This window comes from Amycolatopsis jiangsuensis (assembly GCF_014204865.1).
Classification (GTDB): domain Bacteria; phylum Actinomycetota; class Actinomycetes; order Mycobacteriales; family Pseudonocardiaceae; genus Amycolatopsis; species Amycolatopsis jiangsuensis.
In genome coordinates this window covers 1,547,345-1,605,015 of sequence record NZ_JACHMG010000001.1, presented here as the reverse complement: position 1 = coordinate 1,605,015, position 57,671 = coordinate 1,547,345, and the positions used below count along the sequence as shown (strand labels likewise).

At 71.0% G+C, this 57,671-nt stretch carries 43 protein-coding genes and 3 pseudogenes (2 of these 46 running past the window's edge); 33 read left to right on the top strand and 13 right to left on the bottom strand.

What is annotated here, in order from left to right; translation table 11 throughout:
• The 5 genes in view from BJY18_RS06725 to BJY18_RS06705 are tightly spaced (at most 13 nt apart) and all read left to right on the top strand, a layout consistent with a single transcriptional unit that may run on beyond the window.
• Positions 1–186: the 3' portion of an alpha/beta fold hydrolase gene (locus BJY18_RS06725; RefSeq protein ID WP_184778632.1), read on the top strand. 618 nt of this gene lie to the left of the window's left edge; the window shows 186 of its 804 coding nt (coding positions 619–804); its start codon lies off the left edge, out of view; it ends in the stop codon at positions 184–186.
• Positions 187–199: 13 nt separating this feature from the next.
• Positions 200–1,315, top strand: a complete 1,116-nt coding sequence (locus BJY18_RS06720) for an acyl-CoA dehydrogenase family protein (RefSeq protein WP_184778630.1) — start codon at positions 200–202, stop codon at positions 1,313–1,315.
• Positions 1,315–2,820: an AMP-binding protein gene (locus tag BJY18_RS06715; protein ID WP_184778628.1), complete on the top strand. Its 1,506-nt coding sequence runs from the start codon at positions 1,315–1,317 to the stop codon at positions 2,818–2,820. The genes BJY18_RS06720 and BJY18_RS06715 overlap by 1 nt, the downstream gene beginning before the upstream one ends.
• On the top strand, positions 2,817–3,482 hold the full coding sequence (locus BJY18_RS06710) for an isochorismatase family protein (protein ID WP_184778627.1): 666 nt from the start codon (positions 2,817–2,819) through the stop codon (positions 3,480–3,482). The genes BJY18_RS06715 and BJY18_RS06710 overlap by 4 nt, the downstream gene beginning before the upstream one ends.
• Complete coding sequence (locus BJY18_RS06705) at positions 3,479–4,399, top strand: SAM-dependent methyltransferase (protein WP_184778625.1); 921 nt, start codon at positions 3,479–3,481, stop codon at positions 4,397–4,399. Before BJY18_RS06710 ends, BJY18_RS06705 begins: the two co-directional genes overlap by 4 nt.
• A gap of 25 nt (positions 4,400–4,424) precedes the next feature.
• Here BJY18_RS06705 and BJY18_RS06700 read toward each other — a convergent pair whose 3' ends face one another.
• Positions 4,425–5,762 (bottom strand): PucR family transcriptional regulator, encoded by a 1,338-nt coding sequence (locus BJY18_RS06700; protein WP_184784462.1) that lies wholly within the window; start codon positions 5,760–5,762, stop codon positions 4,425–4,427.
• 364 nt (positions 5,763–6,126) lie between these two features.
• Here BJY18_RS06700 and BJY18_RS06695 point away from each other — a divergent pair, with 364 nt between their 5' ends.
• From BJY18_RS06695 to BJY18_RS06650, 10 genes and pseudogenes are all read left to right on the top strand, one after another.
• Positions 6,127–8,205, top strand: coding sequence for an MMPL family transporter (locus BJY18_RS06695; RefSeq protein ID WP_184778623.1), 2,079 nt, complete (start codon positions 6,127–6,129; stop codon positions 8,203–8,205).
• 98 nt (positions 8,206–8,303) lie between these two features.
• The gene (locus BJY18_RS06690) at positions 8,304–9,932 is read left to right on the top strand and encodes a CocE/NonD family hydrolase (protein WP_184778621.1); all 1,629 of its coding nucleotides are present in this window, start codon (positions 8,304–8,306) and stop codon (positions 9,930–9,932) included.
• Positions 9,929–10,867: pseudogene (locus BJY18_RS06685) on the top strand (R2-like ligand-binding oxidase); the annotation flags it as partial. The gene BJY18_RS06690 and the pseudogene BJY18_RS06685, both read left to right, overlap by 4 nt.
• A gap of 132 nt (positions 10,868–10,999) precedes the next feature.
• Entirely contained in the window at positions 11,000–12,484 is a 1,485-nt protein-coding gene (locus BJY18_RS06680; protein WP_312873761.1) for an MFS transporter, read from the top strand.
• 94 nt (positions 12,485–12,578) lie between these two features.
• Positions 12,579–14,315 (top strand): fatty acyl-AMP ligase, encoded by a 1,737-nt coding sequence (locus tag BJY18_RS06675; RefSeq protein WP_184778619.1) that lies wholly within the window; start codon positions 12,579–12,581, stop codon positions 14,313–14,315.
• The gene (locus tag BJY18_RS06670) at positions 14,312–20,872 is read left to right on the top strand and encodes a type I polyketide synthase (protein WP_184778616.1); all 6,561 of its coding nucleotides are present in this window, start codon (positions 14,312–14,314) and stop codon (positions 20,870–20,872) included. Before BJY18_RS06675 ends, BJY18_RS06670 begins: the two co-directional genes overlap by 4 nt.
• Positions 20,869–22,458, top strand: coding sequence for an acyl-CoA carboxylase subunit beta (locus BJY18_RS06665; RefSeq protein WP_184778614.1), 1,590 nt, complete (start codon positions 20,869–20,871; stop codon positions 22,456–22,458). The genes BJY18_RS06670 and BJY18_RS06665 overlap by 4 nt, the downstream gene beginning before the upstream one ends.
• Positions 22,459–22,477: 19 nt before the next feature.
• A complete protein-coding gene (locus tag BJY18_RS06660; protein ID WP_184778612.1) occupies positions 22,478–23,500 on the top strand; it encodes an alpha/beta hydrolase in 1,023 nt (340 codons plus the stop codon).
• Positions 23,501–23,750: 250 nt separating this feature from the next.
• Positions 23,751–24,926, top strand: coding sequence for a lipase family protein (locus BJY18_RS06655; protein ID WP_184784460.1), 1,176 nt, complete (start codon positions 23,751–23,753; stop codon positions 24,924–24,926).
• A gap of 89 nt (positions 24,927–25,015) precedes the next feature.
• Positions 25,016–25,423 (top strand): helix-turn-helix domain-containing protein, encoded by a 408-nt coding sequence (locus BJY18_RS06650; RefSeq protein ID WP_184778610.1) that lies wholly within the window; start codon positions 25,016–25,018, stop codon positions 25,421–25,423.
• 26 nt (positions 25,424–25,449) lie between these two features.
• Here the strand turns inward: BJY18_RS06650 and BJY18_RS06645 are convergent, their stop codons facing one another.
• Positions 25,450–26,697, bottom strand: a complete 1,248-nt coding sequence (locus tag BJY18_RS06645) for a PucR family transcriptional regulator (RefSeq protein WP_184778608.1) — start codon at positions 26,695–26,697, stop codon at positions 25,450–25,452.
• Positions 26,698–27,028: 331 nt separating this feature from the next.
• On the opposite strand from BJY18_RS06645, the gene BJY18_RS06640 reads away from it, so the two are divergent.
• From BJY18_RS06640 to BJY18_RS06610, 7 genes are all read left to right on the top strand, one after another.
• Entirely contained in the window at positions 27,029–27,580 is a 552-nt protein-coding gene (locus BJY18_RS06640) for a YbaB/EbfC family nucleoid-associated protein (RefSeq protein WP_312873760.1), read from the top strand.
• Positions 27,577–27,885: a hypothetical protein gene (locus BJY18_RS06635; protein WP_312873759.1), complete on the top strand. Its 309-nt coding sequence runs from the start codon at positions 27,577–27,579 to the stop codon at positions 27,883–27,885. The genes BJY18_RS06640 and BJY18_RS06635 overlap by 4 nt, the downstream gene beginning before the upstream one ends.
• Entirely contained in the window at positions 27,882–29,609 is a 1,728-nt protein-coding gene (locus BJY18_RS06630; RefSeq protein ID WP_184778606.1) for a hypothetical protein, read from the top strand. Before BJY18_RS06635 ends, BJY18_RS06630 begins: the two co-directional genes overlap by 4 nt.
• A gap of 158 nt (positions 29,610–29,767) precedes the next feature.
• On the top strand, positions 29,768–30,625 hold the full coding sequence (locus BJY18_RS06625; RefSeq protein WP_184778604.1) for an oxidoreductase: 858 nt from the start codon (positions 29,768–29,770) through the stop codon (positions 30,623–30,625).
• Between the two features lie 84 nt (positions 30,626–30,709).
• Positions 30,710–31,063: a RidA family protein gene (locus BJY18_RS06620; RefSeq protein ID WP_184778603.1), complete on the top strand. Its 354-nt coding sequence runs from the start codon at positions 30,710–30,712 to the stop codon at positions 31,061–31,063.
• Entirely contained in the window at positions 31,056–31,700 is a 645-nt protein-coding gene (locus tag BJY18_RS06615; RefSeq protein WP_184778601.1) for a helix-turn-helix transcriptional regulator, read from the top strand. The genes BJY18_RS06620 and BJY18_RS06615 overlap by 8 nt, the downstream gene beginning before the upstream one ends.
• A complete protein-coding gene (locus BJY18_RS06610; RefSeq protein WP_184778599.1) occupies positions 31,697–32,662 on the top strand; it encodes a pyridoxal-phosphate dependent enzyme in 966 nt (321 codons plus the stop codon). Before BJY18_RS06615 ends, BJY18_RS06610 begins: the two co-directional genes overlap by 4 nt.
• On the opposite strand, the gene BJY18_RS06605 is transcribed toward BJY18_RS06610, so the two are convergent.
• From BJY18_RS06605 to BJY18_RS06585, 5 genes are read right to left on the bottom strand one after another with little or no spacing between them, the layout of a single operon-like run.
• A complete protein-coding gene (locus BJY18_RS06605; RefSeq protein WP_184778597.1) occupies positions 32,646–33,677 on the bottom strand; it encodes an LLM class flavin-dependent oxidoreductase in 1,032 nt (343 codons plus the stop codon). The genes BJY18_RS06610 and BJY18_RS06605 overlap by 17 nt on opposite strands.
• Positions 33,678–33,686: 9 nt before the next feature.
• Complete coding sequence (locus BJY18_RS06600) at positions 33,687–36,047, bottom strand: xanthine dehydrogenase family protein molybdopterin-binding subunit (protein WP_184778595.1); 2,361 nt, start codon at positions 36,045–36,047, stop codon at positions 33,687–33,689.
• Positions 36,047–36,541 (bottom strand): (2Fe-2S)-binding protein, encoded by a 495-nt coding sequence (locus BJY18_RS06595; protein WP_184778594.1) that lies wholly within the window; start codon positions 36,539–36,541, stop codon positions 36,047–36,049. Before BJY18_RS06595 ends, BJY18_RS06600 begins: the two co-directional genes overlap by 1 nt.
• A complete protein-coding gene (locus BJY18_RS06590; protein ID WP_184778593.1) occupies positions 36,538–37,425 on the bottom strand; it encodes an FAD binding domain-containing protein in 888 nt (295 codons plus the stop codon). Before BJY18_RS06590 ends, BJY18_RS06595 begins: the two co-directional genes overlap by 4 nt.
• Positions 37,426–37,431: 6 nt before the next feature.
• On the bottom strand, positions 37,432–39,462 hold the full coding sequence (locus BJY18_RS06585) for an SCP2 sterol-binding domain-containing protein (protein ID WP_184778592.1): 2,031 nt from the start codon (positions 39,460–39,462) through the stop codon (positions 37,432–37,434).
• Positions 39,463–39,832: 370 nt separating this feature from the next.
• Between BJY18_RS06585 and BJY18_RS06580 the strand changes: the two genes are divergently transcribed.
• From BJY18_RS06580 to BJY18_RS06550, 8 genes and pseudogenes are all read left to right on the top strand, one after another.
• Positions 39,833–40,513 (top strand): GntR family transcriptional regulator, encoded by a 681-nt coding sequence (locus tag BJY18_RS06580; protein WP_312873758.1) that lies wholly within the window; start codon positions 39,833–39,835, stop codon positions 40,511–40,513.
• Between the two features lie 52 nt (positions 40,514–40,565).
• Positions 40,566–41,603 carry a LacI family DNA-binding transcriptional regulator gene (locus tag BJY18_RS06575; RefSeq protein ID WP_184778590.1) on the top strand — a complete coding sequence of 346 codons (1,038 nt, stop codon included), beginning with the start codon at positions 40,566–40,568 and terminating at the stop codon, positions 41,601–41,603.
• A 355-nt stretch (positions 41,604–41,958) separates the two neighbouring features.
• On the top strand, positions 41,959–43,458 hold the full coding sequence (locus BJY18_RS06570; protein ID WP_184778589.1) for an NCS1 family nucleobase:cation symporter-1: 1,500 nt from the start codon (positions 41,959–41,961) through the stop codon (positions 43,456–43,458).
• 21 nt (positions 43,459–43,479) lie between these two features.
• Positions 43,480–44,859, top strand: coding sequence for a dihydropyrimidinase (hydA, locus tag BJY18_RS06565; protein WP_184778588.1), 1,380 nt, complete (start codon positions 43,480–43,482; stop codon positions 44,857–44,859).
• A gap of 27 nt (positions 44,860–44,886) precedes the next feature.
• Positions 44,887–46,158 (top strand): M20 family metallo-hydrolase, encoded by a 1,272-nt coding sequence (locus tag BJY18_RS06560; RefSeq protein ID WP_184778586.1) that lies wholly within the window; start codon positions 44,887–44,889, stop codon positions 46,156–46,158.
• Between the two features lie 54 nt (positions 46,159–46,212).
• Positions 46,213–47,256: pseudogene (locus BJY18_RS06555) on the top strand (type III PLP-dependent enzyme); the annotation flags it as partial.
• A 60-nt stretch (positions 47,257–47,316) separates the two neighbouring features.
• The gene (speD, locus tag BJY18_RS36705) at positions 47,317–47,709 is read left to right on the top strand and encodes an adenosylmethionine decarboxylase (protein WP_246459495.1); all 393 of its coding nucleotides are present in this window, start codon (positions 47,317–47,319) and stop codon (positions 47,707–47,709) included.
• A complete protein-coding gene (locus BJY18_RS06550) occupies positions 47,706–48,539 on the top strand; it encodes a spermidine synthase (RefSeq protein ID WP_184778584.1) in 834 nt (277 codons plus the stop codon). The genes speD and BJY18_RS06550 overlap by 4 nt, the downstream gene beginning before the upstream one ends.
• A 133-nt stretch (positions 48,540–48,672) precedes the next feature.
• Here BJY18_RS06550 and BJY18_RS06545 read toward each other — a convergent pair whose 3' ends face one another.
• The 3 genes from BJY18_RS06545 to BJY18_RS06535 all read right to left on the bottom strand — a co-directional run bounded on the left by BJY18_RS06545 (position 48,673) and on the right by BJY18_RS06535 (position 53,405).
• Positions 48,673–50,325, bottom strand: coding sequence for an alpha-amylase family glycosyl hydrolase (locus tag BJY18_RS06545; RefSeq protein WP_221457597.1), 1,653 nt, complete (start codon positions 50,323–50,325; stop codon positions 48,673–48,675).
• Between the two features lie 246 nt (positions 50,326–50,571).
• Positions 50,572–51,744, bottom strand: a complete 1,173-nt coding sequence (locus BJY18_RS06540) for a MalY/PatB family protein (protein WP_184778582.1) — start codon at positions 51,742–51,744, stop codon at positions 50,572–50,574.
• Between the two features lie 32 nt (positions 51,745–51,776).
• Positions 51,777–53,405 carry an APC family permease gene (locus BJY18_RS06535; RefSeq protein WP_184778580.1) on the bottom strand — a complete coding sequence of 543 codons (1,629 nt, stop codon included), beginning with the start codon at positions 53,403–53,405 and terminating at the stop codon, positions 51,777–51,779.
• Positions 53,406–53,477: 72 nt separating this feature from the next.
• On the opposite strand from BJY18_RS06535, the gene BJY18_RS06530 reads away from it, so the two are divergent.
• Positions 53,478–54,362: a LysR family transcriptional regulator gene (locus tag BJY18_RS06530; RefSeq protein WP_184778578.1), complete on the top strand. Its 885-nt coding sequence runs from the start codon at positions 53,478–53,480 to the stop codon at positions 54,360–54,362.
• Between the two features lie 57 nt (positions 54,363–54,419).
• Here BJY18_RS06530 and BJY18_RS06525 read toward each other — a convergent pair whose 3' ends face one another.
• Positions 54,420–55,148 carry a TetR/AcrR family transcriptional regulator gene (locus tag BJY18_RS06525; RefSeq protein WP_312873757.1) on the bottom strand — a complete coding sequence of 243 codons (729 nt, stop codon included), beginning with the start codon at positions 55,146–55,148 and terminating at the stop codon, positions 54,420–54,422.
• Positions 55,149–55,732: 584 nt separating this feature from the next.
• Between BJY18_RS06525 and BJY18_RS06520 the strand changes: the two are divergent.
• Positions 55,733–56,239, top strand: a pseudogene (locus tag BJY18_RS06520) (DinB family protein).
• 73 nt (positions 56,240–56,312) lie between these two features.
• On the opposite strand, the gene BJY18_RS36315 reads toward BJY18_RS06520, so the two are convergent.
• Positions 56,313–56,606 (bottom strand): helix-turn-helix transcriptional regulator, encoded by a 294-nt coding sequence (locus BJY18_RS36315; RefSeq protein ID WP_281393645.1) that lies wholly within the window; start codon positions 56,604–56,606, stop codon positions 56,313–56,315.
• Between BJY18_RS36315 and BJY18_RS36310 the strand changes: the two genes are divergently transcribed.
• Entirely contained in the window at positions 56,586–56,828 is a 243-nt protein-coding gene (locus BJY18_RS36310; RefSeq protein WP_221457593.1) for a hypothetical protein, read from the top strand. The two genes, BJY18_RS36315 and BJY18_RS36310, sit on opposite strands and share 21 nt — an antisense overlap.
• 164 nt (positions 56,829–56,992) lie before the next feature.
• Here BJY18_RS36310 and BJY18_RS06510 read toward each other — a convergent pair whose 3' ends face one another.
• On the bottom strand, positions 56,993–57,671 hold the 3' portion of the coding sequence (locus BJY18_RS06510) for an alpha/beta hydrolase (protein WP_184778574.1). 188 nt of this gene lie beyond the right edge of the window; the window shows 679 of its 867 coding nt (coding positions 189–867); its start codon lies beyond the right edge, outside the window; its stop codon occupies positions 56,993–56,995.

Sequence of the window (57,671 nt, the reverse complement as noted above, 5' to 3'; positions counted from 1 at the left end):
GCGCCGGTCCTGCTGATCGGCGGCGAGGCGGACCCGTTCGCGCTGCCCGATCTGCCCCGGCTCGAACGGCGGCTGGTGCACGCGGGCCACCGCCGGGTGACGACGGTTGCCGGCGGCATGGTTCCGTTGATGGAGCAGTGCCCGGAGCAGGTCGCCGCCGCGGTGCTGCCCTTTCTGCGCGACTGAACGAGGAGAAACGGTGGGAAAGTTCGAAGAGGTGCTCGCCGAGCTGGCCGAGCGGAAGGACGAGTTCGGCCGGCAGCGGTACGTGCCGCGCGACTTCGTCGAGAAGCTCAAACCGCTCGGCGTCTACCGGGCCTCCACCCCCGTCCGGTTCGGCGGGGACCCGATGCCGCCGGCGCGGTTCCTGCGGATGATCGAGCGGATCTCGGCGGTCGACGGTTCGACGGGCTGGGTGGCCAGTTTCGGCTCCCAGCTGGTCTACCTCGGCTCCCTGCCGCTGGAGTCGCAGGCGAAGATGTTCGCGGGCGGGCCGGACGTGGTGTTCGCCGGCGCGCTGTTCCCGGTGCAGGACGCCGTCCCGACCGAGCGCGGCTACCGGGTCAGCGGCCGGTGGAAGTTCGCCAGCGGCAGCATGGCCGCGGACATCATCTGCGTCGGCATCCCCGGGGACGACGCTTCCGCCGGCAAGCCGCGGGGCGCGCTGCTGCGGCCGGAGGACGTCGAGATCGTCCAGGACTGGGACGTCGAGGGGATGCGCGGTACGGGGTCGTTCGACCTGGTGGTGAAGGACGTCGAGGTGCCGCGGGAGTGGACCTTCGTGCGCGGCGGCGCGCCCCTGCTCGACGAGCCGCTGTACCAGTACCCGGCGATCACCTACGCGGCCCAGTCGCTGTCGGTGGTCTCCGCCGGCGTCGCGCGTGCTGTGCTCGACTTCGCCGAGGAGGTCGGCAGCGGGCGTGCGAGCATCACCGGCGCACCGAAGCTCGCCGACCGTGCCTACTACCGTGCGGCGATCGCCGAAGCCGAGGCCTCGTTGCGCTCGGCGCGCGCCTATTTCTACGAAGCGGCCGAGGAAGCGTGGCAGAGCATCCTGGACGGCGCCGGGGTGAGCGATCGCGAGAACGCGCACCTGCGGCTTTCGGCGGCGCATCTGGCGCGTACGGCGTCGGAGGTCGTGGATCGGGTCGTGTCGGTCTCCGGCACCGCGGTGATCTTCAACGAGCATCCGCTGCGCCGGCTCGTGGCCGACGCCAAGGTGCCGCAGTCGCACGCCTTCCTGAGCCTGGCGATGTACGACGCGGCGGGCGCCGTCTTCATGGGACAACCACCGACCGTGCCCGCCTTCCGCTGATGGCCGAGCGCGTCCGTTCCTTCGCCGAGGCCGTGCTGGCGCGAGCCGAGGCCGCGCCGGACGGTGAGCTGGTCCGGCTGGCGGGTGAACGCGGGTGGACCGCAGCCGGCCTCGCCGAGCGCGCGGGCGCGCTCGCACGGGGGCTGGCTTCGCTGGCCGGCCCGGGTGATCTGGTCGCGACTGCGCTGCGCAACGGACCGGAGGCGGTCGCGCTGACCACCGCGCTGTCGATGCTGGGCGCCGTCGAACTCCCGCTGCCGCCCGAGCTGGACGCGGGGTGGGCGCGGCGCCTGGCGAAGTCCGGCGGCTGCGTCGCCACGGTCGCCGACTCCGCCCGGCTGCGCGGTGAACCACATCTCGGCGGGCTCGCCGGGTCCACCGGGTCCACTGTGGTCACCGACGGGCCGGGCGGAATCGCGTTGGCCGAGCTGGCCGCCGATGGCGGCAGGCTGCCCTCGTTCGTGCCCTCGGACGGCAGCCCGGCGCTGGTGATGACGACCTCGGGCACCACCGGCAAGCCGAAGGGCGCGGTCCTGCCGAACGGCGCGGCGCTCGGCCAGGCGCGGCGGGTCCAGCGGGCGATGCGCTACGACGGTTCGGACGTGCTCTACAACTTCTTTCCCTGGCAGCACATCAACGCCCGGCACGCGGCGTTCCTGCCCGCGGTCTTGGGCGGCGCGGTGCTGGTCGTGGACCGGGGGTTCTCCGCGTCGCGCTTCTGGGAGGTGGCACGCGCCGAGGGCGTCACGGCGTTCAACTTCATGGGCGCGGTGTGCGTGCTGCTGCTGCGCCGTCCCCCGGACGGCAGGCCCCATCCGGTCCGGCGCGCCTACGGCGGTCCGGCGCCGGCCTGGCTCGTGCACGAGATGGCCGAGCGGTTCGGCGTCCGGTTGCTGCAGGCCTACGCGTGCACCGAGCTCGGGGACGTGGCGACCACGCCGGCCGGCGAGCTGCGCCCCGGAGCGGCGGGCCGGCCGGTGCCGGAGTACGAAGTCCGCACTGTGGACGGCGAACTGCTCGTCCGTCCCCGGCACCCGGACCTGACCTTCACCCACTACCTCGGCGAGCCGGAAGCGACCGAGGCGGCCTGGCAGGACGGCTGGTTCCGTACCGGCGACCAGGTTCGCGTGCAGGACGGCTGGCTGTACTTCGAAGGCCGGTCCGCGGACGTGATCCGGCGCCGTGGGATCAACATCAGCGCGGCCGGGGTGGAGGAGGCGGCCGCGTCGATGCCCGGCGTCACGGCCGCCGCCGCGGTGGCCGTCCCGTCGGAGCTCACCGAGGACGAGGTTCTGCTGGTGGTCGTGCCCGCGGGAGACACCCTCGACCCGCGAGCCGTCCGCGAGCACTGCGCGGCCCGGCTGCCCCGGCATGCCGTGCCCCGGTACGTGAGCGTGGAGAAAGACCTGCCGCGCAACGGGAGTTTCAAACTCGTCCGGGCGCCGTTGCGGGACCGGGGACTGCCACCGGGTGTGTGGGACGCGGAGAGCGAAGGAGCGGCATGACCAAGCACGTACTGGCGGGCACCGATCAGGAACTGCCCTTTCACCCCGAGCGCGCGGCGCTGCTGGTCATCGATATGACCAACGATTTCCTGGCCGAAGGAGCGCCGTACGAATGCGCCGGCGGGCGGGCCCTGCTCCCGCGGATCAACCGGCTCATCGGCCTCGTCCGCGGCCGTGGCCTGCCCGTGGTGTGCACCACGCAGGTGCACCACCGCGACGGCGCCGACCTGGGGATGGTGCGCTACCTGCATCCGCTCACCGGCAGCGGGAAGGCACTGGTGGAGGGGACCGGGGGCGTGGCACTGTACCCGGACCTCGACTTCGACCCGGCCACCGGCGAGTTCCTGGTCAAGCGCCGCTATTCCGCGTTCTACGGCACCGACCTGGAGAACTTCCTGCGCCGCCGCGGGATCGACTCGGTGATCGTCACCGGGGTCGCCACCCACTCCTGCTGCGAGGCGACCGCACGGGACGCGCTCTTCCGGGACTTCGCGGTGTACTTCGTGTCCGACGCCACCGCGACCGTCGGCCTCTCCGACGCGGGGTGGGGAGCTTTCACCGCCGAGGAGGTGCAGCGCTTCGCGCTCACCGACGTCGCGCACTTCCTCGGCCGGGTCGGCACCACCGGGGAACTGGCCACGCTGCTGGGTGCGGCCCGATGACGTCCTCCCGCCGGGACGGAGACACCTGGGACGCGGCCTCCGGCGTCGGCGCGACCGCCACGATGTCCGCGGCGGTCCGGGCGATCGCGACCCGCGCGGATCGTTCGCTCTTCGCCGACCCGCTCGCCGAACCCCTCGTCCGCGCCGTCGGTATCGACCTGCTCACCCGGCTGGCGACCGGCGAGACGCCGCCGGGCGACCTGGTCGCCGGGCTGTGGATCGACCTGGCCAAGGTGCGGGGCAGGTTCTACGACGAGTTCTTCGCCGGCGCGACGGACGCGGGAGTCACGCAGGCCGTGATCCTGGCCTCCGGACTGGATTCCCGCGCGTACCGGCTGCCGTGGCCGGCCGGGACGGTGGTGTACGAACTCGACCAGCCGGAGGTCATCGCGTTCAAGACCCGCGCGCTGGCCGAGCACGGCGCCGCGCCGACCGCCGAACGGCGGGCGGTCGGAGTCGATCTGCGCGACGACTGGCCCGCCGCACTGCGTGCCGCCGGCTTCGACCCGGCCCGGCCCACCGCGTGGAGTGCCGAGGGCCTGCTGAGCTACTTGCCGCCCGAAGCGCAGGATCGCCTGCTGGACACCGTCACCGAGCTGAGCGCGCCGGGAAGCCGGATCGCCACCGAAAGCAAGCCCGTCCCGCGGCCGGGCGACGAGGCCGAGACGAAGGAAGGACTGCGGCGTCTTTCCGCACGGTGGCGCGAGCAGAGTTTCGATACCGATCCGGCGAGGCTGCGCTATTTCGGTGAGCGCAACGAAGTCGGTCCCTATCTGACCGGACTCGGCTGGTCGCTCGACGGCAGCACTGTCCGGGACCTGTTCGCTGCCCACGGTTTCACGCTTCCGGAGCACGGAGACCTGGGCATGGGCGACCTGCGTTACGTTCGTGGCCGGCTCGGTGAAACGGGGCCATAGCGGGAATGTGCGGTCCGGTGGCCGGTCAGCCTTCGCCGTCGGGGCATTCTCCCGGTGGCCGGGTGCCGAGCAGCTGGTGGGCGCGCAGCGCGATCTGCATTTCCAGCCGGGACAGGGGATCGGTGAGCCGCTCACCCATGAGCGCGGTCAGCTGGCCGACGCGGTAGCGGACCGTCTGCGGGTGGATGCCGAGGGCCTGGGCGATGTCCGGGGTGCTTCCGTTGTGGTCCAACCAGCTCAGCAACGTCTCGGCCAGCCGGAGCTGCTGTTTGACGGTCAGGTCCGCGAACGGGGCGAGGACCTTCGCCGACAGCTGGTCGAGCAGCGATCTGTCCTGCAGCAGCCAGAGCGTCGACAGGTGTTCCTCGCTGCGGGTCACCGGCCGGTCCGCGATCAGGCCGCGCCGGACGAGGTCCAGGGTCCGGCGGGCCAGCTGCAGCGAGGTCGCCGCTGTGCGGGGATGGACGCGGGACCCGATCGCGGCGCGCCAGCCGGTCGTCAGGTTCTCGAGGGCGCGCGCGTCGCGGTCCCGGTCCGGAGTCACCAGATACGCTGTGCTGCTTTCGAAATCGAGCAGTACGTCGTCGGGCAGGTGCAGGGTGAGCGGCGGGTGCTGCTCGTCGCGCGGTGCGAACGCGATGACCGTGAGCGAGGCTGGGATCTCCCACTTCGCGGCTCGGGCGGCCGTCTCCACCGCGGCCGGCGACGAAGCCGGAACCGCCAGCAGGAGGTCCAGCAGGCGTCTGCGCCGCCGTTCGAGCGTCCCGGCCGAACGGGCCTGCGCCGCGGTGTACCCGGTGACCGAATGCGCGGAAATCTCGTCTACGTAAGCAAAAATGGCCTCCGCGCTGACGCACAGCACCGAAGCCGGCACGCGGTGGGTCTGGCCGAACCGGGAGATGTAGCGCCAGGCGGCCCGGCCGCCCGCCCGGTAGGCGGCCTGCAGCGAGTTCAGGCTTCCACCGTCGTGGTGGATGCGCTTGCCGACTTCCACGAACAGCTTCGCGTGGTCGCCCGGGGTGACCCCCCGGTCCTCGGCACTGTTGAGCGCACTGTCGGGGGCACCGTCGAGCGCACTGTCGGCGCTGTAGAGGGCACTGTCGAGACAGCTGAGCACGGCCTGTTCGATAGCGAGCACGATCATCTTGCCGAACTCGCCCTCGAGCGGTTTCGCGTACTCCGGCACCGCTCGCTGGACTTCGGCGAGGATGTGGCGTGCCAAGGGGTCGGCGTGCGGCCGGAAGCGGCGCGCGAGCCCGGTCGGCAGTGAACACCACAGCCGGCCAGCCTGACTGGTGTTCCGGGGCAGCGGCACCGTCCGCCGCCGGTCGTCCGAGATTTCCCGGCTCTCCCGGTCTCCCATTGTCCGCGTCACTGGCCACCCCTTGCCGCACGACGGCAGCGACCTCTTCGCTGAGGTCGGCGTGACTCACCGCGTGCTCACGTCACGGCTGACGCACCGGCACCGGCCGTGCACGCCATGTACTCACACGCGGTCCGATTTGGCAACACCTCGATCCCGCGGGTGCGCGGGATTCGGCCGCGGCACGGCCGCGGGCGGGGCGAAGTTGTCGGGCGGGTGACAAGTTTCCGTCCGCGGCCACGTGCCGGGGGTGCTCACTTCCCGCCGGGGCGGCGGGTCACACACTGCGGCGGCGGGTTTCCGGCGCTCCCGTTGTTAGCGTGCACAGCTGTTTCCGCCGTCGTACGCGCTCCCGGGAGACAGCATGGTACGAGTCGCATCGTGGTGCTTTCGCCGGGCGCCGTGGGTGCTCGTCCTGTGGCTGGCCGCTCTCGGTGCACTCGGGTTCGCCGCGCAGCGCAGCGGCGCCGCCTATCGCGACACGGTCGCGTTACCCGCTGCGGACAGCTCGGTGGCGGCCGACCTGCTGCGTGGTGCGGGCGCGTCCGGGACCGAGGAAAGCGTCGTGGTCGGGTCGTCCACCGGTCCCGTCGACGCGGGATCGGCACGTGCCCGGGTCGGCGAGCTCGTGGGCCGGCTGCGCGACGTTTCGCACGTGGTCTCGGTCGCGGGCTGGGGGACCCCGCCCGCCCGGGTCTCGGCCGATCACCGGGTCGCGGTGCTCACGGTCCGGTTCGACGCCGAAGCGGAGACACTGGGGCAGCCGGTGGCCGACGAGCTGGCAGGCGTCGTGCGCGATGCCGGCGGAAACGGCCTCACCGCAGGGGTTTCCGGGCAGCTCGCCGAGCTGAGCGCCGCCCCGCCCGATCTCGGGAACGCCGCGATCGGGCTGGTCGCCGCCGCGATCGTCCTCCTGGTGACGTTCGGCTCGCTGACGTGCGTCGTGCTTCCGGTGCTGACGGCTTCGGTGTCGGTGGGCTGCGCGCTCGCGGCGGTGGCGCTGCTGTCGCACCTGATGACGATCCCGAGGATCAGCACTGAGATCGCCGCGCTGCTCGGCCTCGGAGTCGGGGTGGACTACGCGCTGTTCGTGCTCACTCGGTACCGGCAAGGAATCCAGGACGGCCTCGCCGCGGAGCAGGCACTCGCCGCCGCGGCCTCGACGTCGTGCCGAAGCGTCGTGTTCGCCGGGGTGACCGTGTGCGTGTCGCTGCTCGGCATGCTCACCGTCGGAATGGCTTTTCTCAACGGGATCGCGGTCGCCGCAGCCGTGTCGGTGCTGCTGACCATGGTCGCCGCGGTGACCCTTTTCCCCGCGCTGCTCAGACTTCTGGGCAAGCGGATGAAGGTCCGGCCGGCCACCACCGGAGGGTTCTGGTCGCGGCTGGCACACTCGGTGACCGCTCGGCCGGCGCCCTACGCGGCGGCCGCGGTACTGGTGATCGCCGCGCTTTCGCTGCCGATGTCGGGTCTGCGGCTCGGGGTCCCGGGTGCGCACCTCGATCCGCCGGGCAGCGTCACCGAGGTCGCCGCGAATCTCCTCGAAGACGGCTTCGGGTCGGGCTCCGACGGCCCGGTACTGCTCGTGAGCCAGCTGACCGGGGAGGGCGACCGGGCTTCGGTGGAAGCCCTGCGCGCGGCGGTGCTTCCTCGCGCCGAGGTGGGCGAAGCTGCCTACCTGCCCAGTCCCGACGGACCTGTCGCGGTCCTGACGGCGGTACCGAAGACAGCGCCCGACGACCCGGCCACCACTGACCTGCTGGCATGGCTGCGTTCCACGGCCACCGCGGTCGGCGGCCCGCCGGTCCACCTCGGCGGCGCGGTGGCGACTCAGGCCGACTTCTCCGCCGCGATCGCCGGACGGCTGCCGCTGTTCCTGCTCAGCGTCGTGGGCCTCTCGGTCCTGGTGCTGGCCTGGGTGTTCCGCAGCGTGCTGATCCCGCTGACCGCGGCGGTGATGAACCTGCTCACCGCGGCGGCCACCACGGGGGTGGTGGTGTGGGTGTTCGGGCAGCCGGTCGAACCGTACCTGCCGGTGTTCCTGTTCGCGGGCCTGTTCGGGCTGTCGATGGACTACGAGGTCTTCCTCATCTCGCGCATGCAGGAGCAGTGGCGCCGCGGGAGCGACACCCGGGCCGCCATCGTCTCCGGGCTCGTGGCGACCGGACGGACCATCACCGCGGCCGCGCTGATCATGGCGCTGGTGTTCTTCTCGTTCGCGTTCGCCGACGCCCGGGTGGTGCGGGAGGCGGGCGCCGGGCTGGCGGTCGCGGTGCTCCTGGACGCGGCGCTGATCCGCTGTGTGCTGGTCCCCGCGGTGATGATCCGGCTCGGCCGGGCGAACTGGTGGTTCCCGCGGCGATTGCGTTCCCGTGAGCACCACCCGCCGGAAACCGCGCCGCCGGATGACAAACCCGGGGAGCACGCTTATGCCGACCGTTGATCGGTCGCAATGCGGTTGTTAGCGTCGCCCTTTCCGGAATGCGGACGAATTCTCGTTTCCGGACGTCGGAACTCACCGGTGAGAGGAGTTCGGAAAACATGATGCGCTTCAGGCGGCGCGGTCGCGCCGGTGCGGCCGCCGTGCTGCTCGTGCTGGCCGCGTCCGTCCTGCCGGGTGCCGCCTCGGCGACCACCGAAGGATTCACCACGAAATTCGTCGACGTGTCCGCCGACGGCGGAATCTCGCTCGGCGCCATGGTGATGGAGCCGGCCTCGCCCGGTCCGCATCCGGTCGCCGTGCTCGTCGCCGCCTGGGGCGGTGGCCGGACCCAGAACGTCATCCCGGCCCGTGATCTGGCCGACCGCGGTTACGTGGTGATCTCCTACGGCGCCCGCGGTTTCGGCGAGTCCGGGGGCAGCGTCGAGGTGGCGGGCACCGACGACATCGCCGACGTCTCGACCGTGATCGACTGGACCCTGGCCCACACCGCCGCGGATCCGGCGCGGATCGGCGTCGGCGGGGTCTCCTACGGCGCCGGGATCGGGCTCATCGCCGCCGGTTTCGACCCGCGCATCAAAGCGGTCGCCTCGCTCAGCGGCTGGGCGGATTTGGTCGCGTCGCTGACCCAGAACGACACCCGCCACGGCCTCGCCGGGCTGGTGCTCTACCTGTCGGGCAAGGCCAACGGCACGCTCAGCCCCGAGACCGACACGATGCTGACCACGTTCCTCGAGCCGGCGATCTCCGACGCCGACTCCCAGGCGGTGATCGACTGGGCGCGTCCGCGTTCACCGATCGGCTACCTCGACCGGATCAACGCGAACCATCCGGCGGTGCTGGCGATCCAGACCTGGAGCGAGACGGTGTTCCAGCCCGGGCAGATGGTGGACTTCTACGAGCGGCTGACCGGCCCCAAACGCGCCGAGTTCGTGCCCGGCGACCACGCGGCCACCGAATCCGGAGGCCTGCTCGGCCTGCCCAGCGATACCTGGAACTCGGTGTACCGCTGGTTCGACGCCCACGTCGCCGGCACCGACACCTCGATCGAGAACGAACCGCCTCTGGTCACCCGTGCCCGCCCCGGGATGCAGCCTCCGGAGTACCAGTCCGGGTGGGCGGACGTCGTCGGCACACCGTCGCGGCTGTATCTGGGCCGGGGCAAGGGAATCGACGGCACGCTCCAACCGGAGCCCGCCGCCTGGGACAGCAGCATCGCGGCGAACCGCGACACCGTCGCCAACGGCGGTGTCCCGCTGGCCACCTACAGTCTGGAAGCGCTGAGCGGTGCTCCGCCGACCGCGTTCCTGTGGCAGGTCGACCGCGGCAGCGGCGCGGTCTGGAACCAGCCGCCGGCCGAGTCGGCGACCGAGATCCGCGGGGCACTGCGCGCGCACCTGAGCGTGGTGCCGCCGGCGGAGACGGGCACGCTCGTGGCCTACGTCTACGACGTCGACCCCGCCGGGACCGGCAGCCTGGTGAACTACCTGCCCTACAGCTGGAAGCACGCGACACCGGGGAGTAACCAGCCGGTCGACCTGGACTTTTCGCCGACCGCCTACACCCTCGCCGCCGAGCACCACCTGGCTCTGGTCGTCGACTCCAAGGACCCGCTGTTCCTCGACTGCAACACCGGCGCCGGAAAGCTCGGACTCACCTCCAGCATCGCCGATCCCTCGTGGCTCGAGGTACCGGTGCGCCGGCCCGCCGAGAACGGAGAGAACCAGTGACGCGTACGACGCCCTCCGGGACGCGAGAGGAGTTCACCGCGCTGCGCGCGGGCGGGCTCAACTGGGACGTGCTGCCGCTGCGGCTGTTCGCCAAGGGCAACGCCAAGTTCTGGGATCCGGGTGAGCTGGACTTCACCCAGGACGCGGTGGACTGGGCCGGCCTTTCCGGCCAGCAGCGCTTCGCCGCGACCATGCTGTGCGCGCAGTTCGCCGGCGGCGAGGAGGCGGTCACCCACGACATCCAGCCGTTCCTCGCGGCGATGGGCGCCGAAGGACGCTTCGCCGACGAGATGTACCTGACCCAGTTCTGCTTCGAGGAAGCCAAGCACACCCAGGTGTTCCGGCTGTGGCTCGACGCGGTCGGAATGAGCGGCAACCTGCACGAGCACGTCGAGGACAACCCGGGTTACCGCGCGATCTTCTACGACGCGCTGCCCACCGCGCTGAACCGGTTGCGCGACGATCCCAGTCCGGCCAACCAGATCCGCGCCTCGGTGGTCTACAACCACCTCGTCGAGGGGGTGCTCGCGCTGACCGGGTACTTCGTGTGGAACCGGGCCTGCCGTGCGCACGGCATCCTGCCCGGGATGCAGGAGCTGATCCGGCGCATCGGCGACGACGAGCGGCGGCACATGGCCTGGGGGACGTTCACCTGCCGCCGCCACGTCGCGGCCGACGACCGCAACTGGCAGATCGTGCAGGACGAGATGCAGGCCCTGCTGCCGCACGCGATCGCGCAGATCGAGTGGACGACCTCCCGGCTCGAAGGTGACCCCTTCGACCTGCGGATGGACGGGGTGATGGAGTACGCCGCCGACCGCGCGATGCGCCGGCTGCGTGCCATCGAGGCCGCCCGTGGGATGCCGGTCGCCTCGATCGACCTCGACTACAGCCCGGAACAGCTCGAGGAGGACTTCCGCAAGGAGGACGACGCGAACCCGGTCAAGCCCGCCGCCCCCGTCGGGGCCGCGGGCCGAGGGGACACCGTGTCCGCACCATCCACAGTGGACAACGCGAGGTCAGCCGAGGCAGTGGACTGATCCCGCCGAGGCGAGGAGGTGCCCGTCGTGACCGGCCGGAGACAGCGAGCGGCGCCGACCCTGGTCGTGGTGGCGCTCGGCGCGTTCATCACCACGCTGGACAACAACATCGTCGCGGCCGGGGTGCCCTCGATAGCCCGGGACCTGGCGCTGGACCTGCCCGCTCTGCAGTGGGTCAGCATCGGGTACATGCTCCCGTTCGCGAGTCTGCTGCTGGTCGCGGGCACGCTCGTCGACCGCTGGGGGCAGCGCCGCACGCTGACGGCCGGGCTGGTGGCCTTCGGTCTCGGCGCGGCCCTCGGCGGTGTGGCCGGCACCGCCGGGGTGCTCATCGGCGCCCGGGTGCTGCAGGGGGTGGCGGCCGCGTTCCTGGTGCCCGGCCTGCTGAGCCTGCTGCGGACCAATCTGGACGCTCGCGGCCGGGCGGTCGGTGCCACGTTGTGGACCGCGTGCCTGGCGGTCGCACTGGCGATCGGGCCGGCGCTGGGCGGGCTGCTCAGCGAGTACCTGGGCTGGGGCTGGATCTTCTTCGTCAACCTGCCGTTCGTGATGGTGCTGCTGGGATTGCTCCCGGTGACGGCCGGGCCGGGCCGGGCGCCGGGCGGCAGCCGTCCGGCGATCGGGGCGATGACGCTGGTGACCACCGGACTCGTGCTGGTCACGGTGGCCCTCGTCGAATTCGGCGACGACACCCGGACCGGAGCCCTGTTCCCGGCCGTGCTCACCGTGCTGGGCATCGGTCTTCTCGGCTGGTTCGCCGCGCGGGAGCGGCGGGCCGCCGACCGGCTGGTCTCGCCGGCGCTGACCGGCCACCGGGTGTTCGTCGGAGCGCTTGCCGTGCAGCTGCTGTGGGGCCTCGGCGTTTCCGGGATCTTCTTCTTCACCCCGCTGCTGCACCAGGAATCCCTCGGGCTCAGCCCGATCCAGGCCGGGCTGCCGCTGGTGCTGGTGGCGGTCGCGATCGTGGCCGCCACCCCGCTGGTGCCCTGGGCGGTGCCCCGCTTCGGTCCGCATCGGACGGTCGGCGCCGGGCTGCTCGTCGTGGCGCTCGGGCTGCTCGCCGTCGCGCTGGTCAACCATGTTCCGGAAGTTCTCCCGCGGGTGCCGGGGCTGCTGCTGATCGGCGCCGGGTCGGCACTGACCACCCCGCTGACCTCGCATGCGCTGGAAGTCGTGGCGGAACGGCATGCCGGGACCGCCTCGGGGCTGCTGACCGCGTCCCGCGAGCTGTCCAGCGCGCTGGGTGTGGCGCTCATCGGCGCGGTGCTGACCGCGGTGCGCGCGGCCCGGCTCGACGCCGGCACCGCGGCGGGACCGGCCCTCGCCGGCGGCTACACCGCCGGGCTGCTGGTCGCGGCCGGTCTGGAAATCGGCGGCGCGGTCCTCGCCATGACCTTGTTTCGGGCCCGGCCGCGGAAAACTCTTCCCGCGGTGACAACGGTCTCCGGGCATTCTTCGTTTCGCGGTGAGTACCGCGATCCGGAAAGCGGACCCGGTGGTTCCCGCGATTGACATCCGCGGTTCGGGAGAAATACAGTTTCACCCGAAAGTGAATCCGCGCATTATTTGTATTCACGCGTTCCTCCCACGTTACTAGTGAGGCGCTATGGAGACCATTTCCGAAACGGCTTTCGCGGTGCCCGGACCGGACGGGGCCGACCACCTCGAAGGGGAATCCTTCGCCACGATGCTCGGCCGGTGGGCCGGTCTCCTGGGTGACGAGGTGGCCGTGACGTTCCTGGACTACCGCGGCAGCGCCGAGGGCCGCGCGGTGACGCTCTCCTGGCGCGAACTCGACGACCGGGTCAGCGGGGTGGCCGCGCGGCTGCGCGGGCCGGCCCGGCCGGGGGAGCGGGCGGCGATCCTGACCGCGCAGTCCGCCGACTACGTGGTCGCCTTCCTCGGCGCCGTACGTGCCGGGCTGGTCGCCGTCCCGCTGTTCCCCCCGAGCCTGCCCGGGCACGCGGGCCGGCTCGCCGCGACGCTTGCCGACTGCGCCCCGAAAGTCGTGCTGACCACCACCGACCTGGCCGGCGAGCTCGCGGGTTTCCTCGGCCCACTGGACCTCGAGGCGACGATCCTGTCGGTGGACACGGTGGAACCGGCCGCGGCGGGGGAGCACGACTGGCATCGCCCGGCACCTGACGAGCTGGCCTACCTGCAGTACACGTCGGGCTCCACCCGTTCGCCGGCCGGGGTGATGCTGACCCACCACAACGTCCTCACCAACGCCCGGCAGGCGTGCGCGGCCTACGGCGCCGAGACCGGGAGCACCTCGACGGTCAGCTGGCTGCCGCTGTTCCACGACATGGGCCTGATCCTCGGTCTCGGCGCGCCGATGGTCGGCGGCCTGGCCTCGGTGCTGATGGACCCGATCGCCTTCCTGGAGCGGCCCGGACGGTGGCTGCGGGCACTCTCGGCGAGCCCGGGCGCGATCAGCGCCGCACCCAACTTCGCCTACTCCTACAGCGCTTCCCGCGTGCCGGAGGAGGAGAAGAGCTATCTGGAGCTGAGCCGGGTGGTGTCGCTGATCAACGGCAGTGAGCCGGTGCTGCCCGCGACCATCGCCAAGTTCCAGGACGCCTTCGGGGACTGCGGTCTGCGCCCGGAGGTGCACCGGGCCTCCTACGGTCTGGCCGAAGCGACGGTCCTGGTTTCGGTGACCGACGCCGGCGCGCCCTCGCGTCAGGTCGGGTTCGACCGGGACCGGCTGGCCGAAGGGGCCGCCGTGCCGGCCGGCCCCGGCGCCCCGGTCACCACGCTCGTCTCGTGCGGGCTCCCGGCCCAGCAGGAGGTCCGCATCGGCGACCCGGACAGCGGAGAACCCGTTCCGGACGGTCAGGTCGGCGAAATCCAGGTGATCGGAGCGAACGTCGGGCAGGGGTACTGGCGCCGTCCACGCGAGTCCGCGGCGACGTTCGGCGCGGGGTATCTGGCCACCGGCGATCTCGGCGTGCGTTTCGAAGGCGAGCTGTACATGACCGGCCGGCTGAAGGATCTCGTGATCGTCGACGGCCGCAACCACTATCCGCAGGACATCGAGCAGACGGTCGAGTCCCATCCCACCGTACGTCCGCACTCGGCGGCGGTGTTCGCGATCCCGCACGACAAGGGGGAGACCGCGGTCGCCGTGCTGGAGCGGGCCAAGGCCGTCGAGGCCGATCTCGCCGCGGCCGCTCACGCCCTCCGTGCGGCCGTGTCGGCCGAACACGGCCTGCGCCTGCACGACGTCGTCGTGCTGCCGCCCGGCGAAGTGCCACGGACCTCCAGCGGCAAGATCAGCAGGGCGCTGTGCCGGAAGTCCTATTTGGATGGTGTGCTGACCGGACGGCGGCTCGGATGACCGCGCCGGACGCCGCGGCCGTGCAGGAATGGCTCACCGACCGGGTGGCCACGATCACCGGTGTTTCCGCGGGACAGGTCGATCCCGGCGCCCCGCTGCACGAAGCGGGGCTGTCCTCCCGGGACGCGATGAGCCTGACCGGGGACCTCGGCCGGTTCGTCGGCCGCCCGCTCGAGGTGACGCTGGTCTGGCGGCACTCCAGCATCGCCGCCCTCGCGCTGGCCGTGTCCGCCGAGGGATCTGTGTCCACTGAGGACACGGCGTCGCGGCACGGCGCGATGCCCGCACCCGTGGCGGCGGGCGAGCCCATCGCGGTCGTCGGCGTCGGCTGCCGGTTGCCGGGAGGGGTCGAGTCGCCCGCGCAGTTCTGGTGGCTGCTGGACGCCGGAGCCGACGGCATCGCCGAGGTTCCCGAGGGACGCTGGGAATCCTTCGCGCCGGAGGCGGCGCTGGCCGGGCTGCCACGGCGCGGTGGGTTCCTGGGCGACGTGGCGGGATTCGACGCCGCGTTCTTCGGCATCACGCCCCGCGAGGCGGAGGCGATGGATCCGCAGCAGCGGATGCTGCTGGAAGTGACCTGGGCAGCCCTCGAGCACGCGGGCATCCCGCCCGGCTCGCTGCGTGGCTCGCGGACCGGGGTGTTCGTCGGGCTGTCCGCCAGCGAGTACGGCTACCTCACGATGACCGACGTCACCGGCATCGACGCCTGGTCCGGCACGGGTGCGGCGGCGAGTATCGCCGCGAACCGGCTGTCCTACCTGCTCGACCTGCGCGGTCCCAGCCTGACACTCGACACCGCCTGTTCGTCGTCGCTGGTCGCCGTGCACCAGGCCGTGCAGAGCCTGCGCCGGGGCGAGAGCGACACCGCGCTCGTCGCGGGCGTGAACCTGCTGCTCTCGCCCGGGATCACGGCCAACTTCCACCGGGCCGGCGTGCTGGCACCCGACGGGCACTGCAAACCGTTCGACGCCGGTGCGGACGGTATCGTTCGCGGCGAAGGGTGCGGCGTGGTCGTGCTCAAGCCGTTGAAGGCCGCCCGTGCCGCGGGCGACCGGGTGCTGGCGCTGATCCGCGGCAGTGCGGTCAACTCCGACGGCCGCTCCAACGGCATGATGGCCCCCAATCCCGACGCGCAGGCGTCGCTGCTGCGGGACGCCTACGCCGTCGCGGGAGTCGATCCGTCCTCTGTGGACTACGTGGAGGCGCACGGCACCGGAACGCTGCTCGGTGACCCGATCGAAGCCGAGGCGCTGGGCGCGGTCCTCGGTGCCGACCGCGAGCCCGGCCGGCCGCTGCTGCTCGGTTCGGTCAAGAGCAACCTGGGCCACCTCGAAGGGGCGGCCGGGATCGCCGGGCTGATCAAGGTGGTGCTCGCGCTGGTGCACCGGCGCCTGCCGGCCAGCCTCCACTACCGGGTGCCCAACCCCCACATCGACTTCGACGGCCTCGGTGTCCGGGTCGTCGAGGCGGGCCGGGACTGGCCCCGCTACCCGGGCACCGCAAGGGCCGGGGTGTCCGCGTTCGGCTTCGGCGGTACCAACGCGCATGTCGTGCTGGAGGAATGGCCTGCCGCGTCGTTCCCGGTCCGGGCGGCCGCGAGTGACCGTCCGCGCGTGTTCGCGCTGTCCGGCCGCAGCGCCGAAGCGGTGCACGCCCGCGCGGACGAGCTCGCCGACTGGCTCGACTCGCCCGCGGGCCGCGCTGTGCCGCTGGATGCCGTCGCCGGGACTCTGGCGACCCGGCGCGAGCATCTGCCGGTCCGCGCGGCGGTGGTCGCCGAAGAACGCGGTGAACTCGTCCAAGCGCTGCGCGAGGTCGTCACCGGTGAGGCCGAGGGACGGACGGACGTGGTGTTCGTCTTCTCCGGTTACGGTTCACAGTGGCCGGAGATGGGACGGCGGCTCCTGCGGACCGAGCCGGCGTTCCGCGCCGAGGTCGACGCCCTCGATCCGGCCTTCCGCGCCGAGGCGGGATTTTCGCTCCGCGAAGTTCTTGCGGGCGAACAGGAACTGCCCGACCTCGGGGCGACACAGCTGGCGCTGTTCGGTCTGCAGACCGCGCTGGCGGGATTGTGGCGGGAGCACGGCGTCGTCCCGTCCGCGGTGCTCGGGCACTCCATGGGCGAGGTCGCTGCCGCGGTCGTCGCCGGTGCGCTCGACGTGACCGACGGGCTGCGCGTGATGGCGACCCGCGCGCAGCTGCTGGCGGAGGTCGACCAGAGCGGCGCCGGCGCCATGGCCGTGGTCGAGCTGTCGCCGGCGGAGCTGTCGGCACTTGAAACCGCCTACCCCGACGTCACCGTGGCGGTCTACGCCTCACCGACGCAGTGCACGGTCAGCGGGGACGCTGCTCAGGTCGAGGCCCTCGTTTCGCACGTCGAGGAAATGGGCAGGCTCGCTCGCCGGCTGCCGGTTCGCGGGGCGGGCCACTCGCCCGCCGTCGACGCCGTGCTCGGCCGCTTCCGCGCCGACCTGGCCACCCTCAAACCCGGGCACGCCGAACTCCCGTGCTACACCAGTGTTCTCGACGATCCGCGGGAGACGCCGACGTTCGACGTCGAGTACTGGGCGGCGAACCTGCGTCGTCCGGTGCGGTTCGCGCAAGCACTGGCCGCGGCGACAGAGGACGGCCACACGATCTTCGTCGAGATCTCACCACACCCGATCGCGCTCGCGGCGATCGAGCAGACCACCGGTGGCGCGGCGATCGGGCTCCCCACCGGCAGCCGCAAGCTCGACGAGCGGACGGCGTTTCTCACCAGCCTCGCCCGGCTGCACGTCCTCGGCCGCCCCGGTGTCCTCGAGCACCGCCCGCGGGTCACGCCGGTCGAGCTGCCCGGTCCGGTGTGGCGGCACGAGCGCTTCTGGCCGCGGCGCTCCGCGCACCGGCCGGACCCCGGGGCGCATCCGCTGCTGGGTGTCCACATCGAACAGCCCGGCGGCGGGGATCTGTGGCGGGCCGACGTCGGCACCGCGGCACTGCCGTGGCTCGCCGACCATGCCGCGATGGGCGTACCGCTGTTCCCTGCCACGGGCTTCCTCGAACTAGCACTCGCCGCCGCCCGTTCGGTGGAGCGGGCACCGGCGCGGCAGGTGCGCGTCGGTGACCTCGAACTGCACCGGGTGCTGCCGCTGAGCGAGCACACGGAAGTCACGACGAGCCTGGTGGACGGGGAAGTCGGCGTGCACGCGAAATCCGCGCACGGCAGCTGGGTCCGCTATGCCACCGCACGGATACACGCGGGTGAGACGCCGTTGCCCGCTTTCGAACCCCTCGACGAGGAAGCCGCCGACTCCGTCGACCTCTACCGCGCGCTCGCCGACCTCGGGCAGAGTTACGGTCCCGCGTTCCGCGGCCTGCGCCGGGTCCTGGCCGCGCCGCACCGCGCTTCGGCGTCGATCGCACTGCCCGAAGAGGCCGGCGACCATCCGGCCCACGTGCTGCATCCGGCGCTCGCCGACGCCTGTCTGCATGCACTGGCCGCGGCGACCGGCGAGGCGCTCGGGGAGGCTGGTGGCCTCTACCTGCCGCTGACGATCGGTGAGGTCGTGCTCGCCGGGGACCCGCGGCGCGGAGTGCGGGCCGAGGCTGTGCTCGACTCGGTCGACGAGTCCGGTGACGGGCTGCTCGGCAGCGTTCAGCTCCTTGATGCCGACGGCGCGGTGCTGGTCGGGTTCCGGGACGTGTACTGCCGGCGGTTCCGGCGTTCGGCGCTGCCGGTGCCGTTGCCGAGCCTCGTCTACGAGGCCGCGTGGGAGCAGGCCGAGCTGCCGTCGCTGCCCGAGGACCGGGCGGACAGCCTGGTCGTGCTGCTGGACAGCGAGCGGGAGCCCGGGCCGTGGCTGGCGAATCTGCGCGGAAGCGTCACCGAGGCCGGCGGTGAACTGCGCACCGCGGTGCTCGGTGACCACGCAGGGTTGGCCGAGCTGCTGCGTTCCCGCGCCGCCGCGGGCCGTCCGGTGACCGGCGTGCTGGCGCTGCACGGCTGCGCGGCCGAGCTGGGCGAGCCCGATCCGCTCCGGGCGGAGCAGTCGCTCGTCACGGTGGCGGGGGTGCTCGCCGGGCTGGCCGAGGCGCCCGCGCCGGCGCCGCGGCTGTGGCTGGTGAGCGCGGGCGCGGCGGGAGTCGAACCGGGGGAGTCCGGCCACCCGGACCTGGCGGCGCTGCGGGGCCTGGTGCGGGTGCTGGCCTTCGAACATCCCGAACTGCGCGTGAGCCAGGTCGACTTCGACGCCGAGCCCGACCCGGCCCGGCTGTGGGTGACCGAACTGCACGACGAGGTGCGTGCCGACGGTCCCGACGACGAGATCGCCTGGCGGGAGGGCATCCGGCACGTCCGCAGGCTCGTCCGACCCGAACTCACGCAGCCGCCGCCGGCTCCGGTCGTGCGCGACGGGGCGTACGTCATCACCGGTGGGCTCGGCGGACTGGGCCTCGTCGCGGCGAAGTGGCTGGCCGGCCGTGGCGCGAGCAGGATCGTGCTCTCCGGCCGCGGAGGTCCGCGTCCCGAGACCGAACCGGCGCTGGCCGAGCTGCGCGAGCTGGGTGCCGAAGTGCGGGTGGTGACCGGTGACGTCGCCGAACCGGGCACGGCCGACGAGGTGCTGGCCGCGGCGGCGGCCGGAGGCATGCCGGTGCGCGGAGTGCTGCACGCGGCCGGGGTGCTGGCCGACGGCGCGGCGATCGAGCTCACGCCGGAGGCGGTCGGCACCGTCTGGCGGCCCAAGGCGCTCGGCGCGTGGCGGCTGCACCAGGCGAGCGAGGGCCACGACCTCGACTGGTGGCTGGTCTATTCTTCGGCCGCCGCCCTGTTCGGGTCGCCCGGCCAGGCGGCTTACGCCACGGCGAACGCCTGGACCGACGGACTGGTCGCCTGGCGCCGTGGTCTCGGTCTTCCGGCGACGACGATCAACTGGGGCGCCTGGGGTGAAGCCGGGGCGGCCGCCGGCAGCAGCAACCCGGTACTCGATCCGCTCGGCACCGAGGAAGCGCTCGAGGCGTTGGAAACCGTCCTTGCCGACGGCCGCGCCGGAACCGGTGTCGCCCGCGTGAACGCCGAGACCGTGCTCGCCCTTTTCCCCCGCCTCGCCGAGCGGAGCTTCTTCGAGCTGTTCGTGCCGTCCGGCGAACCGGGTACCGACGAACCGTCGACCTGGGCGGGACTGGACTCGCTGCGCGACGCGCCGCCGGAGACGGCACGGGCCGCGATGACCGAACACCTGGCCGAGGTCGTCGCGGGGCTGATGGGTTACGGCGCGGGCGCGATCGACCGGCACGCGCCGTTGACGAGCCTCGGACTGGACTCGCTGATGGCGATGCGGGCCCGCGGCGCGGTGGAGCGTGATTTCGCGCTGCCGCTGCCGGTGCCGTTGTTGCTGCGGGGCGCCAGCCTCACCGATCTCGCCGAGCACCTCGCCGAACAGGCGGGTTTCGGCGCGGGAGCGACCCGCCCGGCCGAGCCGGCGCAGGCGGTGACCGGACCACGCGATCCGGCCGAACGCTGGGTCGCCCGGCACTGGCAGGCCGTGCTCGACCGGCCGGAGCCCGGGGTCTACGACGACTTCTACACCGCCGGCGGGGACGCGGACGCCGCGGACCGTCTGCACGCCGTGTTCACCGAGCATCTCGAAGCGGTGCCGGACGTCGCCCGGCTGTTCGCCACGCCGACCATCGCGGCGATGGCCGACCTGCTGCGGGCCGAGGTCGAAGGGTTCGGCGGCGGCCCGATCCGGCTGCTGCGCGACGGGGTCGGCGCCGAACCCGTCTTCCTGTTCCACCCCGCGGGCGGTCCCACCAGCGTGTACCAGGAACTCGTCCGGCTGCTTCCCGAAGGGCAACCGGCCTACGGGCTGGAACGGATCGACGAGGAGGACACCGTCGAGGGCAAGGCCGGCTGCTACCTCGAGCTCATCCGCGAGGTCCAGCCGCACGGTCCCTACCACCTCGGCGGCTGGTCGTTCGGCGGCTGCCTCGCCTACGAGACGGCCCAGCGGCTGACCGCCGCCGGCGAGCGGGTCGACGTCGTGTTCATGATCGACACGATCCTGCCGCTGCCGGCGCCGGACAAGCCGGTCGGAGAGCTGCTGCTCGAGCGCTTCGACCGGTTTGCCGAGCACATCGAGGCGACCTACGGCGTCCCGCTGGAGATTCCCCGGGCCGAGCTCGGGCCGCTCGGCGAGGACGAGCAGATCCGGCTCGTCATGAGCAGGCTGGCCGCCCAGGTCCCCGGGATGGGGCAGGGCGTTCTGCACCACCAGTACACGTCCTATGTGGACGCCCGGGTCGCGGAACGCTACCTGCCCGGACCCTACGCCGGGCCGGTGCTGCTGCTGCGGGCGCGGCAACCGCATCCGCTCACGACCACGCTCGACCCGCGGTACCTGCGCACCGACGAAACGCTCGGCTGGGACGAGTATTGCGCGGACCTGGAGATCATCCGGGTGCCCGGCGACCACGTCTCGATGATCGACCCGCCGCACGTGTCCGTGATCGCCGACGCGCTCGCGGGACGGCTCGGGAGCCCACCGCACGCAGGAAAGGGGATGACCCGACGATGACGCTCGAAGACCTCTCCTTCACACCGACCACGTCGTTCCGGATCGCCGATCTGGCCACCCGCCAGGACGAGGTGGTCCGGATCGCCGAGAAGCGCGCGATCGACCGCCAGCACGCCAAGGGCAAGCTGACCGCCCGCGAGCGGATCGACCTGCTGGTCGACCCGGGTTCCTTCGTCGAGCTCGACCAGCTCGCCCGGCACCGCTGCACCGAGTTCGGGATGGACGCCAACCGCCCCTACGGCGACGGCGTGGTCACCGGGCACGCCACTGTGGACGGACGGCAGATCTGCCTGTTCTCCCAGGACTTCAGCGTGTTCGGCGGAAGCATGGGAGAGGTCTTCGGCGAAAAGGTGCTCAAGGTCATGGACCTGGCCATGACGCTGGGCTGCCCGGTGGTGGGCATCAACGACTCCGGCGGCGCCCGGATCCAGGAAGGCGTGGTGTCGCTCGCCTACTACGCGGAACTGGGCCGCCGCAACGCACTCGCCTCCGGGGTGATCCCGCAGATCTCGATGATCATGGGCCCGTGTGCCGGCGGCGCGGTGTACTCGCCGGCGATCACCGACTTCACCGTGATGGTGGAGGACACCTCGCACATGTTCGTGACCGGTCCGGACGTGGTGCACGCGGTGACCGGGGAACGGGTGAGCGCCCAGGAACTCGGCGGGGCCGGCACCAACAGCGAGGTCGCGGGCAACGCCCACCACCGCGCGGCCGACGAGCACGACGCGATCGAATGGGTCCAGGTCCTGCTCGGCTACCTCCCGTCGAACAACCTCGATCCGGCCCCGGAGTACACCGACGACACCGATCCCGGGATCACCGCCGCGGACCTCGAACTGGACCGGCTCGTCCCGGATGCGCTGAACCAGGTCTACGACATGACCGAGGTGATCGCCCGGCTGGTCGACGACGGCGAGTTCACCGAGATCCACGGTGCCTTCGCCCCCAACATGATCTGCGCTTTCGCCCGGATACAGGGGCACACGGTCGGCGTCGTGGCCAACCAGCCCCGCTGCCAGGCCGGCGTGATCGACATCGACGCCTCGGAGAAGGCGGCCCGGTTCGTGCGGTTCTGCGACGCGTTCGGCATTCCGCTGCTCACCCTCGCCGACGTCCCCGGGTACCTGCCGGGAGTGGACCAGGAACGCGGCGGGATCATCCGCCGCGGCGCGAAGCTGATCTACGCCTACGCCGAGGCGACCGTGCCGAAGGTGACCGTGGTGACCCGCAAGGCCTACGGCGGGGGGTACGCCGTGATGGGGTCCAAACACCTCGGCGCGGACGTCAACATCGCCTGGCCCACCGCGGAGATCGCGGTGATGGGCGCGGAGGGCGCGGTGCAGGTGCTGCACCGGCGCGAACTCGCGGGACTGCCGCCGGACGAGCTGGCCAGGGCCCGGCGCCGGCTGACCGAGGAGTACCGGGAACGCCACGCCAGCCCCTATCTCGCCGCCGAACGCGGCTACGTCGACCAGGTCCTCGCCCCCTCGCAGACCCGCGTCCAGGTGGCTCGCGCCCTGCGGGCGCTGCGGACCAAGCGCCAGGCCCTGCCGGCCAAGAAGCACGGGAACATCCCCCTGTGAGCAGTGGAACGGAGAAAAGATGACCAACCAGCGGACCGGCCGGAGAAGACGGCGTCTGGCCGGGCTGGCGGTGCTCTTCGCCGCGGTGCTCACCGGAACGGGCCTGGCGCAGGTCCCGGTGGCCTCCGCGGGTCCAGTCACCACTGCCGCCACCGCCGACGACGGGGCGAAGGTGACCGAGGAAACCTGGGTGGACTCGCGCACCGTCGATCTCCGGATCGACTCGCCCGCGCTGGGCACGAGCGGCATGGTCCGGCTGGTCGTGCCCTCGGGCTGGGCGGCGCAGCCGGACCGGACCTGGCCGACGCTCTATCTGCTGCACGGCTGCTGTGAGCCGGTGGACTACCAGTCCTGGGACCAGTTCACCGACGTCAAGGCGTTCACCGCGGACAAGGACACGATCCTGGTGCTGCCCAGCGACGGGCTGGCCGGGATGTACACCAAGTGGTGGAACCTCGGGCTGAAGGACACGCCGGACTGGGAGACCTTCCACACCGCCGAGGTCCGCCAGATCGTGGAGCGCGGTTTCCGCGGCGGGACCCGCCGGGCGGTCGCGGGTGTTTCGATCGGCGGTTACGGCGCGCTGGCCTACGCTTTCAAACATCCGGGGATGTTCGGTGCCGCGGCCTCCTACAGCGGGGTGCCGAATACGCTCTACCCGGGCACCGCGGGAGTCATCAAGGGAATTCTGGCGCGCGGCGGATTCTACAACTTCTTCGACCTGTGGGGCGACGAGGTGGCGAACTGGCCGATCTGGTCGGCGAACAATCCCTTCGACCACGTCGACGATTTACGCGGAACCGCGCTGTACCTTTCCTGCGGCAACGGCCGGACCGGCCCGCTCGATCCGCCGGGCCAGTCCGATCCGCTGGAGCCCTCGGCGCTGCTGACGTCCCGGAGTTTCACCGACCGGCTGCAGCAGAAGGGCATCCCGGCGACGGTCGACTACTACGGGCCGGGCACGCACAGCTGGCCGTACTGGCAGCGCGCACTGCACGACTCGTGGCCGATCCTGGCGAAGGCGCTCGGTCTTCCGGCCTGATCCGGCGGGCCGGAAATCCGGACGTCCGTGGTCGGAACAACGCGCGCGATGTGCTCCGGGAAACAATTCCCGTCCGCGATTTCGTGGCCTGGGTGTGGGATCTCCGGAAATGCTTGACCAGTGGTCGCCGCGGTGTGGATCGTGTACCGAAATTCCCGGTTATTCGATGGAGGTTCCGGTGAAAAGTGTCAGCACCCCGCGCGCGGTGCGTCGCGGGCGCAAGGTGGTCATCGCCTTGCTGGGCCTGTCGATGCTGGCGCTCGGCGTCGCCGCGGTCAGCACCCCGGTGGCGGCCGCTCCCGCGGCCCCGGCCGCCGAAGGGCTGCCCGGCCCGTTCGACGACTCGTTCTACACCGCCCCCGCCCCGCTGCCGTCCGGGCAGCCCGGTGACGTACTCCGCTGGCGCCCGGCGGTGCCGGCGATGAACGCGGCCAATGCCGATGCGTGGGAGGTCATGTACCTCTCCACCAACGCGCAGGGCCGGCCGGACGCGGTGACCGGCACGATCCTCGTCCCGAAGGGCGTCGACCCGGCCGCCGCTCCGATCGTCGGTTACGCGGTGGGAACACAGGGGCCGGCGTTCAAGTGCACGGCGTCCAAGGCGATCGAGCGCGGCACGTTGTACGACCAGCCGGCCATCAACGACTCGCTCTCCAGCGGCTACGCCGTCGCGGTCACCGACTACGAGGGCTACTCGCCCTCCACCGTCCCGACCTACATCACCGGGCAGTCGATGGGCCCGGCGGTGATCGACTCGGTCCGGGCGGCGCAGCGGTTGTCCGCAGCGAAGCTGTCGAAAACGGCCAAGGTGATCTTCCAGGGTTACTCCCAGGGCGGCGGCGGTGCGTTGTGGGCCGGGGAGAAACAGCCCGCCTACGCCCCTGAGCTCAACCTGGTCGGGGTCGCGGCGGGCGGGGTCCCTGCCGACCTGACCGAGGTCGCGAAGGGACTCGACGGCTACATCGGGTTCGGGTTCCTCGCCTTTGCCGCGGTCGGGCTGGACGCTGCCTACCCCGACCTCAAGCTGGACTCCTACCTCAACGACACCGGCCGCGAGCAGCTCGCCGACGCCAAGAAGAACGCCTGCGTGGTCGAACTGCTGAGCAACTACCCGTTCAAGAAGATCAGCGACTACACGACGTCGAATCCGCTGGACACCCCGCAGTGGAAGGCGCGCCTTGCCGAGAACAAGCTGGGCGCCACCCCGCCGCAGGTGCCGGTCTTCCAGTACCACGCCAGCACCGACGAGATCGTGAACACCCCGCAGGCCGACGCACTGCACAAGAGCTACTGCGCGGCCGGGGTCCGGGAGCAGTGGCAGACCTACGTCTCCGACCACCTGAGCGGGATCTTCGCCGGCAACGGTGACGCGCACCAGTGGATCACGCAGCGGTTCGCCGGCGCCGAGGCACCGTCCAACTGCTGATCGGCCCGGCTGATCGGTCCCGCTCTCCGGCGGTCCGCGACACCGCGGCCGCCGGAGAGCGAGACCGTCCGGAGGCAGGGGAGTGGGGAGTGAACGATGAGCAGGACCGGCTCGCCGAGCGGTTGCGCAGGTGCCGCGAATCCTCCGGGCTGCCGCAGCGGGTGATCGCCGAACGGCTGGGCGTGCCGCGGTCGGCGGTGTCGGGATTCGAGTCCGGTACCCGGAAGGTCGACTGCCTGGAACTCAAGTCCCTCGCCGCGCTCTACCGGCGGCCGGTCGGGTACTTCCTCGAGGAGGAGGCCGTGCGTCCGCCCGAGACCGCGCGGCTGTTGCTGCTCTACCAGCGGCTGGGCACCGCGGATCGCGCCCGGCTGGTGGAGTACGCCGAACTGCTCGAAATCGCCACCAGTGCGCGCACACGGCCGGGCGGGGCCCCCGCGCGCGCCGCGCGTGGTCCGTCCGCAGTGGACACACCGTCCGCCGGCGGGCCGGCGTGACCGCGGCCGGTGGTGCGGGCCGTCGCTCAGGCCGCCGGTGGCCAGGTGCCCCGCAGCCGGTGGGCGTGCAGCGCGAGCTGGATGTCCAGCCGGGCAGCCGGATCGTGCAGCCGGTCGCCGAACAGTTCCGTCAGCTGGTGCACGCGGTACCGCACCGTCTGCGGGTGGATCCGGAGCGTTTTCGCGATCTCCGGGGTGCTGCCGGCCCATTCCAGCCACGCCAGCAGCGTCTCGCCCAGCTTCTCCCGCTGCTTCGTGGTCAGGCCGGTCATCGGTCCGAGCGCTCGGCGCGTGAGCTCGGCCAGCAGGAAGTCGTCGTGCATCAGCCACACCGTGCTGAGGTGCTCGGCGCTGTCGGCGACCGGCCGGGCGTCGATGACCCCTCGCCGCGCCAGCCGCAGGGTCCGGCACGCCCACTTCAGTGAGGTGGCCGTATCGGCCGGACGCACCCGCGGCCCCACGGCGAGGTGCCAGCCCGGCAGCGCGGGACGCAGCTGCCGCAGGTCGCTCTCGGGATCCGGGGACACCACACAGGGCTGTGTGCTTTCAAGGTCCACGAGGACGTCCGCGGGCAGGCCTGCCGGTGGCAGTTCGTCGGCCTGCTGCTCTCCGGGTGGGGCCAGTGCCACGGCGTTGACCCATTCCGGGAGTCGCCAGCCCGCGGCGTCCGCGGCGTCGGCGATGCCCTGCGGGGACGACGGCGGCGTGGCCAGCAGCAGCTCCAGCAGACGGCGCCGTCGTCGCTCCAGCGCACCCGCGGCACTGGTCTGGGCCACTGTGTAGCCTTCGACCGAATAGGACGAGATCTCCTCGATCACGGCGAAGATCGCCTCGGCGCAGACACACAGCAGGGGAATGGGCATGCCGGTGCGCTGGCCCCAGCCCGCGACATAACGCCAGGCCGCCTGCCCGCCGACCCGGTAGGAGGCCTGCAGCGAGTCGAGGCTGCCGCCGCCTTTCTGCACCCCGCGGCCCAAGTCCCGGAACAGCTCGCCCCAGTTGTCCTGTGTGGAGGGACGGCCGTCGATGCTGTCGATGGAGCCGATGACGGCTTCCCCGATGGCCTTGATGATGACCGCGCCGAACGCGCCTTCCAGCGGTTTGGCGTACTCGGGCACCTCACGCTGGATCGCCCGCAGGATCTCCTTGCCCAGGTTGCCCGCGTGCGGCCGGAACCGCCGGGCGAGGTCGCCGGGCAGCGACACCCACAGCCGTTGCGCCGGAATGCCGGTGCCCGGTGCCTCCCGGTGCTCGCGATCGGCAGGTTCGTGCATCTCGAAGCTCCTCCGCGTCACCGTCCCCGGTCATGCACTCACGCACCGCGCCGTGGCGCAACACACCTGTCCGCGCGGCTGCGGTGAGGTGATGAATCCTGCGGGAACTGTTCGTGCGCGACTGCCAAAGACGAGGTGGCCGGGCCGCCGGATGCCTCTTCGCCCAGCCGGGCGGGGAACGCGGGGCACGGCGGCGGGCCCCGGCTTGGCGCGCCGGTACCGGCGGGCGAAGATACGCTCGGCCCCTGGGCAGCGAGGTCTCCCGCCGGTTGCGCGTCACTGCGCGGGAGTAGCGTGCCCCCGGCGGTGGAAGGTACTTCGAGGAGCAAGTGTGGAGCCGAATCTGAGGCCCGGCGAGGACATACAGCACTATGTCGAGCGGCAGGCCGTCGAAATGCGGGAACGGGCGTCGGAGCTGGAGGAGGCGTTCGCCGCCGCGGCGGCGACGGTGACCTCGCGCGACGGTTCCGTCACCGTGTCCCTGGCGCCGAACGGCGCGCTGCGCAGCATCCAGCTCGGCAGGAATGCGTGCGGGCTGGGGGAGGCGCGGCTGACCACGGCGATCATGGAGACCGTGCGGCAGGCGCAGAGCCAGACCGCGCGCGCGGTGGCGAGTTCGGCCGAGGCGATCCTGGGCGGCGGTGAGGCCGTCGAGATGATGAAGAGCTTCCTGCCACCCGAACCGGTGGCCGACGACGGCGGGGCGGACCCGAACAAGTTCGGCGAGGACATGGCGCCCGACGACGATCCGCCCCCGCCGCCGAGGCCGGGCATGCAGCCGCCGAGGCCGCCCGCGCCGCCCCCGCCCCCGCCGAGGACGTCGCGGCCCGCGCCGCGTCGCCGCCCGGCCGACGACGACGAAGACGAGGCGAATCCCTGGTGAGCGGCGGATATTCACTCGACCCGAAAGCACTCGAGAAGTTCGGGAACCATCTGGACGGGCTCGCCGACAACCTCCGTGGATCGGGGGAGATGATCGGCGGCTGCGTCGCGGATCCCGGCATCTTCGGCGTCGTCGGCCAGCTCTTCGGCGCGGGGGCGAGCCTGCACTGCGGCAAGGCCCGCGACCAGCTCACCAGCTACGCCGACTCGGTGGGCAAGTTCCGGGAGAACCTCGACAAGGCCCGGAAGGGCTACCAGGACCAGGAAGACGACGTGACCGACTCGATCTCGAAGTACCAGGCATGAGCGACGGCTACGAGAAGAACGACTTCTGGACCAACCCCCAGGAGACGATGACCATGACGCACGGCGCCGACGGCGCCGGCATCATCGACTCGGCTTTCTCCCTGGCGAACTCGGCCAAGGAACACAACGCCGCCGGGATCGCGCTGGGCTCGGTCGGGCTGGCGCTGGACGTGCTGGGGCTGGTGATCGACCCGCTCGGCAGCGTGATCTCGGCGGCGCTGGGCTGGCTCATCGACCACGTGACGCCGTTCCGCGTGCCGCTCGACCTGCTGATGGGCGATCCGATCGGCATCGACGCGGCGCAGGCGGCCATCGACGAGCAGAAGAAGAAGCTCGAAGAGGACTGGGCGCCGGCTTTCGACACCGCGCTGACCGACTTGAAGGACGCGTGGAAGGGCGAGGGCGCCCAGGCGTTCCAGAAGGACATGGACGGCCTGCGGGCCCACCTCGACGCGCTCGCCGGCTACGTCGACACCGCATCCCAGCAGATGGGTATCGCGGGCGGCCTGGTCGGTGCCTTCCGCGGAGTCATCCGCGACATCATCGCCGGGGTGCTCGGGGGGATCATCGCCGGCGCGATCGCCGCGGCGGCGGCCATGCCGTTCACCTTCGGCACCTCGGTCGGCATCTTCCTCGGGACTGTGGCCGCGACCGTCGGCATCACGATGGTCAAGATCGGCGAGGAGATCTCGAAGCTGGTCCAGAAGCTCACCAAGCTGCTGGGCAACCTGACCGGACTGGGCAAAGCCGGCGACGACGCCGCCGACGCAGTCGCCTCGGCCGCGAGCGGCGGAGCGAAGCCCCACGGCGACATCCCCGGCGGCAGCGGCAGCGGCCCCAAGCCCGACGGCGGCGGAAAGCCCGAAGGTGAGGGCGGCAAGACCGACGGGACCGACGGCACCGACGGGAAAACCGACGGCACCGACGGCAAGCCTGAAGGCGACGGTGGCAAGACTGACGGCACCGATGGGAAGACCGACGGCACCGACGGCAAGACCGACGGGACCGACGGCAAGCCTGAAGGCGACGGTGGCAAGACCGACGGCACCGACGGTGACAAGCCGCAGGGCGATGACGGGTGGCTGAAGCTGACCCCGGACCCACCGGCGAACAAGCCGCCCGCCGACACCGGCGGAACAGGCGGCGGTAAGCCGTCGGAGAGCGAGGGCGGCTCCGGCGACGGCAACTGGCTGAAGCTGACCCCGGACGAACACCCCCAGGCGAAGCCACCGGAGAGCGACGTCAAGCCCGACGGCACCGGCGGAAAGACCGATGGCGCGGATGGCAAGACCGATGGCACCGGCGGGAAGACCGACGGCGCGGACGGCAAGACCGACAGCACCGGCGGGAAGACCGACGGTGAAAGCGGCCACGGAAAACCGTCGCACGAGCCGTTCCCCGACAAGATGGGCCGCTACACCAAGGATCACCTGACGAAGATCATCGACGAGAAGATCCCGAACGTCACGCCCGCACAGCGGCAGGAGATCTTCGACAAGTTCGACAAGTACTCCAACCTCGGGAAGCCCGATCTCCTCAAGCTGCTGGGCCCGGACAAGGCGGCGAGGTTCGAGAACACCATCAAGACGGTGACCGACCCGGCCTTCGGCGGCCGTGGCTTCGTCAGCAAGGGCACGATCGAGTTCATCAAGTCGCTGGGCACGGTCGCCAAGGAGGTGACCCCGGACAACTCGGACAGCTCAGACGACTCGGGCGACTCCTGACGGTCCGGCATTCGGCACGCGAAGCCGGGCACGGCCGGCCGGCAGCAGAACGGCGGTGAACCCTCCGGGGTCCGCCGCCGTTCTGCTGCCCGAAGTCACCAGCACCACCTATCCTTGACGCGACGTCAAATTAATTCAACGTCGTGTATAGTAACGGCATGACCACACGAACGTTTCTGATCACCGGTGCCGGCAGCGGGCTCGGCCGGGCCTTCGCGCAGGGTGCGCTGGCGGCCGGGCACACCGTCGTCGGCACCGTCCGCAAGAGTGAGGACCTGGAGAAATTCGAGGCGCTGGCGCCCGGACGCGCGCACGCCCGGCAGCTCGACGTGACCGACGACGAAGCGGTTTTCGCCGTGGTCGGCGAGGTCGAGCGCAGTGTCGGTCCGATCGACGTGCTGATCGCGAACGCCGGTTACGGGCACGAGGGCGTGTTCGAGGAGTCCTCGATGGCCCAGCTGCGCGCACAGTTCGACGCGAACGTGTTCGGCGTGGCGGCCACGGTCCACGCCGTGCTGCCGGGAATGCGCAAGCGCCGGTCCGGGCACATCTTCGGGGTCAGCTCGATGGGCGGGCTGATGACCGTTCCCGGGCTGGCGTACTACTGCGGCAGCAAGTACGCGGTGGAGGGCATGCTCGAAACACTGTCCAAAGAGGTCGCGGACCTCGGCGTGCGGGTGACCATCATCGCGCCCGGTTCGTTCCGCACGGACTGGGCGGGCCGGTCGATGGTTCGCAGTGCCCGCTCGATTTCGGACTACGACGGGCTCTTCGAGCCGATCCGGGCGGCCCGGCAGGCTGCCAGCGGCAACCAGCTGGGCGATCCGGCCAAGGCCGCCGAGGCCGTGCTCACGGTGCTCGACGCGGAGAAGCCGCCGGTGCACCTCGTGCTCGGGTCCGACGCCGTGCGGCTGGTCGCGAACGGGCGTGCCGCAGTGGCCGCGGACCTCGAAGAGTGGGAGAAACTCTCCCGGTCCACGGATTTCCCGGACGGGCACCAGATCGCGGCGAACTGACGGCCGCGCCGGTCATGACGCGCCCGGAGTGTGTGTGACCGGCACCATCTGGACATTCAGTCCAGAGATTATACAGTCTGTCTGGTGACCAGCGAACATCCTTATCCCGCCGCGTTTCGCAGTGGTGATCTCGTGACCGTGTCCGGGCGGCTCGGTGTGACGGGGACGGGCGAACTGGCGGCGGGCGGGTTCGCCGCCGAATGCGTCCAGGCGTTCGCGAACCTCGACGCCGCACTGGGTTCGGTGGGGGCGAGCCGGGCCGATGTGGTGAAGGTCGTTGCGTACCTGACCGACATCTCGGACCGGGCCGGCCTCAACCGGGTCTACGAGGAGTTCTTCGCCGAGCCCCGGCCGGCTCGCAGCTGCGTCGGCGCGGCTGCGCTGCCCTACGGCGGTGTCGTCGAGGTCGAGGCCATCGCCCGGGTGCGCGATGTCTGAGCGGGACGCGATTCTCGCCGCGCTCGCCCCGGTGGCCGAAGGCATGGCGGCGACGTTGGGTTCGTTCTGCGAGGTGGTCGTGCACGACTTCCGCCGTCCGGACAGGTCGGTGGTGGCCATCGCCGGGTCGGTCACCGAACGCAGCGTCGGCGGGTCGATGAGCGAGATCGGCATGGGTCTGCTGGCGCGCGGGGACGAGGCGGAGGACCAGCTCAACTACGTCACCCGCACGGCGTCGGGGAAGCTGGTGAAGTCCTCGACGATGCTGGTGCGCGACAGCGGCGGGGCGGTGTTCGGCGCGTTGTGCGTGAACCTCGACGTGACCGCGCTCGGGCAGCTGCGGACCCTGGTCGGCGAGCTCGCCGACGTCGGGACCGTCGAGGAAACGCCGACCACGACGTTCGGGGACGATGTCGACGCCGTGGTCGACGCGATCGTGGACGAACACCAGCTGCGGCTGAACAAGCCGTGGGCGGCGCTGGGCCGCGACGAACGCCTCGAGTTGTTCCGCAGCCTGCATCGGCGTGGTGTCTTCGCCGTCCGCCGGGCGGTGCCCCAGGTCGCCGCCCGGATCGGGATCTCCCGCGCGTCCGCCTACAGCTATCTCGCCGAAATCCGTGACCAAGGAGCATCATGACCCCGCCTGTGACCCTCGACGACATCCGCGACGCCGCCGCCCGCCTGGCCGGGGTCGCCCACCGGACCCCCGTCGTGCGTTCCCGCACCCTCGACTCTCTCGTCGGCGCCGAAGTCCTGCTGAAGTGTGAGAACTTCCAGCGCATCGGGGCCTTCAAGTTCCGCGGCGCCTACAACGCGGCCTCCCGGCTGTCCCCGGACCAGCTGGCCAAGGGCATCGCCGCCTATTCGTCGGGCAACCACGCCCAGGCCGTCGCGCTCGCCGCGCGCGAACTCGGCAGCAGCGCGGTCATCCTCGTCCCGGAGGACGCGCCGAAGTCCAAAGTGGACGCCACGAAGGGGTACGGCGCCGAGATCGTCACCTACGACCGCTACACCGGCGACCGGGTGGCACTCGGCGAGGCGCTGGCCGCCGAGCGGGGTCTGGCGCTGATCCCGCCCTACGAACACCCGCACGTGATCGCCGGACAGGGCACGGCCGCGCTGGAACTGCTCGAAGAGGCCGGTTCGCTGGACAGTCTGGTCGTCCCGGTCGGCGGCGGCGGTCTCATCGCGGGCAGCGCGACGGCGGCGAAGGCGCTGCGGCCCGGTATCCGGGTCGTCGGCGTGGAACCGGCGGAGGGCGACGACACCAAGCGCTCGCTCGAAGCCGGCGAGCGCGTCGAGATCCCGGTGCCCAGGACCATCGCCGACGGCCAGGCCTCCTCGACCCCTGGCGAGCTGACCTTCTCGATCAACCGGGACCTCGTCGACGACATCGCGTTGGTCTCCGACGGCACCGTGCGCGAGGCGATGCGGTTCGCCTTCGAGCGCCTCAAGCTCGTCCTCGAGCCGAGCGGCGCGACCGGTCTGGCCGCGCTGCTCAGCGGACAGGTACCCGCGTCCGGGCGGATCGGGGTCATCATCAGCGGCGGCAACGTCAGCCCGGAACGCTTCGCGGAACTGATCACCTCGCAGCGGTGAGGTCGCGGCCGGTGCGGGCCGGGGATGACAACCCGGCCCGCACCCGGGGCACCACCTCCTGGGCGAACAGTGCCATCGACCGGTCCGCCCGTTCCGCGGGAAGACCGGGCACCTGGAAGGAAACGTCGAGCGCGTCGAGCCGGCAGTCCCCGATGTAGTCGGCGAGCCTGCGTGCGACGGTCGCGGGCCCGCCGACGACCCAGCCGAGTTGGGCGCAGATGTCGTCCGTCCGCCAGTCGCCCTGCCAGGCGCGAACGCGCTCGTGCCACGCGGGCGAAGGCGGCGTGAAATGGGCCCAGAAGTACTGCGCGGCATCCGCTACCGCCCGGTGCGCGGTCCGGTCGTCCTCCGCGACGAACACCAGGCGCGCGGCCCGCACGGGACCTCGCCCGCCGAGGTCGCGGAAGTCTCGGGTCAGCCCGGGATGACGGTGCCCGCCGAACATCCCGACGAAGTACCCGAGCCCGTTTCTCGCCGCGAACGCGATCGACTGCTCGCCGGCCGAGGCCACGAGCACCCGCGCCGACAGGTCCCGGATCCGCAGACCGAGCTCGTGGCCTTCTCCGCCGGTGCGAAGGATTTCGGTCAGCTCGCGTGCCCGTCGCCGGAACGTGTCCCGGCGACGAGCCCGGCCGGCGGCGCCGAGCGCCGGATCACCCCGGCCGGCGCCGATGCCGTACCAGGCACGTCCCGCCGTCAGCAGGTCCAGGGTCACGAACTCCTCGGCGAGCTGCCGAGGCGTCTGTTCGACGATCAACCGGACCGCGGTCCCGAGCCCGATGTGCTCGGTTTCCCCCGCCAGCCGTGCTATGAGCAGATGCGGCGCCGCGATGCGCCCGGAGATCGCGCCGAACATCGGGGCGTGCTGCTCGGTGAACCACGCGACGTCGAACCCCAGCCGGTCGGCGAGGACGGCCGAGCGGCAGGCCTCGCCGAGGACCGCGCTGTCCTCGCGGTCCGCCGTCGCCCAGCCGTGGAACAGCACGCCGAACCGCGGCCACGGGTGTTCCACCACGGCTTCACCTCACAGCTTCCCCAGCGCGCGAAGGACTTTCTCGGGGGTCAGCGGCAGGTCCTTGATGTGCACGCCGATCGCGTTGGCGACCGCGTTGACGATCGCGCTGGCGCCGTCGTTGTTCGCGGACTCACCGATGCCCTTCGCCCCGAAGGGACCGCTGTCCTCGTAGGTGTCGGCGAAGAACACGTCGAAGTCGCGGCAGGCGTCCCGGGAGGTGAAGATCTTGTAGTTCAGGTAGTCCGGGTTCAGCGTCCGCCCGGTTTCGCGGTCGACCTGGATCTCCTCCAGCAGGGCGTAGCCGAAGGCCTGCGCCGCCCCGCCGTGGATCTGCCCCTCGACCAGGACCGGATTGATCACCTGGCCCACGTCGGAGCCGGCGACGACCCGGTCCACGGTGACGTGCCCGGTCTCGGTGTCCACCGACACCTCGACGAACTTGCAGGTGAAGTGGGAGGCCGTCGTCACCGCCCGCTCGCTCGCCTCCGCCATGATCGTGCCCCACTGGCGCATCTGGGCGGTCCGCGCGATCTCCTCGATCGACACGGACGCGTCCGCGGCACCGCCGGTGCCCCGTACCGTGGCGCGGCCGCCGCCGAGCACGATGTCCCCGGGATCCGCGTCGAGGATCCGGCCCGCCAGCTCGGTGAGCCGGTCGCGCACCTTCTCCGCCGCGAGCTTGGCCACCATGCCGGAGACGTAGGTGCTCCGGCTGGCGTGGGTGACGACGTCGTAGGGGGAGGAGTCGGTGTCGGTGCTGCTGACGAGCACGTCCTCGGCTCGCAGCCCGAGGACCTCGGCCACGATCTGCGCGTGTCCCATCAGGTTCCCGGTGCCCATGTCGATGAGCGCGGTCGTCAGGTTCGCGGTCCCGTCCTCGTTGATCTTCACCACGCTGCCGGCGTATTCGAGGATGTCGGAGACCTCGTTCGCCTGCCCGCAGCCGGAGGTGTGGAACGCCCGCCCGAGCCCGATGCCCTTGCGGATCTTGCGGTCCCCTTGACCGGCGAACCCGGCCCGGCGGTCCCAGCCGATCCGTTTCGCGCCCGAGGTGAGGATCTGCTCGACCCCGCAGCTCTTGATGTAGTCGACGACGTTGGGGCCCTGGGCGTAGTAGGCGTCGCCTTCGCGGATGTAGTTGCGCAGCCGGATCTCCACCGGGTCGATGCCCAGCCGGTCGGCGAGCAGGTCCATGTGGGACTCGACCGGAACGTTCGCCTGCGGGTTGCCGAAACCGCGGAACCCGGCCGCAGGCGGGGTGTTGGTGTAGATGACGTGGCCGGTGAAACGCTGGTGCGCCACCCGGTACATCGACATGAACCAGCCGCCCATGCACTTCGTGACCCATTCTCCCGAACAGGCGTAGGCCCCGGTGTCGACGTGGGCTTCCATCTCGTGCGCGACGAGCGTCCCGTCCCGCTTCGCGCCGGTTTTGAGCCGGACCGTCGCCGGATGCCTGCTCGTGGACATCATGTCCTCTTCACGGGTGAGCTGCAGCCGGACGGGCAGCCCCGACTTCAGCGCCAGCAGCGCCGCGATCGGCTCGTCGACGTTCATGTCGAGGCGGGCGCCGAAAGCGCCGCCGAGGAAGGTCTGGTGCACGTTGATGCGGCTGTAGGGAATTCCCAGTGCCCGCGCGAGGTTGTGGCGCAGCCCGTGGATCGACTGGGTCGTGCACCACACCTCCAGCCGGCCGTCGGGGAGCGGGTCGACCACGATGCAGCGCCGTTCCATCGGGCTCTGCTGCTGTTTCGGGACGGTGAAAGTGTTCTCGATGACGACGTCGGCGTCGGCGAAGCCCTGTTCGACGTCTCCCACCCCCATCGAGACGGTGCGCAGCACGTTGCCGTCGAGGTGGTCGACCTCCTCGCCCCAGGCGACGGTGTCGTGGATCCGGGGCGCACCCGAAGCGATCGCGGCGAACGGATCGAGGGACGCGGGCAGCTTCTCGTACTCCACCTCGATGGCGGCGACAGCTCGCGCCGCGACGTCCGGGGTGGTAGCGGCGACCGCGGCCACCACGTCGCCCACGTACCTCGCCTTGTCCGGGATGACGAAGTTGTCCCGCGGCATGTACTCCGGTGGAAGGGCGAACTCCCGGCCGTACGGGTGCGACGGCGCGTCCTCGTGCGTGATGATCGCTTTCACCCCGGGGATCGCCACGGCTTTCGAGGTGTCGATCCGCCGGATCCTCGCGTGCGGATGGGGGCTGCGCAGGATCTTGATCTCCAGCATCCGGGGGAGCTGGATGTCACCCACGAACTTGAGGTGCCCGGTGGTCTTGTGCACCGCGTCGAACTTCGGGACCCGCCGTCCGATGTTGCGGTACTCGGCGGGGACACCGGCCGGTGCCGGCAGCGTTTCGGTCATTACTGCTCTCCCTGGACATCGGAGCGGGCCGCGGCGAGCGCCTCGATCAACTTGACGTAACCGGTGCAGCGGCAGAGGTTTCCGGCGAGTTCCTCGGCCAGATCGTCGGCGGTGGCGCCCGGGTTCTCCGCGTAGATCGCCAGGGTGGCCATCACGACGCCGGGAGTGCAGTAGCCGCACTGGACTCCGCCGCCGTCGACCAGCGCCTGCTGCACGGGATGGAGCTCGCCGTTGCGGGACACCCCCTCGATCGTGCTGACCGACCTGCCCTCCGCGCGCCGCGCGGGATACATGCAGGAGTAGACCGCCTGTCCGTCGACCTGCACCGTGCAGGTGCCGCATCCGCCGGTGTCGCAGCCACGTTTGGTTCCGGTCAGGTCGAGCCGGTCGCGGAGCACGGTGTTGAGGCTTTCGTAGGTGCCGGCCGCCACGGTGACCGGGTCTCCGTTCACGACCAGGGTGAGGATCCGGTCGGTGCCGGTGGGTGGGGTCATCGGGCAGCCCTCCGGGTCGCCTGCGTGAGGCATCGGGTGAGATAGGTCCTGAGCAGGTGGTTGCGGAATTCGGCGGAGCCGCGGAAGTCGCTGAACGCCCGGACGTCCGCGGTGACGTGACGGGCGGCCTCGCTGATCTCCGCGGCGGTCGCCGGACGGCCGAGCAGCGCCTGCTCCGCGGTGCCCGCCCGCACGACCTTGCGGCCGATGCCGCCGCCGAGCGCGATCCGGACCTCGGTGAACCGGTCCGCCTCGATCCGGACCTGGACGCCGATGCTGATCAGGGCCCAGTCGACGGAGTTCGATTCGAACTTCTGGAACGATCCGCCGGTGCCCGGTGGCGGCACCGGCAGGTCCACTTCGGTCAGTACCTCCCCGAAGCGCAGGTCGGGCAGGAAGAAGTCCCAGAAGAACTGCTCGATCGGCGTGGTACGGGCCTGCTCGCCGAGCCGGCGCGTGGTCACCGAGGCGCCGAGGGCGGCGAACGCGGCCGGCAGGTCGAAGAAGGGCAGGCTGGAACAGATGCTGCCGCCGACGGTCCCGACGTTGCGGATCTGCATCGGGCGGATACCCGCGATCGCGTCGGTGAGGATGGCGAGCCGGCGTGGCGCGGTGGCGCGGACGTGGGCGGCGAGTTCGGTGAACGTGGCCGTGGCACCGATGCGGAGCACGTCGCCCTCCACGGCGATCCGCCCCCACGGCAGTCTCGTCACGTCCACGAGGGTGCGCACGTCACCCATTCCCTTGCGGTAGGCGAGTTCGTGGATCGTGGTTCCCCCGGCGATGATCCGCGCCTTGTCACCGTCGCGGTCGAGAATGCCGAGCAGGTCCTCCACGGTCGACGGGAACTGGTAGTCCTGAGGCTGGAACAGCAGTACGGGCACCGGGGCTCACCTCGTTCGCAGAATGATCGTCGCGGACTTCTTCAGGACACCGAAGAACAGCCGGTGGTACTCCTGCACCCGTTCACCCAGCACCCGGAAGCGGGTCGCGTCCGGCGGTGGCCCGTGGACCTCGTACTTCTTGTTCACATACGCCTCGTCCGCCAGCGCGGGATCGAGCATCATCCGCAGGAACAGGGCCGCCGGTGCTTCGAAGACGATGTCCGGGTCGGTGGCCGGATGCCCGGCGACGCCTGCTTTCCCGTTCTCGATCACCAGGTGGAACGGGCGCTCTCCGGCGAGCCGGAATTCGAGCGTGCGGTCCCAGCGGTCGAGCAGATCCCGCAGTTGCGGGGTGCGGTTCAGGAAGACCGCGAAGACCCGGATGGCGAGCTGGCATTTCACAGTGGTTTTTCCTCGTGTCGAACGGAGTGCTTCGTGGCGAGCGGCGGCGAGGAACGCCGGGCTCCCCGCGGCGCACGCACAGCAGATCGCCTGGTGCTCCGCGGACGGATCGCGGTCCATCTCCTGGGCCACATAGGACAGTCCACACGTGTGGCAGCGGATGCGCGAGGCCCAGGGATCGGCCACTTCGGACCGCGGGTCGTGGGGACGGGACAGGACCGCGTCCGCCCGCGAGACGAGCAGGGCGGCGGAGTAGCCGGCGAACGCGATCAGGAAGGTCGCCGGTGCGTACCAGGTGGCCCCGAACGGACCGCAGACGGTGAGCAGCACGACTCCGGCGGCCGTGCCGATCGTCCAGGTGAGCACGGCGGGCCGGTGCACCGGCGGCACCCGGCCAGGGCGGTACTCCAGGTGCTCGGGGGCGATGCCGCGGACCTTCGCCCAGAGCATGTACGCCACGACGACGCCGACCCAGGCCACCGTGATGATGGCGCTGTACTCCAGCGCGATCTGCAGTTTGCTGATCACGTCCTGGAGCATCAGCAGGTAGACGAGCACGCCGACGCCGACGACCCACAGCCAGCGCGGGATGCTGCGCCGCACGAGCCGTCCGGCGAGGTTCGCCAGGTTGCTCGAGGCGACGTAGTAGTTGGCCGTGTTGATCCGCGTTTGCGTGACCCAGATGAACACCACGGCCCAGCCGCCCATCAGCGCGATCATGCCGTCCACAGCGGACAGTTCGGTCAGCTCGCCGGCGACCAGGTGTTCGGCGAGGAAGATCCCGACGAAAGCGTTGAGCAGCAGGGTGAATCCGTGGAAGACCGGGCCGAAGGTGAACCACCGGTGGAAGCGCAGGTCCTCGACCTTCGCGTGCCGGGCCATGTCGCCGGCGAACATCATCAGCACCCACACGCCCATGTAGAGGGTGAACGAGTAGAGCCAGCCGGGGCCGGCGACGTCCGCGGTGCCGCCGCCGGTGTGCAGCCAGTCGGTCCGGTACCCCTTCGCGGTGATCGTCCAGAACACGGCGACGGCCATGCCGATGATGTACACCGGCAGCAGCGCGCCGTTGAACTTGTCGAGGAAGGCCCGCACCCCGCCGATGGCCAGTGGCACGCTGTAGGCCACGACGGCCAGGTACCAGAACCACATCGGCAGGCTGCCGGTGCTGAGGCGGAACGCGTGCGCGACGACCGAGCCCTCGAAAGTGGCGTAGAAGATCGCGATGAGGAACAGGACGAGTGTCGCGATCGCACCGCCGCGCAGCCCGAACAGCGTGCGGGAGAACAGGTTGATGCTGGTGCCCGTGCGTGCGGCATAGGTCGACATGGCAGCGCAGAGCACGCTGTAGGCGACCACCGAGGCAGCGGCGCCGATGAGTGCGTTCACCGGGCCGACCGCGACGGCCGCCACTCCGGCGGTGATCAGCCAGGCCATGGCGCTGGCGAGTGCGTACCACGCCATCGACATCGACCAGCGGCCGCTTCGCGCGGTCTTGGGCACGACGTGCGCGGCGTAGTCCTCGGTCGCGGCACGGCGGACGACCGCCGGATCGTCGTGGAACGACTCTTCGAGTGCCGGCAGCGCCGTGGTGGCCATGGCCGTGGTCGCCGTGGCCGTCGGGGTCGTCGTCATACGAAATCCCTTCTGTGTAAGGGAATCAGGGAAGGATCGCGCAGGCGGAACCTGGGTTGCCCGGCTCGGTCGAAGGGTGCGCGAACGACTTCGCCACATAGTGCTGCGGCCCGTGGCCGATGTCAACAGTTTGGGCGCCCAAACGACGGCGGGTCGGTGAGTGAACCGCACCTGCGGCACAGTTCGCGGCCTTGGGCCCGTATCTGCGGGAACCTCCGGACTCGCGGTGGCCGGTTGCGGGGGTCACGGGCAGCTTGGAAGAATCATCGAAGATCTCGTGAGACGGGTTCCGTGAGGCAGATTTCGTGAGACGGATTTCCTGGGACAGATCCCTTGAGGCAGATCTCTGGGGACGATGAGAGTGGGTCGGGTGGAACGTGCCGCCGAGGCGGGGGCGGGGCCGAAGGGCTTCGCCGCTGTCCGAGCCAACGCCGTCGACGGCATCCGCGAGATGATCATCGACGGGCGTCTGCGTCCGGGTGATCGCATTGTCGAGCGGGACCTCGCCGAGCGGCTCCAAGTGTCCCGGTATTCGGTGCGCGAGGCGGTACGAGCCCTGACCTACGAGGGTTTCCTGGTGGCCGAGTCGCCCCGGCGGATCGTGGTCCGGCGGTTGTCGAGGCGTGATGTCGAGGAGTTGTTCGACGTCCGGGAAGGCCTGGAGATGCTGGCGACCGGGCTCGCGGCCCGCCAGGCGGATGCGGACGGCGTCTCACGCCTGGAGAAACTGCTGGAGGACACGGCAGCCGCGACCGACGACGCGGTGCTGCACACCCTCAACGCGGACTTCCACCTGATCATGACGGAGATCGCGGGCAACAGCCTGCTGCGTGCGATGGCGTTCCCACTGGAGGGCCGGCTGCGCTGGCTCTACCAGCACAATGGTGACTGGGATCGGCTGCTCTGTGACCATCGCGCCCTGCTCGCAGCCGTCGTCGCGGGCGACGAGGAACGTGCCCGCGTGCTGGCGGTGGAGCACGCCCGCACGAGCCGGGCGCACACGCTGGCGAACCTGTTCCCCGCGCAGGAGCCCGGCGTACCGGGGGAGTGACGCGCCGCGCCGGTCAGTGTTGTGCCGGACCGGGATCAGGCAGACTTCCGCCATGGCCGCACGACGGAGCAGTGAGCGCACGTCCCCGGTGACCCTCGAGCAGCTCGCCCGGGAGGCCGGCGTGCACGTGTCCACGGTGTCCCGCGCGCTCAGGGCCGAACCGGTGGGCGTCGGTCCCGAGACTGTCGCCCGGATCCGCGAGCTCGCCCACGACCTCGGGTATCGCCGTGACCCGGCGGCGCACGCGCTGCGGACCGGCCACACCCGGACCATCGGCGTCCTCGTCCCGCGGCTGACCGACGTCGCGATGGCGACCATCTTCGACGGCATCGACGAGACCGCCCGGCTGGGCGGCTACGACACCGTGGTCGCGAACACCCACGACGATCCCGAGGAGCGGCGCAGCCGGGTCGAATCGCTGCTGTCCATGCGGGTCGCCGGGCTGGTCCTCGCGGACTCGCGTTCGGACGCCAACGTCGTGGCGCAGCTGCGCCGTTCCCGGGTCCCGTACGTGCTGGTGATGCGCAGGCTGCCGAAGCAGGTCGCGGTGACCACCGATGACGAACAGGGTGGCAGGCTGGCCGCCGAACACCTCCTCGAGCGGGGGCACCGGCGGGTCGGCGTGGTCGCCGGCGACCAGGCGGCGAGCACGGGAGTCGAGCGAACGCACGGCTTCCGCGAGACCTTCGCGCGAGCGGGCCATCCGGTTCCGGCCGAATACGTGGTGGAGTCGGGATTCGGCGTGTCCGACGGCCGGCGCGCGACCGAGCAGATCCTCGCGCTCCCGTCGCGTCCGACAGCGATCTTCGCGGTGAACGACTTCACCGCGGTGGGTGCGATGGGCGCGATCCGCGACGCCGGCCTCCGCGTCGGACAGGACGTGGCCCTGGTCGGGTACAACGATCTCGACCTGGCCGCGGAGCTGCCGGTCGCGCTGACCTCGGTCCGCTCACCGCTGGCCGAGATGGGCCGGGTCAGCGCGCGGATGCTGCTCGACCTGGTCGGCGGACGCCGGATCGCTTCCCGGCGGTTCGCGCCCACGCTGAGCATCCGCGACTCCAGCCTGGGCCACGTCGTACCCCCGAGCTGAGCGGCCCGGCCCAGGCGGGCCGGCGGCCGCCTGGGCTCGGTGGCCGCCTGTGCCGGGTGGCCGTCACGGCTTGGTCGGGTCGGCCATCGGGATGACGGTAGCCATCGCCTGACCTCGTTCCCCGCGGTGCCGGCAACATCCGGTGATTCCCTGCGCACGTAAGGCGTTCGGCGTAGTCATGTCCCGACGACGAGCTCGGCCCTTGACATCGCGCAAACGTTTGTTCAGACTCCAGCGCAAACGTTTGAGTACTTCCCGGTCCCGGCCGGGGAGACCGGTTCCCGGCGTCAGCGCCGACGTCGATGCAGCGGTGCCGGCTCGCGTTCCCGCCGAGCCGGTGCCGGGGAGGTGTCCCATGTCCGAATCAGGTCCGTCGACCACCGTGCAGCGCAGTCCCCGGCTCTACAACGAAGATCTCGCGCCGCGCCGGCCGAACGCGGTGTGGCGCACGTGGGACCTGTTCTGCGTCTGGATGTCGGCGGTGCACAGCCTCGGCGGGTACACCTTCGCCGTCGGCCTGCTCGTGCTGGGGCTCAACGGGTGGCAGATGGCGCTGGCGATGGTCGGCGGCGTGGCCATCGTCTACCTGGGCTGCAACCTGATGGGGGTCGCCGGTCAGCGTCTCGGCGTTCCGTTCCCGGTGTTCGCCCGCGTGAGCTTCGGCGTGTTCGGGGCGAACGTGCCCGCACTGCTGCGTGCGGTCGTCGCGATCTTCTGGTACGCCATCCAGACCTATCTCGCGTCGGCCGCGCTGATGATCCTGGTGCTCAAACTGGTTCCGCCGGCCGCGGCCTGGACGCACGCGTCGTTCCTCGGGTTGTCGGGTCTCGGCTGGCTGTGCTTCCTCGGGCTCTGGCTGCTCCAGCTGGTCGTGCTGCACCGCGGGATGGAGACCGTGCGCAAGCTCTCCGACCTGTCCGGCCCGGTCATCTGGATCGCGATGCTGGCGCTCGCGATCTGGGTGCTGGCGCGGGCCGGCTGGCACCTCGACTGGACCTACCACGAGGGCGGCCCCGGCATGACGACCGGAAGCGTGATCGTCGCGGTGGTGAGCGGCGTCTTCCTGACCGTGTCCTACTTCGCCGGCCCGATGCTCAACTACGCCGACTTCGCGCGGTTCGCCCCGGACAAGCGGACCGTCCTGCGGGGCAACCGGCTGGGACTGCCGCTCAACGCCTCGGCCTTCTGCGTGGTGTCGGTGATCATCGCGCTGGGCACCGTCCGGTTGTACGGCAAGGCGATCAGCGATCCCGTGCAGCTGGTCGCGGAACTGGACAGCACGGCCGCCCTGCTGCTGGGCACCGTCGCCTTCGCGCTGGCCACCGTCGGGGTGAACATCGTGCTGAACTTCGTCTCGCCTGCCTACGACCTGGCGAACACGTTCCCGAAGCGGATCAGCTTCAAGACCGGGGGACTGATCACCGCGGTGCTGGCGCTGGTGGTGCTGCCGTGGAAGATCTACGCGAACCCGGTCGCGGTGAACTACTTCCTCGGCGGGGTCGGCGCCCTGATGGGCCCGCTGTTCGGCATCCTGCTGGCCGACTACTACCTGATCCGCCGGGCTCGCGTCGACGTCGCCCAGCTCTACACCGACGCGGTGTCCGGGGCGTATCACTACCGCCGGGGGACGAATCTGCGTGCGGTGGCGGCACTCGTCACCTCCGGCGCGGTCACCCTGGTGGTCGCGCTGGTTCCCGCGCTGGCGGATTTCGCTTCGTACGCATGGCCGATCGGCGTCGTGCTGGGAGTGGTGTGCTGCCTGGCGTTCACCCGCGGTGGCACCGCGCTGCCGCCGCAAAGCCCCGCGCGCGGCCCCGCGCAGTCCGCCGCGACTTCGACCGTCACGGACCACTGACCCCGTACCGAAGGAGAACGCATGTCCCACCTGCTGCTGACCGGCGGCCGGGTCGTCACCAGCTCCGGCACCTCCGACGCCGACGTGCTCGTGCGCGGCGGCCGGATCGAGGCGATCGGCCGTCTCGGCGACCTGCCGATCGCCGAGGCCGAACGGGTGGACGTCACCGGCAGGCTGCTGCTGCCCGGCGGTGTCGACGTCCACACCCACATCGACTCGCCGATGATGGGCACGACGACGTCCGACGACTTCGAGACCGGTACCCGGGCGGCGGCGTGCGGCGGGACGACGACCCTCGTGGACTTCGCGATGCAGCTGCCCGGGCAGTCGCTGACGAACGCGCTGGCCGGGCACCACGCCAAGGCCGAGGGCAAGGCCGTGGTCGACTACGGCTTCCACATGTGCGTCACCGACCTCTACGAGGGCGCGACCGGCGAGTTCGCCGAGATCGTGCAGTCCGGGGTCAGCAGCTTCAAGGTGTTCATGGCCTACCGCGGCAGCATCATGCTGCACGACGGCGACTTGTTCGAGGTGCTGCGCACCTCCGGTGGCCTGGGCGGCCAGGTCTGCGTGCACGCGGAGAGCGGCGACGTCATCGACCGCCTCAGCGCGGACCTGGTGGCCGCGGGCAGGACGGGGCCCGGTTCCCACGAGATCTCCCGGCCTCCCTCCACCGAGATCGAAGCGGTGGAGCGGGCGATCAAGATCGCGCGGATGGCCGACTCGCCGCTGTACTTCGTGCATCTGTCCACCGAGGGCGCGGTCGAGGCGGTGGCCGAAGCGCGGTCGAAGGAATGGGCCATCGCCGGCGAAACCTGTACGCACTACCTGACTTTGGACCGTTCCCTCTACGACGCGCCCGGCTTCGAGGCGGCGAAGGTCGTGCTGACCCCGCCGCTGCGGACGCAGGAACACCGCGACGCGCTCTGGCGCGGACTGCGCGCGGGAACGCTCGGCGTGGTGAGTTCGGACCACTGTCCGTTCTGCCTGGAAGAGAAGCGGCGCTTGGGTTCCGCGGACTTCCGGGCGATTCCCAACGGCGGTCCGGGCGTGGAACACCGGTTCATCGTGATGTACGCCGAAGGCGTGCGCGCGGGGCGGATCTCGCTGGAGAAGTTCGTGGACCTCGTCGCCGGCGCTCCGGCCCGCCAGTTCGGCTTGCCGTCGAAGGGCGCGATCACCACCGGTGCGGACGCCGACATCGTCGTGCTCGACCCGGAGGGCACCACCACCATCACCGCCGAGACGCAGAACCAGCGGATGGACTACACGCCGTACGAGGGCTGGACGCTGCCCGGGGCGATCGAGTCCGTGTACTCCCGCGGGGAACTCATCGCCCGCGACGGCCGGTACGTCGGCGTCGCCGGCCGCGGGCGGTTCCTCGCCCGCACCACGCAGTAGCCGAACTTCGACACCGACGGAGGGCAGATGGCCGACTTCGCAGTGCTGGACCCGGTGACCGAGCGGGTCCGGCAGGACTTCGCCGCGCTGGCCGAGATCCGTGACCCGGACACCGACGGGTGGACCCGCACGGTCTTCTCCGAGCCGTACCGGGCGTCCCGGGACTGGGTGCGGCGGCGGATGGCCGACGCCGGCCTGACCGTGCACGCCGACGGTGCGGGCAACCTCGTCGGCGTGCTGCCGGGACGCGATCCGGCGGCGCCGGCGCTGGTGACCGGCTCGCACACCGACACGGTCGCGGCCGGTGGCCGGTTCGACGGGGTCGTGGGGGTGCTCGGTTCGCTCGAGGTCGTGCGGCAGCTGGCCGAACACGACCTGCGCCTGGACCGCGACCTGCTCGTGATCGACTTCCTGGGCGAGGAGTCCAACGACTACGGCCTGAGCTGCCTCGGCAGCAGGTCCCTGGCCGGGGAACTCACCGCGGAGCATCTGGACCGGCGGGACCTGCACGGGGTGTCACTGGCCGAGCGTTACCGCGGCTTCGGGCTCGACCCGTCCGAAGTGCTCGCCTCCGCCGGCCGCTTCGCCCGCCGCGGCCTGCACCGGTATGTCGAGCTGCACATCGAGCAGGGGCCGGTGCTGGAGGACCGTGGCGTGAGCATCGGCGTCGTCACCGCGATCGCGGCGATCCGCCGTCTCGTGGCGTCCTTCGCCGGACGCCCCGACCACGCCGGGACCCGGCCGATGGGGGACCGGGCCGACGCACTGGTCGCCGCGGCCGAAGCGGTGCTCGCCGTGCGTCAGGAAGGATGCGGTGCGCCGGTGCACGGCGTCGCGACCACCTCGAGGATCGAGTCCGAACCGGGCTCGCCCAACGTGGTGCCCGGCCTGGCGCGGATGTACGCCGAAATGCGCAGCGTCGACGACGGCTGGCTGACCGAGGCGCAACGGCGCCTGGCCGCCGAGATCGGGCACCGGGCCGCGGACCACGGGGTGACGGTGGACCTGACCTGGTCCTCGGACAACGAGCGGGTCAGCGCGAGTCCCGATGTGCACGAGGTCATCGGCCGTGCCGCCGACGCGGTGGGCGTGAGCTGGGAGCCCGTACCGAGCGGCGCCACCCACGACGCGGTGCACCTCGCCCGCCTGTGCCCGATGGGGATGATCTTCGTGCCCTCCCGGGGAGGGCGCAGCCACTGCCCCGACGAGTGGACCGATCCGGCCGACATCGCCATCGGGATCCGCGTGCACGCGGCGACCCTGCTCGAGCTGGACCGGCTTCCCGACCGCGCCGCCTGACCACCGGGGCCGAACCTATACTCGGCTGTCGTGGTCGAATCCTCCTTGCCGGCGATGGAACGGTGCCGGGCGTTCCTGGACGAGCGCGGTCCGCGGACGCCGTGCCTCGTCATCGATCTCGACGCGGTGCGGGACGCGCACGACCGGCTGCGTGACGCGCTTCCCGAAGCGCGGATGTACTACGCGGTGAAGGCGAACCCGTCGCCGGAGATCGTGCGGTTGCTCGTCCGCGCGGGCGCCGGTTTCGACGTCGCCGGGCGTGCCGAGATCGAGCTCTGCCTCGACCAGGGAGCCCGTCCCGAGCTGCTTTCCTACGGGAACACCGTGAAGAAGGCCGACGACGTCGCGTTCGCCTACCGCGCCGGGGTACGCCGGTTCACCTTCGACAGCTCCGCCGACCTGGAGAACATCGCCGAACGCGCGCCGGGGTCGACGGTGTCGTGCCGGATTCTCGTGGACAGTTCCGGTTCGCAGACGCCGTTCGGGCAGAAGTTCGGCTGTGCGCCCGAGACGGCCGTGGACCTGCTCACCCGCGCGGCGGCGCTCGGACTGGATCCGGAAGGGGCCGCCTTCCACGTCGGCTCCCAGCATCTGGATCCGGGCGCATGGGATGCCGGGATCGCCGCTGCCGCCGAGGTGACCCGTGCGGTCGCCGAACGAGGGATCACCTTGCGCGGCTTGAACATCGGCGGCGGGCTGCCGGGCCGGTACGACACCGTTCCGCCACCGCCGGCCGACTACGCCGCGGCGATCCGCGCGTCGGTCGCCCGGCACTTCCCGGCTCCGCCGGAGCTGGCGTTCGAGCCGGGCCGCGCGGTCGTGGCCGACGCCGGGCTGATCCGCAGCGAGGTCGTGCTCGTCTCCCGCAAGTCCGCGACTGCCGCACGCCGCTGGGTGTACCTGGACATCGGCCGGTACGGCGGGCTGGCCGAGACCGAGAACGAGGCCATCGCCTACCGCCTCGAGACCGCGCACGACGGCACCCCGGACGGCCCCGTCGTCCTCGCGGGCCCCACCTGCGACGGGGACGACGTGCTCTACCAGCGCACGCCGTACCGCCTGCCGCTGGCGTTGCGGGCCGGCGATCACGTGGACATCCTCAGCGCGGGGGCCTACACCCAGAGCTACTCGTCGGTGTCGTTCAACGGCTTCCCGCCGCTGGCGACCCATTTCGTCGGCGGCGAACCCGACGAGGTCGGAGAGTTTACCGGCCGGCACGTGCTCGCGGAGTTCTCGCAGGTGCGCCCCGAGCTGCTCGACGACGCCACCTTCCTGAGCGAAACGCTGGAATGCGCGCTGAGCAAGGCCGGCGCCACAGTGCGCGAAGTGACGTCCACGCGGTTCGAGCCGCAGGGCGTGACCGTGGTCGCCCTGCTGTCGGAGTCGCATGCGTCGATTCACACGTATCCCGAACGCGGGTCGGCGTTCGTGGACGTGTTCACCTGCGGACGCCGCGCGGATCCGGAACTGGCCGTGCAGCTGGTGCGGGACCAGCTCGGCGCGAACGTGGCGCGGACCAGGACCATCCACAGAGGACGGGAGAGCGGATGAACATCGAGGAGCCGGTCGGTGCCGGCCTGACCCGGGTCTGGGCGGTCTCGGACGTGCTCGCCGACACCGACACCGGCTACCAGCACCTCGTGATCGGCAACACCGCGCAGGGGGTGTCCCTGTTCTGCGACGGCGAACGGCAGAGCACCGAGCTCAGCCAGCTCGTGTACCACGAAGCGCTGCTCGTGCCCGCGCTGCTGCTGGCCGCCGAGGTGGACCGGGTGCTCGTGGTCGGCTCCAGCGAAGGCGTGGTGTGCCGGCTCGCCGTGGTGGCGGGCGCGTCGGTGGTCGACCACGTCGACATCGACACGCAGGCGGTACGGCTGTGCGCCGAACACCTGCCCTACGGTTATTCCCCGGCCGAACTCGCCGACGCCGAGCGGGGTGCCGGGCCGATCCGCGTGCACTACGCGGACGGCTGGGAGTTCGTGCGCACCTGCACCGAGCGGTACGACATCGTCCTGGTCGACCTCCCGGACGAGCAGGACGGCACCGAGGCGCAGCACAATCGCTTGTACGGCAAGGATTTCCTGGAGTCGTGCCGGGCGCTGCTCACACCCGGGGGAGTGGTGGCCTATCAGGGCGGCTGCCCCACCCTGTGGCGCAACGCGACGCTGCGTGCGTGCTGGCGGCGGTTCACCGAGGTGTTCGGATCGCCGGTCTACTTCGGCTCCGACGAACACGAGTGGGCGTTCTTCTTCGGTACCGCCCTCGACACTCCGGTGGAGACGATGGTGGAGCGGCTGCCCACACTGCCCTACCGTCCGGAGACGATCGACGAAGCGGCCCTGCGCGGCTCGACGGTGCCGCCGATCAGCCTTCGTCGGTGACGCAGCCGGCGGGGCGGATCCGGGACGGACTCCGGTGAGCGGAAAGGTCGGTGGCGGGCGTCGGCATGCTGCTCGCCGCCGTCTCGCTCCTCCTGTCACCGGTGCGAACGATGGTCGTCGGACAGCTGGGGCGTCAGCGCCCCAGATCCAGGATGGCGTAGCCGAAGCCGGGCACGGTGAGGGTGTCGCCGTCCACGCGGACGCCCCGGTTCTCCACCGGACGTGCGTGCGAGAGCCGGCTGTCCGGCACCGCGACCGTCGCGGGATCGCGGCGCGGGTTGAGGGTGACCAGGAAGCGGCCCCCGCGCAGGTAGGTGAGCGGGTAGCCGTCGTCGAAGACACGCACCGAGGCCTGTGTGCCCAGCTCGGGATGGCGCTTGCGCAGCGCGAGCAGCCGGCGGACGAAGTGCAGCAGCGAATCCGGGTCACGACGCTGCGCCGCCACCGTCGGCCGGTCCGGGTCCGGGTCGAGCGGGAGGTAGAGCCGGTCCGGGGACGCGGTGGAGAATCCGGCCTGCGGTCCGTTGTCCCACTGCATCGGCGTGCGGTTCTCCTGGCGCCCGGCACTGCCCTCCACCTCGGGCAGCCCGGCGACCGCCCGCATGCCGATCTCCTCGCCGTAGTAGATCGTCGGCACGGTCGGCCAGGTCAGCAGGAACGTCCACGCCGCGGGGAACTCCTCCGGGCCGCGGACCCCGTCGGCCAGCCGCGTCGCGCTGTCGTGGTTGGCGATCGGCATGATCGTGTGCCCGCCGCTGCCGATGCTCCTCGTCGCGGTGGTCCACGCGTCCACGAACGTCTTCGCGGTACCGGTGCCGGCGGCGGCGAAGTACGGCTGGTCACGCCAGAGCGACCGCCAGGGCGCGCCGTCGCCGGGACCGTTGACCGGCAGGTAGAAGTCGCCGTCGAAGCCCGCGGGCACCGACGTGGCCGGGTCGCCCCATTCCGAGATCAGGACGGCGCCCGGGTGCCTGCGGCCCATCCACGACCGCAGCTCGCTCCACAGCCTGCCGGTTTCGACCCAGCCCGGATCGTCCTTGACCAGCGTCGCCGCCATGTCGCAGCGAAAACCGGAAACACCCAGCTTCAGCCAGTGGTCCATGACGTCCCGGATCGCGGCGCGGTTCGTGCGCGGTCCCTCGGCGTCGACCGGCTCGCGCCACGGCTCGTCCGGGTGCATCCGCGCGTAGCCGTAGTTGATGGCCGGTTGCGTGGCGTAGTAGTTCATCCGGAACGCGCCGGGGCGCGGACCCGGCGACGCGACGAACTGGTCCGGCAGCGGGCCGCCGTCCGGCAGCTGGTCCGGCGTCGCCCAGATGTAGCGGTCGTTCGTGGTGTCGCGCAACGACTCGAGGAACCACGGGTGCTGGTCGGAGGTGTGTCCGGCGACGAGGTCGAACAGCACGCGGATCCCGCGGCGGCGGGCGGCCGCCACCAGGCGCGAGACGTCCTCCTCGTCGCCGTACCGCGGGTGGACGCTCGTGTAGTCGGCGATGTCGTAGCCGGCGTCGGTGAACGGCGACGGGAAGACCGGGTTGACCCACAGCGTGTTCGCCCCGAGCCACTGCAGGTGGTCGAGGCGCTCGATGATGCCGGAGAGGTCACCGATGCCGCTGCCGTCCGTGTCTTGGAAGCTCTGCGGATACACCTGGTACAGCACGGCATCGCCGAGCCAGGATCCCGACCCCCGTGCCGTGGCCGCGGCCGCCTGCCCGGGCCGGACCAGCGCGGCGCCGGCGATCGCGGCCCCGGTGCCGAGCATGAACGACCGCCTGGAAACCACCATGTCCACTCCTGCCGCCGAGGCGTGACTACGTATGCATGACCGGGGTCAATGTAGGGCATCGACCGGTGGAAGGGAAGGCCGCCGTCCCGCCCGCCTCGATCCGCGCCGGGGGAAGGCGTGACCGGGGGAGCGACGGCCGGCCGGGACAGGACGGCCCTGAATGAATGGTCCCGCCCCGGTTGCTCGGCTCAGGGGTAGCCGGGGCGGAACTGTCCTGGACGGACGGCCCCGCCCCGGTCGTCCGGATCAGGCGCGGCCGGTCGCGACCAGTTTCGCGATGCGGGTCACCGCGTCCTCGAGGACGTCGGGCGCGGTGGCGAAGTTGAGCCGGACGAATCCGTCCCCACCGCGGCCGTGGTCCGGCCCTGGCGTCGTCGCGACCCCGGTCTTCTCCAGCACGACGGCGGCCGGATCGGCCACGCCCAGTGCGCGCAGGTCCAGCCAAGCCAGGTAGGTCGCCTCCGGCGCCGTGTAGAGCTCCGGCAGGCCCGCGGCGGTGAACAGTTCGCCCAGCAGCGCCCGGTTGCCGGACAGGAACCGCAATGCCTGCCGCAGCCAGTCGGCACCGTGCCCGAACGCCGCCGCGGAGCCGAGCATGCCGAGCGGGCTGATTCCGCCGGTGGCCGCACCGGGCAGCTTCGCCCACTTCGCGTGGTCGGCGGGGTTGGTCAGCGCGAGGAAACCACACCGCAGTCCGGGAATGTTCCAGGCTTTGGTGGCGGAGAACAACGTGACCGAATGGTTCCGTGCCGTCCCGCCCACCGCGGCGTAGGGCGTGAACGGCGTGCCGTAGCGCAGGGGAGCATGGATCTCGTCGCTGATGACGCGGGCACCGTGGCGCTCCACGAGTTCGGCCAGTTCGGTCAGCTCCCGCGGGGTGAACACGCGGCCCACCGGGTTCGCCGGATGGCACAGCAGCACCGTGCGGGCACCGCGGCCCAGTTCGGCATCGATCGCGTCGAGATCGAGCCGGTAGCCGTCGTCCTCCCGGAGCATGGGTACCTCGACAGCCGCGCGATCGGCGAGCTCGACGGCGCCGAAGAAGCTGCGGTACGTCGGGGTCGGCACCACGACCGGCGAGCCGGCCGGGGTGAACAGGCGGATGCTGTGGGTGATCCCGCGCATCAGCTCCGGCAGCAACCGGATCTCGCCGGCCTCGGCGGCGAGCCCGTGCGTGCCGCTCAGCCACTCCGCGGCGATCTCCGGCAGGCCGGAAAGCGGTGCCGGGACCGGGTAGCCGACGGTTTCCCGCCGGACCGCGTCGGCCAGCGCGGTGGCGATCGGCGGGGCGATCGGCAGGTCCATTTCGGCCACCGTCAGGTCGAGCACGTCGGGCCCGTACACCGACCACCGTTTCGTGCCGCGCGCACGTGACCGCGCCACGTCCCAGTCGAAATCGGCGTAGCGTGCGTCGCTCATCCAGTTCTCTCCTCGGTTGTGCTTGTGCAGGATCAGTTTCCGGTGGCCAGCGCGGGCGCCGGCGCGTGGTCGCCGCGGGTGACGCGGGCGCGGTACCGCAGGCCCGAGCGGTGCGCGGCCCACCAGGCGGCAGTGCTGACCGCGGCGGCGAGCACGCTGTCCCACGGCGCCGGCAGTACGTCGAGACCCTTGAACGAGCCGAACAGCGACAACGCTCCCAGCAGGAGCAGCCATGCGAGCAGCCACCCGCCCAGCAGGACCGGGACGCCTTCGGCGCGCAACCGCCTGCGGAGGAGGTAAAGCACGAACCCGATGAGCAGCAGGGGAACCGCGACCCGCACCTTCGTCCAGCCCGACCAGTACAGGATCAGCCCGGACAGCACGAACGACACCGAGCCGACCGGCAGCGACCAGCGTCCCAGGTATCCCGTTCCTGCCCCCTCACTGCGGTGGAGCACGGTCGTGGCCACCGACACCACCGCGTAGCTCAGGCCGTAGAAGAAGCTCAGCGAGCTGGCGATCGACTCCCAGTCGCCGAACCCGAGCACGACCACCGCGCCGACGACCGCGTTCAGCAGCAACGCCGTCCAGGGTGCGCCCCAGCGCGCGGTGACACGGGTGAACGCCTTGGGCAGCAAGCCGTTCTGCGCCACACCATAGGTGTAGCGGCCCTTGATGGAGGTGCCCATGAACAGGCTGCCCGAGGGCGAGAACACCGCGTCGGCGATGAGCAAAGTGGACAGCCAGCCCATGCCCAGCAGCCCGGCCAGCTGCGCGAGCGGGGAACTGAGGTTCAGCCCATGCCAGCCGGAGCCGAGCAGCCCGCTGGGCGGGGCGAAGATCATCGTCGCCTGCAGGGCCAGGTACAGCAGGAACGACCCGGCCCACACGCCCAGCGTCGCCCGCGGCACCGAACGCCGCGGGTTGCGCGCCTCACCGGACATCACCGCCGCGCCGTTGATCCCGGTGAACGCGTACACCACACCGCCGCCGACCACCGCCGACAACGCGGCCGAGACCCCGTACGGGGCGAACCCGCCACCCACCGCGTAGTTCTCGGTGTCGAAACCGCTGGCGAGCAACAGGATCACCGTCCCCGCCGGCACGACCAGCTTGATCGTCGTGACCACGTTGTTCACTGTGGACACCAGCGCGACGCCGAACATGCTGATCACCGCGAACACCAGCAGCATCGCCGCCGCGCACGCACGGCCCAGCCAGCTGAGCGAGTCCCCCGACACCATCGACGGCAGCCAGCGGCTCAGGTACTGCATGACCGCGGTGGACTCGCTCGGGCCCGCGAACACCGCCTGCAGCAGGATCGCCCAGCTGACCGCGGTGCCCACCAGCGGCCCGGCCGCCATCCGCGGCCAGCGTACGTTGCCCCCGGACATCGGATGCCGGAACGCCAGATCGATGAAGACCAGGCACACCAGCAGGGTGGCGAACCCACCGATCACCCACGTCAGCAACGCCGCGGGACCGGCCGCTTTCGCCACCGTGTAGGGCGAGAGCAGCCATCCCGACCCGATGACGCTGGAAAAAGTCAGCAACGCCAGCGAGGGAGTGCCCAGTGCGCGGCGAAGCTTGCCGTCGTCCGCGGCGGATGCCGTCGCGACCGCGGTCGTCTCCGGTCCTGGACTTGCGTGGTTCGGCTCCATCGCTTCACCGTGGGACAGGCGCGAGTATTCCGGTAGAGTGACTTTCCCTTGAGCTGGCGTTAACTTCTGCCTATGGCTCCCTACCCTGTCGAGACCGTCGACCTGGTGGTCTTCACCGCGGCCGCGCGGCTGGGCAGCTTCTCCGCGGCGGCCGCCGAGCTGCGGCTGAGTTCGCCTTCGGTCAGCTCGCGGCTCGCCGCGCTGGAGCGCCGCCTCGGCGTGATCCTGTTCGAACGCGGGGCCCGCGGGAGCGTGCTGACGCCGGAGGGGGAGCGGTTCGCCACGTACGCGCGCCGCTGCCTGGAGCTGCTGGGGGAAGCGGTCACCGATCTCGGCACCGAACGCGCCCAGCGTCTCGTGCTGGCCGCACCCGCCAGCCTGGGATCGTCGGTGTTCGCGCCAGCACTGTCCGTGCTGGCCGGCGAACCCCTCGCCGTGCACTGCCGCGTCGCGCACAGTGACGAGGTGGTGCGGCAACTGCTCGACGGGATCGCGAACGCGGGTTTCCTGTTCGCCGGAACGACCTCTGACGCCGTGCGGTCGACCCGCGTCACCAGCTCACCGATCGTCGCGGTGTGCTCCCCGGACCACGCGCTGGCCGCTCGTCGCCGGGTCCGCTTCCCCGACCTCGCGGCGACTCCCGTGGGGGTCTACCGCTGGGGTCCCGAGGCCGAACCGCTCGCGAAGCTCTTCGAACACCAGCACCGGCCGGTGCACACGATCGGCCTGCCACTGACCGCGATCCGGCTCGCACTGGAGGCCGGCCACGTCGCCGTGGTCCCGCACTACGCCGCCGCCCGCCACCTCACCGACGGCTCCCTGCACCGCCTGCCCCTGCCGCTGCGGCAGTGGAAACTGGAGATCCGCTTCGCGTACCTGCCGACCGCGGTGCACCGCGCCGGCGTCACCACCCTCCTGGACAACCTCGGCGACATCAAGGCGGCGCTGACGGCGTGAGCACCCAGGGAGCGGTTCGACCAGCTGGCCGGCGGGTGGCCTGTACGCAGCGGGCGATTACCCATTGCCCGGCGGGAGCTTCGCCGGCCCGCCCGGTTCGCTGAGGAGACGCGTCAGGTAGTCGAGGTCCTGCTGAAGCAGCGCGACCGCCCCGAGTGGAGTGGGCGTGTCCGGAGTGTGCCCGGCGGCTCGCGCCACCATCGCCACCGCGTTCTCCGCGATCTGGTCGGCGACCGGTTCGGCGGGGTGGTCCTCGGACGGGTGGAACCACCAGGCCACCCAGTTGCACATGCCGATGATCGACAGGGCCGAGACACGGGCATCGACGGGCCGGAAGTGACCGGCCGTGACGCCCTCCTCGATGACGCCCGTGATCTCCTTGAGGACGGCACGCCGCCCCCGGAGGTGCTTCTTTGCGATCTCCGGTGGCAGCGACTGCTCGCTGCGGTCGAGCGTGCGGAACTGCGCCGGCTGTTCGGCGCGGCGCAGGACCAGGGCGCGCACGAGCAGGCGCAGCTTGTCCGCCGGATCGAGGTCGGTGCGCCGGCGGACCTCACGCAACGAGTTCGCCGCGTCCCGCGCGGTGGCCTCGACCATGGCGACGAGCAGCTCTTCCTTGCTCTTCACGTAGTTGTAGAGGTTGGGCCGGCTCAGCCCGACCGCGTCCGCGACGTCCTGCAAGGTGGTCCCGTCGTACCCGCGCTCGGCGAACAGGCGCATGGCCTGGTCGACGATCTCGCCCATGAGCAGCTTGCGCCGGGGCGCCGGACCTCCACGGGACTCCACTCGTCCACCGGAACGCTCCTGCGCTCCGGACCCCTCCGCGGCCACTACGTCCCCCTTGTCGCGAATCCGATGCGAAGCCCGCACCTGCGTTCGCATGGCATCCTAGCCGCGCGTTTCGGACGGGTTAGGCGCCACCTTGTCCGTTCAGGTGCGAGGAAGGTGTTCAGGTGGTCGAGGGGCCGCGGGCAATTCGGGGTGGCGAGGTCCCGGCGGTCAGCGACCCGTGGGAGTTCCAGGCTGAGTGTGGGGAGGCGTTCGTCGCGTCGTGGCGGGCTCGCGCTCCTGCACGGGTCCTCCAGCCGAGAGACCCGGTTCCCGCGTGTGGACGACATCGATCACCACGTCCGGACCGGCCGGCTGGGCACCCGCCTCAACCGTCTACCTGTCCCACGTCCTCGACGACTGCGGCTTTCCACCCGCATGATCCGCAGCACCCGCGTCGTTCGGCTGCCAACCTGGACCGACCTCGACCGTGGGGGTTCCCGCGTGCTCCGACATCTCCAGGTGGTTCCCCGTCTCGCCGATCACGCGACCGATGCAGGAGCACACAGTTTCGCAACCCGCACGGAATGGAGTGAAAGCCCTTGAGTACCAACCGAATTACCGATGGCGCCGAACGTGCGATCATCGAGAACATGCTCGATCGCAACCGCGAGGCGCTCATCGAGACCGCACGGGGCCCGTCCGAGGTCGACGCCCGCCGACGACGACTCGTCCCGTCACTGACGACACCGATCTCATTGATCAAGCAGGCCGCCGCCGCAGAACGGATCTGATTCCAACGGTTCTGGGCGGGACTCGACGAATCCGAATGCGGCGGATACTCGAACCGAGATGAGGGTACGTTCGCCGTCGCAGACGATGAGCCGGTGGCCGATGTGATCGCCGAGTTCGAGCGTGCAAGCAAGAGATCACGTCTGCTCGCCTCCAGGTTCGACCTCGACGACACCAAGGACAATCCCCGTGGAGGAACAGTCAGCATACGGTGGACCCTGCTCGCGATGATCGAAGAATTCGCCCGGCACGCGGGTCACGGCGACATCCTTCGCGAACAAATCGATCGGACCCCAACTCGACAACCGAACCCGTGAAACTTCGGCAGCGCCTCGCAAGGTTCGCGTGAACATGTGCGCCGGCGGTGCGCGATTGTTCGCGCGAACGGGCTCAGTCGATGCGCGCGGTGCGAGCGTAGCGGCCGGGCGGGATTCCCATCTCGCGTTTGAATGCCGTGTTGAATGCGTGTTCGGTCTCGTAGCCCAGCGAGCTCGCGATCCGGCCGACAGTCTCCCGGCCGGCGCGGAGCTGCTCGCCGGCCAGGATCATGCGCCAGCGGGTCGGGTACGCGATCGGGGTCTCGGCGGCGCGCGCACGGAAACGATCGGCGAACGTCGTGCGGGACATCCCGGCAAGGGTGGCTAGCTTCTGCACGGTCCACGGGTGGCCGGCATCGGCGTGCATGACTTCCAGGGCTGTGCTCAGCCGGGGGTCGGCCAGTGCGGCGAACCAGCCGGCGTCACCCTGGGAAGGGTGGCCATGGAGAGCCGGATCGCCGCCACCAGCATCATGTGGGCCAACGGAACCTTCGCCGTGGAAACCGCGCCGATCTCGCTGTCCGATGTGGAACGTGCCTGGTCGCGGCCGGCCGACAGCAGCAAGCGCATCGTCTTGACCCAGCCCTGACCCACTCCTGACCCCAGCCCTGCCCCGGCACTGCCCTGGCGCGCGGATCGACGATCCCCGACCGCCACGCCATCGTGATCGACCCGCGAGCGGCGAACTGGATCCACTGCTCGACGACTCGTTGATTCGTGGGTACGCCCGGTGTCCGCTACCCGGAGTGCGCCTCAGGATGCGCGCGTCGCACACTCCGACACGAAGGCGAGCTGCCGCAGGTGCAGTGCGAGTGAGAGACGATGGTGGTCGAGGTTGTGCCCGGCGCTCGGCTGAAGCCTCGTCTCCACCCACGGGGCCGCGGTGAAGTACCCGGCGAAAGCAGCCACACGGCTTTCGCTGACGTTCCACAGGCCGTCGTGCTCGGCGAGGGTGTACTGCACGGGAACGGCGACTTCGGCAGCGAGCTTCGCCAGATTCGCCGGCCAGCCTTCGACGATTTCCAGCATCTCGCCGATGGAGACCGGCTCCACTGACGCCTTGGCCGCTTCCACGGCGTCGGCGTCGACAGTGCTTTCCGGGCCGTACAAGAGAGCACGTCGCTGCTCGGAGGGAAGTTCCACCGGGCCGCTGGTGGGCATGGCGTGCCAGGCGTTGACGACGTGCTCGGGGGACTGGTCACCCACGCCGTGCAGGGAGATTCCCAGAAGTGGCCAGCGTGGCCGCCGTGCGGCGATGTGCACGGCGATCGCCGAGCCGATGGAGTGCGAGAGCAGCACCACCCCGGGCCGTCCCGCGCCGTGCTCTGTCCACAGTGCTCCGACAGCGGCGTCCAGCAGTCCGGCACTGGCACCGAAAGTCGCCTCGTCGTCCGGAAGCGTGTCGCTTCCTCCGTAGCCGGGACGGTCCAGC

Excerpts from the sequence above, each read along its gene's own strand:
- BJY18_RS06715 (WP_184778628.1), top strand. The coding sequence starts at position 1,315 with ATGGCCGAGCGCGTCCGTTCCTTCGCCGAGGCCGTGCTGGCGCGAGCC.
- BJY18_RS06710 (WP_184778627.1), top strand. The coding sequence starts at position 2,817 with ATGACCAAGCACGTACTGGCGGGCACCGATCAGGAACTGCCCTTTCAC.
- BJY18_RS06705 (WP_184778625.1), top strand. The coding sequence starts at position 3,479 with ATGACGTCCTCCCGCCGGGACGGAGACACCTGGGACGCGGCCTCCGGC.
- BJY18_RS06700 (WP_184784462.1), bottom strand. The coding sequence starts at position 5,762 with ATGGGAGACCGGGAGAGCCGGGAAATCTCGGACGACCGGCGGCGGACG.
- BJY18_RS06695 (WP_184778623.1), top strand. The coding sequence starts at position 6,127 with ATGGTACGAGTCGCATCGTGGTGCTTTCGCCGGGCGCCGTGGGTGCTC.
- BJY18_RS06690 (WP_184778621.1), top strand. The coding sequence starts at position 8,304 with ATGATGCGCTTCAGGCGGCGCGGTCGCGCCGGTGCGGCCGCCGTGCTG.
- BJY18_RS06675 (WP_184778619.1), top strand. The coding sequence starts at position 12,579 with ATGGAGACCATTTCCGAAACGGCTTTCGCGGTGCCCGGACCGGACGGG.
- BJY18_RS06670 (WP_184778616.1), top strand. The coding sequence starts at position 14,312 with ATGACCGCGCCGGACGCCGCGGCCGTGCAGGAATGGCTCACCGACCGG.
- BJY18_RS06665 (WP_184778614.1), top strand. The coding sequence starts at position 20,869 with ATGACGCTCGAAGACCTCTCCTTCACACCGACCACGTCGTTCCGGATC.
- BJY18_RS06660 (WP_184778612.1), top strand. The coding sequence starts at position 22,478 with ATGACCAACCAGCGGACCGGCCGGAGAAGACGGCGTCTGGCCGGGCTG.
- BJY18_RS06655 (WP_184784460.1), top strand. The coding sequence starts at position 23,751 with ATGCTGGCGCTCGGCGTCGCCGCGGTCAGCACCCCGGTGGCGGCCGCT.
- BJY18_RS06645 (WP_184778608.1), bottom strand. The coding sequence starts at position 26,697 with ATGCACGAACCTGCCGATCGCGAGCACCGGGAGGCACCGGGCACCGGC.
- BJY18_RS06630 (WP_184778606.1), top strand. The coding sequence starts at position 27,882 with ATGAGCGACGGCTACGAGAAGAACGACTTCTGGACCAACCCCCAGGAG.
- BJY18_RS06625 (WP_184778604.1), top strand. The coding sequence starts at position 29,768 with ATGACCACACGAACGTTTCTGATCACCGGTGCCGGCAGCGGGCTCGGC.
- BJY18_RS06615 (WP_184778601.1), top strand. The coding sequence starts at position 31,056 with ATGTCTGAGCGGGACGCGATTCTCGCCGCGCTCGCCCCGGTGGCCGAA.
- BJY18_RS06610 (WP_184778599.1), top strand. The coding sequence starts at position 31,697 with ATGACCCCGCCTGTGACCCTCGACGACATCCGCGACGCCGCCGCCCGC.
- BJY18_RS06600 (WP_184778595.1), bottom strand. The coding sequence starts at position 36,047 with ATGACCGAAACGCTGCCGGCACCGGCCGGTGTCCCCGCCGAGTACCGC.
- BJY18_RS06595 (WP_184778594.1), bottom strand. The coding sequence starts at position 36,541 with ATGACCCCACCCACCGGCACCGACCGGATCCTCACCCTGGTCGTGAAC.
- BJY18_RS06585 (WP_184778592.1), bottom strand. The coding sequence starts at position 39,462 with ATGACGACGACCCCGACGGCCACGGCGACCACGGCCATGGCCACCACG.
- BJY18_RS06575 (WP_184778590.1), top strand. The coding sequence starts at position 40,566 with ATGGCCGCACGACGGAGCAGTGAGCGCACGTCCCCGGTGACCCTCGAG.
- BJY18_RS06570 (WP_184778589.1), top strand. The coding sequence starts at position 41,959 with ATGTCCGAATCAGGTCCGTCGACCACCGTGCAGCGCAGTCCCCGGCTC.
- hydA (WP_184778588.1), top strand. The coding sequence starts at position 43,480 with ATGTCCCACCTGCTGCTGACCGGCGGCCGGGTCGTCACCAGCTCCGGC.
- BJY18_RS06560 (WP_184778586.1), top strand. The coding sequence starts at position 44,887 with ATGGCCGACTTCGCAGTGCTGGACCCGGTGACCGAGCGGGTCCGGCAG.
- BJY18_RS06550 (WP_184778584.1), top strand. The coding sequence starts at position 47,706 with ATGAACATCGAGGAGCCGGTCGGTGCCGGCCTGACCCGGGTCTGGGCG.
- BJY18_RS06545 (WP_221457597.1), bottom strand. The coding sequence starts at position 50,325 with ATGGTGGTTTCCAGGCGGTCGTTCATGCTCGGCACCGGGGCCGCGATC.
- BJY18_RS06540 (WP_184778582.1), bottom strand. The coding sequence starts at position 51,744 with ATGAGCGACGCACGCTACGCCGATTTCGACTGGGACGTGGCGCGGTCA.
- BJY18_RS06535 (WP_184778580.1), bottom strand. The coding sequence starts at position 53,405 with ATGGAGCCGAACCACGCAAGTCCAGGACCGGAGACGACCGCGGTCGCG.
- BJY18_RS06530 (WP_184778578.1), top strand. The coding sequence starts at position 53,478 with ATGGCTCCCTACCCTGTCGAGACCGTCGACCTGGTGGTCTTCACCGCG.
- BJY18_RS36315 (WP_281393645.1), bottom strand. The coding sequence starts at position 56,606 with ATGCACGCCGATGCCGGCCACCCGTGGACCGTGCAGAAGCTAGCCACC.